This window comes from Nocardia sp. NPDC060255 (genome assembly GCF_042727395.1).
Classification (GTDB): Bacteria; Actinomycetota; Actinomycetes; order Mycobacteriales; family Mycobacteriaceae; genus Nocardia.
On the sequence record NZ_JBHXAU010000029.1, the window covers coordinates 57,103 to 114,773 of the forward strand.

A 57,671-nucleotide genomic window follows, 5' to 3' on the forward strand; every position below is an offset into this window, starting at 1 on the left:
TAGCCGGAACACGGGCGGTTCCGGGCTGTACCCGGCGCATCGACTCGTCGAGCACCCCGGAGTCGCGCAGCCGCTCCAGCTGCGGCAACCGGGTGAACTTCTGGAAGAAGTCGTCATAGGTGAGGCCGCGCGCGGTGTACTCCTGGAACAGCTCGTCCGCCCCGGCCTGCACGGTCCACAGCGCGCGAAACCCGATGGCGGAGCGGGCCGCCGAGAAGTCGACCCGATAGGAGCGCGGGTCGGCGCCGCTCTCGCCGGTGATGTTCAGCCGGGAGCCCGGCACCGCCTCCACCACCGCGCGGGCGATGTCGGCGACGGTCAGGTTGTTGGCCTCGGTGCCGATGTTGAAGGCGCGGCAGTGAATTGCCGCGGGCGGCGCGGTGAGGCAGTTGGCGAACGCCCACGCGATGTCGCGGGCATGCACCAGCGGCCGCCACGGGGTGCCGTCGGAGAGCACCTTCACCTCGCCGGTGAGTGCGGCGTACCCGACCAGGTTGTTGAGCACGATGTCGGCCCGTAACCGGGGGGAGAAGCCGAAAGCCGTTGCGTTGCGCAGGAATACGGGGGAGAAGCCGGAGTCGGCCAGCACCGCGACGTCGTCCTCCACCCGCACCTTGCTCTCGGCGTACGGGGTGATCGGACGCAGCGGCGCGTCCTCGGTGACCAGATCCGCGCCCGCGGCACCGTAGACCGAGCAGGTGGAGGCGTACAGGAACCGCCGCACGCCAGCCTCTTTGGCGAGTCGAGCCAGTCGCACCGATGCGTGATGATTGATGGCGTAGGTGATCTCGGGCGCCAGCGCGCCCAGAGGATCGTTGGACAGCGCCGCGAGATGGATGACCGCATCGAAGCCGCGCAGGTCATCGACGGTCACGTCCCGCAGATCCATGGTCAACCCCGGCGGATCGCCGGGCAGGTCGCCGAGCACGCAGTCGGCGAAGAAGCCTGCGTCGAGACCGACCACCTCGTGCGCGTTGGCGCGCAGGATCGGCGCCATGACGGTGCCGAGGTACCCCTGGTGACCGGTGAGCAGAACCCGCATGGCTAGGAACCTCCGAAGTCGATGACAGCCTTGTCGAGCAGGAACGCCTCGGCGTGCGGGCTGTGGCTCTGCACGCCGCGCAGCCGGGTGAGGGCGGTGAAGGCCTGCTCGTCGAACCAGTCCCGGTGGGCCTGGGACGGATAGTGCTTCAGCAGTAGTCGCGACTTCTCCTCGGCGAGTTCGGCGGTGAGCCGGTGGTACACGCTGGCGGCGGGAGTGTCGCTCTCCCACTTGAGGATCTCGTAGCCGAGGACGAGATGATCGCGGAACTCGGTCGGCACCAGCTCGGCGAGCACCCGGTGATCCTGGTGCGCGTCACCGCGCTGCGGCGCGAAGACCAGGTCGGGATCGACGCGGGCCCGAAAGGTGTTGAGTTCGTTCTTGATTCGGTCCCAGTGCGCGGGTGCTCGGCCGTCGGGCAGGTCGAGCACGGTGAGGTCGACCTCGGCACCGGGGCAGAACGCGTCCAGCGCAAGGCTTTCCTCGTCCGCCCGGGCCGTGCCGCCGCCGGACAGCACCAGGGCGCGCACCCGCAGGCCCGGGTGCGCGCGGGCCAGGGTCAGCAGCGTGGCCCCCATCCCGATGGCGATATCGTCGCAATGCGCGCCGAGCAGGGCGATCTCGGCGACCGCCCCGACGTTCAGCCGGATCACGCGTTTTCCCAGACCATCCACGGCCGGATGCCGGACTGATAGCCCGCGTCGAGTTCGGCCCGCTCCTTGAACGTGTCGGCGGGCTTCCAGAATCCGAGATGCTGGTAGCCGAGCAGCCGTCCCTGTCCGGCCAGCGTGCCGCACGCGTCGGCGACCAGATCGCCGCCCGGCGGCAGCAGATCGAAGATCTCCTGGCTGAGCACGAAGTAGCCGCCGTTCTCCCACAGCGGCATCCGCGATACCGGCATGATCTCCTTGACCTCGCCGGTCGGTTTCATGTCGACGCAGTGGAACGAGGACTGCGGCGGCACCACCATCATCGAGGCCGCCGCGCCGGAATCGGTGAACCTCTTGATCATGTGGTCCAGCGGCGCGTCGGTGAGCACGTCGGCGTAGTTCGCCAGGAACGGCTCGTCGCCCGCGACATGCTCGCGGACCCGGCGCAGCCGCTCGCCGATGGGCGATTCCAGGCCGGTGTCGACGAAGGTGATCTTCCAGTCGCTGATGTCGGAGCGCAGCATCTCCACCCGGCCGTCCCGGATGACGAAATCGTTGGACACCGACTCCTGGTAGGTCAGGAAGAAGTTCTTGATGTGCAGCCCGCCGTAGCCGAGGCACAGGACGAATTCCTTGTGGCCGTAGTGCGCGTAGTAGCGCATGACGTGCCACAGGAGCGGTCGTGGACCGACCAGTTGCATGGGTTTCGGGATCATGTCATCGGTGCCATCACGCATCCGCATGCCGTATCCGCCGCAGAACAGCACAACTTTCATCGTGCTCCCCTCCCTGTCATTTCTTTATCTGGAGCGCTGTTCACGTCGTTGTGACTGGTGAGGTCGGCACTGTGCAGTGCCGGCAGTGGGTAGACCAATTGGCCGCCCCACGAGGCGATGTGGCCGAGCTGCTCGGTGATCTCGGCCTCGAGATTCCACGGCAGCACCAGCACGACGTCGGGTCGATCCAGGTCGATCCGGTCGGGCGGGTAGATCGGGATCCGGGTGCCCGGGGTGAATCGTCCGTGCTTGTACGGGTTTCGGTCGACGGTGTACTCGAGCAGGTCGGTGCGGATGCCGCAGTAGTTGAGCAGGGTGTTGCCCTTGCCCGGCGCGCCGTAGCCGACGACGCGCTTGCCCGCGGCGCGCTGATCGAGCAGGAAACGCAGGAGGTCGTGGCGGACCGCCTCGGTGCGCGTCCGTAGCTGCCGGTAGCCCTCGACCTGATGCAGGCCCGCATCCTGTTCCAGCCGGAGCACATCGGCGACTCGGCTACTGGGGACGGCGCCCACTTCGGTCGGCCTGGCCCACAGCCGGATCGAACCACCGTGTGTATCCAGCAGTTCCACGTCGACGACGGACAGATCCGCCGTCGCGAGCGCACGTTGCGCGGAGTGCACGGTGTAGTACTGGAAGTGTTCGTGGTAGATGGTGTCGAACTGGCCCAGCCGCAGCAGGTTCAGCGCGTGATGCACCTCGATGGACAGCCACCCGTCGTCGGCCATCAGCGTGCGCAGCGACTTGGTGAAGCCGCGGAGATCGGGCACGTGGGCGTAGACGTTGTTGGCCACCACCAGGTCGGCCGGTCGGTGCGTCGCGCGGATCTTCGCCGCGGATTCCTCGTCGAGGAAGGCGGTCTCGGTGGGCACGCCCGCTTCTCTAGCGGCGTTGCCGACGTTCACCGACGGTTCGATACCGAGGCAGGGGATGCCCGCCGCCACGGCGTGCCGGAGTAGGTAACCGTCGTTGCTCGCCACCTCTACGACGAACGAGTCCGCGCTGAGGTCGAGCCGCTCGATCGCTTGTGCGACAAAGGTTTCCGCGTGCCGCACCCAGCTGTCGGAGTAGGACGAGAAGTACGCGTACTCGGTGAACGTCTCTTCTGGAGTGATCAATGCTGGAATCTGCAACAGCAGACAGTCCGCACACAGCCGCAGATGCAGCGGGTACGTTGATTCCGGAAGGTCGAGTTCGTCCGGCGCGAGAAACTTCTCGCACGGTGGTGTTGCCCCCAAATCGAGCACACTCGTCAGACGTTCGGAATCACACAGTCGACACAGCAACGCAGCCCACCTTCTGCCTAGAGTCGTTCCTCCGGCGCATTGCCGGCGCACCCCTGACGTCGACCCGATCCAGTGAGACGTTACAACGAAAGCCCCGCGTGTCGTAGCCGAAATCAGCTGCCCGGGAAGTAATTTCCGGTACTTTTCAACCGTTTCCGACGAGTAGCTTCCGCACCGCTACCGCGGCGGTTGGTGGTTCCGTACACATGGGACGAATTCGCCTGCGGGTAGCGAAGGTTCGGGACCTGGCCTCATGGGCCGGCCGGGCCCGAAACATACCGGGGCGGCAAACCGACCGTTCCTTTATCGGCTACCGCGTGGAACACTTTGCGGCCCCGATGATTCGACATGTGAAACGGATTGTGTTCTGTAACAATCGGCTTCTGGCCGCCGAAGGACGGGACACCCGAGGCGGTCAGGTTGGTGCCGTGGGGACCGATCAGTGCAGATCGGGGGGCTAGTTTTCTTCTCTCCCATGGGGAGGTGCGTTTCCATGAGCTTCGAGCTCGCCGACGACGACGATCTGGACTATCGCCGATCGCCGAACCCCCTGCCGCGCTCCGAGCGTGAGCGATGGCAGGGCGAATATGTAAGGCGCTTAGGCGCAACGGATTTCGGTGTGATCGTGGCGGCGATGGTGCTGGCCCAGGTCATCCGATTCGGCGGACCCGCCGCGCCACCGCTGGCGTGGCATCTGCCCTATGAGATCGGGTACACGGTCGTCTCCGGCGCGCTGGCGCTGGCCTGGGCCGCGTTCCTCGCGATCGGGCACACCCGATCGCCGCAGGTGGTCGGCAGCGGCAGTGAGGAGTACCGGCGGCTGGTCTCGGCGACGCTGCGACTGTTCGGCGTGCTCGCGATCGTGTCGCTGGTTTTCCAGATCGAGTTCGCTCGTGGCTATTTGGCTATTGCACTACCGCTCGGTCTGTTCGGTTTGATGCTGAGCAGATGGCTCTGGCGGATCCACGCACGACAGCTACGCGGGCGGGGGGAGTACCGGACCTCGGTGCTCGTGGTCGGCTGCGCGGAGGCGGCCCAGGCGATGGCCAATGCCTTCGCGGGCGACCCGGCCTCCGGATACCGGGTGGTCGGTGTGTGTATACCCAACGGGCACAACGAGATCACCGAGTACATCCGGGATCCCTCGGGGCGCACGTTCTCGGTGGTCGGCAGCGACCGCACCGTGCTCGAGGCGGTCCGCCGCAGCGGCGCCGACACCGTCGCGGTCACTGCGACGGATCATCTCGGCCCGATCGAATTGCGCCGGATGGCCTGGGAGCTCGACCCGATCGGGGTCGAACTGATCGTCGCCCCCGGCGTGGTGGACATCGCGGGCACCCGGTTGACGAATCGCTTCGTCGCGGGAGTACCGATGCTGCACATCGCGAAACCGCAATACGATCGCGCCAAGTCGACCGGCAAGGCGGTGTTCGACGTCTGCTTCGCGGCCGCGGTGCTGGTGGCGATCGCGCCGACCATGCTGGCCATCGCGCTGGCGGTGAAGCTCACCAGCCCCGGTCCGGTGTTCTATCTGTCGGAGCGAATCGGGCGGGGCGGCAAGCCGTTCCGGATGATCAAGTTCCGCAGCATGTACACCGAGGCGGAGGCCGGCGTCGACGCGCTCATCGCGCGCAACGGCGGCAACCCGGTCTTCTTCAAGATGAAGGACGACCCGCGGATCACGCCGGTCGGCAAGGTGATCCGCAAGTTCAGCCTGGACGAGCTACCGCAGTTCTTCAACGTGCTGCGCGGCGAGATGAGCGTGGTCGGCCCGCGCCCACAGGTGCAGCGCGAAGTGGACAGCTACGACGGCGAGATGCGGCGCAGGCTGCTGGTCAAGCCGGGGGTCACCGGGCTGTGGCAGGTCAGCGGACGATCGGATCTATCGCTGGAAGACTCGGTGCGACTGGATCTTTCGTACGTGGAGAACTGGTCCATGGTGCTGGATCTGCTCCTCATCGCCAGGACGATCGGGGCGGTGACGCGCGGGGCGGGCGCCTACTGAGCCGCCGGGAACTCCTGAGCCAGCTCCATGAACACCGCGGTGTTCATGGAGTAGGCGCGCTGACCCTCGTCGAGGACGCGGCGGCGTTCGAGATCGTCGAGCGGCAGTCCGTCGAGCAGGCTGCGGTATTCGCGCTTGAACGCGGCCGGGTTGGCGACGGCGTCGAAGACGTAGAAGCGGACACCGTCGCCGCGATGCGGCAGGTTCCACAGCCGCTCTGCGGTGTCGCGGACGATCTGCCCGCCGGACAGGTCGCCCATGTAGCGGGTGTAGTGGTGGGCGATGTAGCCGGCGGGCCAGTCGCGGGCGCACTCGTCGATCCGGTCGGTGTAGGCGACGGTCGCGGGCAGCGGCGCGAGCTCATCGCGCCAGTGCGGGCCGATGAGGTGGGCCAGGTCGCGCTCGAGTTCGGCGGTGCGGGCCAGCTCGGTGCGGATGAACGGTCCGGCGACCGGGTCCGCGGCGAGGCTGTCCCACCGGGCCTCGAGCGCGCGGTAGACGAACCAGAGTTGGCCGGTGTAGCGCTGATACGAGTCGATGCCGAGCGCGCCGCCGAGCATGTCGGTGATGAACCGCGAGCTGCGGGCGTCGTTGTGCTGCTCCTCGGTGGCATTGCGGATCTGCTTCGAGAACGGCGCTGCCTCTGACATATCCGAACCACCTCACCTGTCGCCGGCGGGTCGCCTCCAAGTATGGCTACCCTAACTAACCCGTCCGACGATACAGGTTTCGCGTGCGCGCCGCACCCACTTGGTTCACTGAATGGGCGGCGGCCTGCGCCAGCCCCGCGGCCGTATCCGCCGCACGATCGGCCGGCGCAGTGAACCGAAGCGCCGCATGATGCGCGGCCGCCGAACGGTACGGTCGAACCATTCTCCGAGGGTGACGCCCGCGGCCAGCGCGCAGCCGACGCCGAACGCGGCGAGCAACTGGTTGGCGCCGATCACCAACTGATCGTTGAGCAACGCGTTGAGACCGCGGTACAGCTTGAGACCGGGCAGCAGCGGGGTGATACCGGCGACCGCGACGACCAGCGGGGGAGTCAGCGCCCGCCGGGCCATCAGACCACCGGCCATACCGATCACCGTCGCCGCGACGCCGGACGAGAGCACCGGGCCGAAGCCCGCCTGCTGCACCATCAGGAAGCAGATCGTGCCCGCCGCGCCGCTGCCCGCCGCCGCGGTGAGCGCCCGCTTCTCCGCGTAGCAGGCCAGCGCGAACGCGAGCGCGGCGACGGCACCGGCGACGATCTTGACCGGGAGATCGGTGATGTCACCCGTCGGCAGGAGGAACGGCGGCACGGTGGCGTTCACCATGTAGCCGACGCGCAATGCGATCGCGATGCCCGCGATGATGCCGCCGGTCATCATCATGACCTCGAGCATGCGGGCGGTCGCGGTGATCGGTGCCCCGGTTATCCCGTCCTGGACCGCACCGACCAGTTGTAATCCACTGAGCAGCACGGTGATTCCGGCCGCGATGATCAGCGACGGATCCACGTCGATGCCGAGTGGGCCCGCCAGGGTGGCCAGCACGATGGCGGGCGTCGCGGCGATCACCCCACCCACCATGTGCTGGAAAAAGAAGGGCAGGCCGTAGCGGTTGAGCACGCGGTTCGACCGGTCGATGGCGAGCGTGGTCGCGAAACTGACTGCCGCGACGACGATTCCACCGCCGAGCAGCGCGGCGATCGATGCCGCCAGCAGTGACCAGCCGAAGGTGGCCGTCCAGCGGTGGTAAGGGTGCGGTGCCTTCGTGATGGTGTCCAGCGCGGCACGCGCGTCCTCCGGCGCGACGACCTCGTTGCGGATGCGCCGAGTCAACCGGTCGACGGCGGCGAGCCGGGTGAAGTCCAATGATCGGTAGCGCACGATGCGCATGCTGCTGGCCGGCGCCAGCCGGGGACCGCGGTCGGTCCAGATCCGGATGGTGTCGTAGGTGACGTCGACATCGCAGCGGACCAGTCCGTAGGTGGCGGCGATGAAGCGGACCTGGGTGGTCGTGTCGATCACGCCGGTGCCGGAGGCCAGCACCACCTCGCCGACCCGGACCGCGAGGTCGAGTACCTCGGCGACGGCCTCGTCGTCGGTCAGGTCGATCGGTTGCAGCGGTGAGGGTGCCGCGACGATCGTGTCCGCGGTCGCGGGCCGATCGGCGACGAGCTTGCCGACCGCCTGACTCACCACCGGGATCCGTCGTCCGCGCCGGAACAGCCGCCGCCGACCGAGATGATCGACTCGCGTGTCCGTGCTGTCGCCTCCCGGCAGCGTGTCTGCATCCATGCACGCGAACGTAGTCACCTTCCGGCGACCTTCGCATCCGGGCTGGCACAACGGCCCGCCGATCGCGTGTCGGGACAGGCGAGGTGACGATCGGCCCGGACGACGGATGGTTGCCGTCCGGGCCTTGATTCCTCAGGTGCGGCTGTCCTCGCGAGCGAGCAGCCGGGTCAGAGCGAGGAGGAGTTCGTGCTCCGGCTGCTCGGGCAGCTCGGTGGCGCGCCAGGCGACGAATCCGTCCGGGCGGACGAGCGTCGCGCCGGTCGCGGTGATGCCGTAGGCCGGGTGGAACCGGCCGTCGACGTCGTCGAAGCCGGTGCCGATGCGGTAGCTGCCCAGATCGAGATCCAGTGCGGCGGAAACCTTTTCCGCCGCGGCGAGCCATTCCGTACCGGCTGCGCCGATCAGCAGGGTGAACGCGCCGTCGAACAGGTCGAGGGTGGACAGGGTCGCTTCGTCCTGACGCAGCCAGAGGTGCGGTGCGCGCAGGCCGGGGCGGCCGCTGGGGTGGCGAGGGTCCTCGACCGGACCGTCCGGAGTGCCGGTCTCGGAATGGATGGCCGCCGACCGATACCGGTAGCCGAGGATCATGGTGAGGTCGTCGATGGTGGCCGCGTCGTCACCGGTGCCGCTGTGCCTGCCCTGCAGTCGCTGCATCGCCTGATCGAGTGTGACGCATGCGACAGGGCGGCGCTCGTCCTGATAGCTATCCAGAAGCGACTGGCCTGCTTGGCCTTTGAGGACAGCGGCGAGTTTCCAGGCGAGATTGTTTGCGTCGGCGATGCCGGTGTTCGCGCCGAAGGAACCGGTGGGTGGGAAGACGTGGGCGGCGTCGCCGACGAAGAAGATCCGGCCGGCCCGGTATCGGGCCGCGACCCACGCGCCGATGCGGGTGGTGGCCACCTTCTGGTCCGAGCCGGTCATCAGGGGCACGAGGGTGAGCTCGAGGTTCGGGTCGCCGATCGCGCGGCGGGCCAGTTCGACGCAGCGTTGCTCGGTGAAATCGGCGGCGGTCGCGCCGGAGTCGGGGCCGAAGGGGATGCCGAGCGACCAGCGGCCGAACTCGCGGCCGGGTACCAGCGCGGTGCCGGTTGTCGGCTGGTCGAGGTAGCCGAGCAGGAATCGTCGGTCGCGCAGCGGGCCGCTGAGGTCGGCGTCGAAGACGAAGCTCGCGGCGTTGATCAGTTCGCCGGGTCCTTCCTGGCCGATGCCGAGTTTGGTGCGGATGCCCGCGCGGTTGCCGTCGGCGGCCACCAGATAGTCCGCGTGAATTCGTCGCTCGGCACCGCTCGCGAGCTCGCGGACCAGGGCGGTGACGCCATTCTCAGTGGCATCGACGGAGATCAGCTCGGTGCCGAATCGGATTTCCGCGCCGTAGTTTTCGGCATCGGCGCGGACGACGCGTTCGAGTTCGTCCTGGTCGATCATCGTCCAGTCGGTGGGGCTGAGGGTGGCGGGCGGCCGGACCCGGCTGAGGATGTCGACCCGGAATCGTTCCTGGCCTGCCAAGGTGTCCGCGCCGAACATCTCGGGGAAGTCGGCCAGGATCGAGGTGCGGTCGCGGATCGCCCGCTCGAGGCCGAGGGCTCGGTAGATCTCCATCGAGCGCGGGTTGAACGCGCGGGCCTGCGGTTGCAGCGCGGTGGACGAGTGTCGTTCGACGAGGGTGGGGCGGATGCCCGCCCTGGCCAGGAACAACGCGGTGGACAGGCCGGTGATGCCGCCTCCGGCGATGAGGACCCTGGTCTGCTGGATATCTGACGGTGTGTGCACGGCGAGCTGCTCCTGAGTAACGGGACGGTCCACTCATCATTCAATCGATTGCGCTGCTCTGTCAATCATCTGATTGATTAACTTCTTCTACTGACTGAAACTGCTACGCGTATGTAGAATGGCGTCGTGCCGTCGTCGAAACCCCGCAGGTCACCCAAGCCGCAGGAGCGCCGGCGCGACCCTGAGCGCACCCGTCAGCTCATCCTGGACGCGGCCGAAGCCGAGTTCGCCGCGCACGGCTTCCAGGGCACGCGCACCGCCGCCATCGCCACCCGCGCCGGCGTCAACCAGCAGCTGATCTCCTACTACTTCGACGGAAAAGCAGGCCTGCATCAGGCCATGTCGGAGCGCTGGCAGGCACGCCGCCGCGACCTCGTCCCGCCGGAAACCCCCCTGCCCGAACAGTTCCGCCGCTACGCCCTCGAGGCCACCCACAACCCCGACGGCGTCCGCCTGATGGCCTGGGGCGGCCTCGAATACACCGGCCCCGACAGCGATCCGGACCACGCGCCCCGCGCGAGGATGCTCGCGCACAGCGTCGAGGAACTACGCACCCTCCAGGCCGCGGGCCGCCTCCCCGCCGAATTCGACCCGGCCACACTGCTGGTCATGCTGATGGCCGCCGCCATGGCCCCCACCACCCTCCCGCACGTCATCGAAGGCGTCTGCGGAACCGACCCGCGCGCACCGGAATTCATCGACCACTTCGCCGACCAGATCGCCCTGCTCGTCGAAATGCTCGGCCGGGCAAGCCGGTAACCCGCTCGCTACGTTGATTGCCGTGCCTTGCCGCTCGGCGAGGGCCGGACGATCGTGGTGTCGTCACCCCAGGTCACGGAGGACAACACCGCTCGACTCCCGATCTTCCGAGAGGGCGCCCGTCGTGGCGGATGCCGAATTCCGCGTGTGCGCTCGCTGCCGCGAACTGACCGTCGCGTACCTGATCGACCACGCGGTCCCCGCCCAGCAAGTCCTGGTCACCCGGCTGGCGACGGTGGACACCACGGCGCCGGAGTCGCCGCCACCGGTCCGCAGCTCGGCCCGGCAGGCTCGGATTCTGGTGATCGACGACGACCGCGCATTGGTCGAAATGCTGTCGGTAGTCTTGCGCGGCAACAAGTACGGCTGCAGCACCGCTGTCGCTGACCCCGATCCAGTTCCGACTGCTCGAACTCCTCGCGCGGAACGCGGGCATTGTGCAACCGGTGCGAAAGATACTGGCCAAAGCGTGGGGCGACCCGACCGGCAAGGACGCCGATCGGGTGAAGTTCGCGGTCACCCGGCTGCGCCGCAAACTCGACGACACCGAACTCGGGAGCGATGCGATCGTCGCGCTCGCGGCCTCGGCTACCTGTACCAACCTCCGGGTACCGCCGCCGGATTTCGGCGACCCGCGCGGAGCCAGGCCCGCGACGGGTACAGCCACGCCGCCCGCATACTCGACGCCGGCGGCGCGAATGATGTTCCTAGGCAGTGAGCTTCAGGATGTCGATGCCTCGGTTTCGGTCGGCCACGTAGGTGAAGCCGCGGTGCCAGTACGGGGCCCAGGAGGCTGCGTCGGCGGGGCGGTAGTAGGCGATCTGTTTGGGATTGGTGGGGTCGGTGACGTCGAGGAATCTGGTGCCCTGGGCGTAGAAGGACTGGACCAGGATCTTGTCTTGGACGTCGAAGTAGTGGGCGGAGCAGTCGGCGGAGGCGGGGTCGCTGCCTTCCTGGCCGGCCACACCCCAGGTGCCAACGGTGTTGAGGCGGAACGGTTTTTGCGGTGTGGAGCGCCAGCCCTCGCCGCCGTAGGAGCCTTCGAGGGAGGCGATGACCAGGACTCCATCACCGGCGCAACCGTCGACGAAGCTTTCCTCGGTGGCGTAGATGAGGTTGCCGTTGTCCCAATGTCCGGTGCCGCCACCGTCTTTCGAGCGGGCGCCGATCGGGCGGAAGCTGTTGTGCATGAACTTGGACGGCGCGGCCGTTTCCTTGATACCGCCGCCCGCGTAGGGGACCGGGTCGTTCGCGGAGGCCAGCCGTAGCTTGCCGGTGACCGGATCCTTGTGCATCCCGGCGGTCCAGTACCCGCGCACGCCGCCGCGGCCGGATGCCCAGGCGACGCCGGACTCGTCCACCTGCACGTCGTGCACGTAATCGGTCTGACCGTCGTTGCGCGCCAGCTCGATCGGGTTGGGGGAGACCTTCGGCTTGCGAGGATCCCTGACGTCGGTGACCCAGATCGGGCGGCCGCCCCACTCGGCGGGCATGTTGTCCGCCTTGGCGGGCCCGCCGGTCCACAGGTACTGGCAGTCGTTGATGCAGGTGGTGGTGTGGCCCGCCGGGACTTTGACGTAGCTGAGCACGGTCGGCTTCTCCGGCTTGGCCAAATCGACCACGTAGATACCGGATTCGCCGTTGTGCACATTGCCGCCGAAGGCGCGGGGGTCGCGGGACAGGAAGACCCGCTTGCGCACCGGGTCGACCTCGGTGTCCTCGGTTTCCCACATGCCGGGCATGTTCAGTTGGCCGATCAGCTTCGGCGCGGCCGGGTTGGCGGTGAGATCGTAGGTCTTCAAGCCGAACTCGCCGGAGACGACCATGACGTCCCGGGGGCCGTACTGGAGGAACTGCAGCGAGATCGCGCCCTGCGCGTCCGGGAGGTTGCCGACCGCTTTGACGTTCTTCTCCGCACCGGGGCTCCCGGTGAGCCGCGCGGCCGCAGCGTGCGGGCCGTCCTCTTCCCCGCAGGCGGCGGCGGGCAGTGCGGTGGCGGCGAGCGTCGCCGTGACGGTGACCAACAGTAGGGACGACCGGAGCAACAAGCGGCGCACAACTACCTCCCGGCGAGACGCGAACGCTAGGTGACCAGGGATTCCTGGTCGTCGAGTTGACCTCACTGTAAGTGCGATGCGGTGGCCCGGGATCCCCATATCGCGATAACTCGAACTGGGGAAGGACTTTCGCGCCGTGAACAGTTAATGATGTTGATATGCAAGGTGTTCCGCGACGCAGGTACAGCCCGGCTGCCGCAGGCGTCACACGGCTGATCGTCGTGCTCGCCTTGCTCTTGCTCGGCGTCACCGGCTGCGCCGAATCGTCGGAGCCCGCGAAGCCCGGCGTGCTCACGGTCGGTGTCCGTGAACCGGCCAGCCTGCTGCCCGCGGACCTGCGCGACCAGGCGGGCCGCATGCTCGTCGGCGCGCTGTGGACGCCGTTGATCGACTACGACGCGGCAACCGGGAAGAGCACCCCGCGCGCCGCGGAATCGGTCTCCAGTACCGACCAGCTGACGTGGGAGGTCAAGCTGCGCGCGGACGGCCGGTTCCACGACGGGACGCCGGTCACCGCGAAATCCTATGTGGACACCTGGCATACGGTCGCGGACGAGCGGTGGGCGGGTTCCGGCGCGCTCACCGAGGTCCTGCGGCCCGTGGCGATCACCGCGCCGGACGACCGCACGGTGCGGATCGTGCTCGACCGCCCGTTCGGTCAGGTGCCCGCGGTGTTGGCTTCGCCTGCGCTGCTTCCCCTTCCGGCGTCGGTACTGGCCTCGCGGGACTGGGTGGGTTTCGCCGCCGACCCCATCGGCAACGGCCCGTTCCGGATGGTGGAGCCGTGGCGGCCGGGCTCGGGCGGCCGACTTGCCCGAGTCGCCGAGGCGGCCGGTAAAGCACGCGAGATCCAGTTCCGGATAGGCGATTCCGCCGCACAATACGACCAGGTGAAGTCGGGCAAGCTGGACCTGGCCGGCGAGGTCCCCGGCGAGCGGCACGACGCGATGCACCACGATTTCGCTGATCGTCACGCGATGTGGCCGCTGCCGGAGGCGAGCTATCTCGCATTCCCAGTGTCGGACAGGCGATTCGATGACGCGGCGGTGCGGTATGCCTTCGCCATGGCGGTGGACCGCGACGCGTTGGCGGCGAATCCCCTTGCGCACCAGGTCGATCCGGCGCGCGCGATCTTGCCACCCGGCGTCGCGCCCGGCGAACGCTCCGGTCCCTGCCGGCCTTGCCTGCACGATCCGGCCGCCGCGAAGTCGCTGCTCGGCCAGGTCCCCTTCACCGGCCCGGTGGCGTTGTACTTCGATGCCGGACAAGAGCAATGGGGACGGACCCTCGCCGATCAGATCGGCTCCGCCCTCGCCGTCGAGGTATCCGCGAGACAGCGCGGCGACGAGGCGAATCAACCCGGCGACGGACCGTTCCTGGTGACTCGTTCGCTGAACACGTCGAGCCCGCACGAGCTACTGGCGGAGCTCGCGGAGGCGGCCGGGTACGCCGACGACGGCTTCGCGCAGCTGCTGGCTTCCGCGGATTCCGTTGGCGCGGCAGCGGACAGCGGTCAGCTGTACCGGCTCGCCGAGAATCAGTTGCTCCGCGATCTCCCGGCGGCGCCGCTGTGGACCGGTCATGGTCACGCGGTATGGGCAGCGCGCGTGCACGAGGTGACGGCGGCTCCGTGGCAAGGGATAGACCTCGCCTCGATTTCGGTGTGAGCGGTCCACGGTCGACGTGTGACGTCGGACACAGTTGATCTTCGAGGGAACCGGACGCGATCTTGTCCGTCTAAAGACCTGACAGACAACAGAATTCCGGAGGGGAATCACATGAAACTTCGCACTGCCATCGTCCTGTCGTTCGCTACGCTCATGGGCTCGAGCCTGATCGCCGCCGGTTCGGCCGCGGCAACTACCGCCATCGCCGGGCCGCCGGTTCCAGGCAACGTGCAGGTAGACGGCAATGGGTGCCCGATTCCGCCGCGCGGTCTGGACGGCAAGCCGTTGCCGCCGCCGTCGGGTCCCGACGGCCGGCCGTTGCCGCCGCCGTCCGACTACAACGGCAACCCTTGCCCGCGCCCGCAATAGTCCTGCGGGAAACCGTCGGCGGACCTGGAAACTAAGGGGATCCGGTCCGCCGCCGGGACTCGGCGCGAACTGTCGCCGCTAGCAGTGGTTCTGCAGCTCGATCCTGGTCACGGTTCGAAATGCTTCGGCGGGATAGGTTTTCTGGGCGTTGTTGACCTTGTCCAAATCCCAGTGGTATCGCTGGGCCGAGGACGGCAGGTTGAGGACGAACTTGCCGAGATCGCCGCCGGTCGGCCAGTTGTTGACGATATTGCCGAGATACCGGTGGTTCGCGTCGAACAGCGCGGCGTGCATGAGCCACGCGTCGTTGTCGGAACCGCTGGTGACCAGGGCGTTGAACTCGGCGTAGCCGTCGCTGTGCAAGACCCAGCGCGCGCCCTGGAACATCGTGCAGTCGCCCGCTCTGATGTCACCCCAGGTGAAAACCTTGTCCGGGTCGGCATGTCCCACCGGCATGGTGGTGAGGGCGGTTGCGGTAGCCAGTCCGATACAGACGGCAAGCCGAACCAAGGTGCGACGAAAAGCGGTGGTCATGATGTGGTGCTCCCCCGGGGACAAACAATTTCGCTGACCAATATTGTCGGCATGCGTATAGCGACGCGTCAATAGATTGTCAACGCGCCACGCCGCCGAATTTGTTCGATTACCTCGCGCGTTCAGCCTGTTCCGTCCATTCGGCAACATATCGGGTGACGTCCAGCGTGCCGCGGTCCTGCGGCCCGTAGAGACGCACCCAGATCGCGGGGAGATCCACGGCGAGATCCAACGCGGCGGCGTAATCGCCGTGCCCGGCGTAGAACTGGGCCAGATTCCGTCTGGTCGCGAGCGTGAACGGGTGCTCGACGCCAGAGACCTTCTCGCGCAGCGCGAGCACTTCGCCGAACAGGCGCGCGGCGCCATCGGGGTCACCGCAGGCGGCAGTCCAGTGCGCGAGATTGTCCTTGGCCCACATCGTGGTGCTGTGCTCGAGCCCGAGCGTGCTCTCGCACAGCGGCACCAGCTCGAGCGACTGCTGTCGAGCCCGTTCCGGATCGCCCGCTTCGCCGATCCAGCGCGCGTACTGGTCGCGGGAGTGCAATACGTCGGGATGCGTTGGGCCGACCAAACGTTCGAGTTCTGGGAGAAAGGCGGCATACTGATCACGCGCGCCGACGATGTCACCGGACTGCCCGGTGGCGAAGCCGAGATCGGCGCGAATCCGCAGCTTCTCCCGCTCGTCCTGTTCTAGGTCCAGCAGTTCGGTGAGCATCGCCACCGCCTGCTCGGGTCCGTCGGTCTGGACGTGCCAGTTGGCGAGTTGCACCCGGGGCAACAGCGTCAGTGGATGATCGCGGCCGAACATCGCGGTGCAGTCCTCGACCAGTCCGGCGAACATCGCACGCGCCGCGAACGGATCGCCCGCCTCGCCGGTCCAGCGCGCGAAGCGGTCGCGGGCGGCCAGGAGATCGGGGTGCTCGGGTGGCAGCGTGTCCTGGAAGGCCACCAGCCAGTTCGCCCAGGAGGCTCGATTGTCGATCGGCCGCCGCCTGGTGTCCGCCGCGTCCAGGAATGTCAGTGCGCGAGCAGGGTTTTCGCTGGACAGATAGTGTCGTGGCGCCGCCGTGTGTGCATAGACATCGATGTCAGGGCCGGTCACCGTGTCGAATGCGGCGGCGAGTGCGGCGTGCGCGTCGAACAGTGCACTCGGCCATTGCGCGCAGACGAGCTTTTGCAGCGAGCCGGTGAATGCCGCGTGGGACAACCCGATTCGCTCATTGTCCTGACCGGGCAGGCCGCGGGCGACCAACACGCCGAGGTCGACAACCGCGTCACGGAGCTGCGGCAGCGTCACCGGCTGATCGAGTCGACGGAGGGCCTCGTGGATCAGCGGCAACGGTGCGGTCGGGCCGACGCCGACCGCCGCCAGCAGCGCGCCGACGGGCAGTGCGATGTCGGCGTGCACGGGGCGTTGCCGGGTCGTGTGGAATCGCTTGGCCACCAAGCTGTCCAGGTCGGTGCCGTCGAGAGCCGTTTCGCCCCACGCGATTTCGGTGATCAACCGCGGTATCAACCAGCCGCCGCGCACCTCGTCGGGCAGTTCGTGGATGGCCTGATCGAGCCCATCGGGCAGGACGCCTGCGGTGCCGGTCAGCTCCCGCAGCACCTCCCGTGCGGAGGGTGGATGCAGGTGGACGCGCCGCGCGTGCGCGATATCCGGATGGTCTACCACGTCGGTCCCTGAGCGGATGCCGACGATCACCCGCACATGGGCCAACCGCTCATCGGTGGTGAGGGTGGCGATCGCGGCGACGACGCTGGTGCGGCAGCCCTCGTCCGGTTGGTCGAGGCCGTCGATCAAAATGCGGATACGGCGGCCCGCCGTCCGGAGCCGATGCAGCGGCCGCACGATCTCGATCTCGAAGGCGCTGAACCGCTCCCGGTCGGTGAGCTCGGCCTGTACTGCCTGCTGCGCCGCCGTGAACTCGGCGCCGAACCGGGCGCCGAGCTGGTCGCGCAGTTCGACGAGCACCGACTCGATGGTGCTGGTGACATCCAGAAACACTGCCGCCGTGATGAATTCGGCGGTCAGCGCGCCCAGCGTATCGACCAGGCCCGGCCGGATGAGCAGCGACATCAGCGTGGATTTCCCGGCACCGGCCGGTCCGATCAACGCCTGCAATCGATCGCCGCTCGCCTCCACGATGTCGATGAGGGTCTCCTGCACGCCTGCGGTCAGTGAGACGCTGCGCACCAGGTGATCGATCAAACCCGCCGCGGGCCTGCCGGTCACGGCGTCCCTGGATCGGGATCGATTGGGCACCAGCCAGAGTCCTTGGTCGCCGCGGCGCACCTGAGTCCCGTTGAACGACAGGTGTCGAGGGGTCTGCTGCTGACACGCGCTGTTCAGCTCGGGTGTGAGGTCGGCGCACAGCAGGTTCGTTCCGCTGCCGGGCAAGCCGGTATCGAAGGTGCGCAACAGCGTTCGGCTGAAGCAGCCGTCGTAGGCGTTGCCGTCATCGGACGCGACGAGCAATTCCATCCGGCCCGCCGACTTCTCCAGCATCCGCACCCAGCGGTTGCCCGCGCCGAGCGCACCCGTGCCCGCCTCGCACGCGTCGACGAGGACAATCAGCCCATCCAGCGATCGTGTGTTGCTGAGTTGTTCGGCGATGGCATTGACCAGGTGGAATCCGGAATCCGAATCCAGCGGCATGGTCGAATCGGCGGCGAGCAGATAGAAATCGTCGTCGTTGGTGGTGAACCCGTGGCCGACGAAGGCGATCAACAGCGTCGCACCCAGCTCGTCGGCCCGGCCGAACGCGGCCTTGATGCTGCGCTTGAGTTCGGTGATGGTGGGGTCGAGGACCGGGCCGTCCCCGATCGGGAGCCAATGGCCGACTGTGGTGAAGGTCGTGTACAGCCCTGCGGCCAGCTCGCCGGTGAACCCGAGCGGCGGGAATTCCCCGCACTCGGATCCGATGACCAGAGCCAACCTTTCCGCCATGAGAGAACTATCGGCGAGTGTGGCGCGTGGCACAACCGATGTCATAGTCATGGGAGGAATTCGGTCGGGCGAGGGGAACAACTATGGGCAATGCGGGCACACCCACCGGTGCGCGGTTCGCGCGGATCGTCGCCGCCAGCGTGGCCGGGACGACGATCGAGTTCTACGACTTCTTCCTCTACGGGCTGGCCGCGGCGCTGGTCTTCAACAAGGTCTTCTTTCCGGTCGGCGACCCGCTGACCGGTGTGTTGCTGGCGATGGTCACCTACGCGGTCGGCTTCCTCGCCCGTCCGCTCGGCGGCGTGCTGTTCGGGCACCTCGGTGATCGGGTCGGGCGGCGTCGCACGCTATCGATCACGTTGATGCTGATGGGTGGCGCGACCGTGGCGATCGGTCTCATTCCGTCGTATGCCAGCATCGGGGTCGCTGCGCCGATTCTGTTGGTACTGCTGCGATTGGTGCAGGGGCTCGCGCTCGGCGGGGAATGGGGCGGCGCGGTGCTGCTGGTCGCCGAGCACGGGTCGGCGGCGCATCGGGGGTTCTGGAGTAGCTGGCCGCAGACGGGCGGACCGCTGGGAAACCTGCTGGCCACCGGCGTGCTCGCGCTCCTCGGTCTCGGCGTCTCCAACGCCGAATTCCAAGACTGGGGTTGGCGGATTCCGTTCCTGCTGTCGGTAGCGCTTGTCGCGGTGGGGATCTGGCTGCGGCATGCGGTGGAGGAATCGCCGATCTTCCTGGAGGCGAAGCGGCGCAACGCGACTCAGGATGGCCACGCGCCGGTGCGGATCGTGCTGAGCCGTTACCGCAAGCAGGTATTGATGGCCGCGCTCGCCGATGTGGGGGAGAAGGCGACGTACTACACGTTCAGCATCTTCCTGCTGGCCTACCTCACTCAAGTCGTGCATGTGCCGAAATCCACTGCGCTGACCGCTATTACGATCGCCTCCGTCTTCCAGGCGATCGCGATCGTGCTCGGCGGCGCGATCGGCGACCGGTACGGACGACGGGTGTCCAGCGTGCTCCTCGCCGTGCTGACCGGGGTGTGGGCGCTGGCCGCATTGCCCGCGGTCGACAGTGGCAGTGCGGTAACGATCACCGTGGTCGTCACCGTCGGACTCACCTTGCACGGACTGCTGACCGGCGCTCAGGCACCGTTCTTCGCCGAACTGTTCCCCAGTGAAGTCCGTTACACCGGAGCATCATTGGGCTACCAGCTCGCCACCATCGTGGGCGGCTCGCTGACCCCGATCATCGGAGTCGCACTGCTGCACCGTTATCCATCGACCGTCCCGATCACGCTGCTGCTGTGCCTGATGCTGGCCTGCACCGCCGGAGCCTTCCTCTGGGCAGGGGAGACTCGGGGACGTGATCTGCGCGATATCGCAGGGGACGCGATGCCGACCGAGCAACCCCGATCGGCATCCACGTCCTGAGCCTCGGTGAACTAACCGCGCTCGAACACGCTCGCGTCGTCGAGCATGGCCGCGCGCAGCATGGACTCCGGAACGCCCATGCCCTCGACGAGGGTGCGGGCCTCCGGCCGCAGCCGATCGACGAGTTCGTTGACCCCGCGCCGCACCGCTTTGGCCCGCTCGACCGACATGAACCGGTGCATGATGTACCAGTCCAGGTTCTCCTCCAGCGTGGCGTACACGTAGAGGTCGCACACGGTTTCGGCGAGTTCGCGGGCTTCCGGATCCTGGATGCCCTCGATACCTTCGATGAACGCCTCCAGGATCAGGCGGTCGATGTGCGCGGTACCCGCGGTGAGGATGTGGTCCTGGGCGTTGTTGAACGCCTCGAACGGGGTGGTGTCCTTCGCGCGGGCGCGCAGGCGGTGACCGGCGGTGCGCACCAGGTATTCCTCGCGGTCGGCGAAGAGCTGCAGCTGTACCGCGCGCCGGGCCAGGTCACCCTCGTCGACGGAGTCGTTCGAGCCGTCGCGCAGCCGCTGGATCAGCTGACGCACACCGGTCACCTTGCGGACCTCGTCACCGGCCATGGTGGCGGCGAACTTCACCCAGCCCAGCGCGTCGAGATCGCGCACCTCGTCGGAGTACGCGGTGAGCAGTTCCTTGGCGACCAGCTGGGTGAGCACCAGGTTGTCGCCCTCGAAGGTGGTGAACACATCGGTGTCCGCCTTGAGGGTGACGAGCCGGTTCTCGGTCAAATAGCCTGCGCCGCCGCAGGCTTCGCGGCACTCCTGGATGGCGCGGGTGGCGTGCCGGGTCTGCGCGACCTTCAGGCCGGCCGCCCGCTTCTCCAGTGCCCGTTGCGAACTCGGGTTGAGATCCTGTCCGGTCTGCACGAGGTGCATCCGGCGCACCAGGTCGTTCTGCGCGAACGCCAGCGCATAGGTCTTGGCGACGAGGGGGAGTAGCCGGCGCTGATGGCTGCGGTAGTCGAGCAGGACCGTCTCCTGCCCGCTGTCCGGATCGGCGAACTGCCTGCGCTTCAATGCATATCGAAGGGCGATGCTCAGTGCGACCCTGGTGCCCGCCGCGGCGGCGCCACCCACGCTGACCCGCCCGCGCACCAGTGTGCCGAGCGTGGTGAAGAAGCGACGGCTCGGGTTCTCGATCTCGGAGCTGTAGGTGCCGTCCGGTTCGACGTCGGCGTACCGGTTGAGCAGGTTCTCGCGCGGGATGCGCACCTGGTCGAACACGATGCGACCGTTGTCGACGCCGGGCAGACCGGCCTTGAGCCCATCGTCGATGGTGGTGACGCCGGGCAGATCGGCACCGTTCTCGTCGCGGATCGGCACCAGCAGGCAGTGCACGCCACGGCCCTCGCCCTGGGTGATCAACTGCGCGAAAACCGCTGCCATTCTTGCGTGTTCGGCGGCGCCGCCGATGTAGTCCTTGCGCGCCGACGGCGTCGGCGAGTGGATCACGAATTCCTGGGTGGCCGGGTCATAGGTCGCGGTGGTCTCGAGGTGGGCGACATCGCTGCCGTGCCCGGACTCGGTCATCGCGAAACAGCCGAGCAGATCGAGCGAGAGGAGCCGCTTGATGTACTCCCGATGCCGCTCGGTGCCGAGATTCTCCACCGCGCCACCGAACAGCCCCCACTGCACACCCGCCTTCACCCACAGCGACAGATCCGCATACGCGAGCATTTCCAGCCCGGTAACCGCCGCCCCCGGCTCACTGGTCCCGCCGTTCTCCCTGCGGAACCCGCGCTCGGCATAACCCATGGTCGCGATGACCCGCATCTGGTCCAGCACCCGCGCCCGCGCGGCCTTGTAGTCGAGGTACGGATCCCCGGCGAACATATCGTCCGCCAGCTGAGTGCGCGCCTGCTCCCGAATCTCGCCCCACGGTCCGTCCAGTGCCGCGCGTAGGTGATCCGCCGTCGTTGCGATGCCGGTAGTCATAGCTCGACAGTAGCCCGCGCCGCGCCGACCAAACCGTGACTGTTGACACGACATTCCGGGCGGGGCTCTTGTGATGGATTGAACGGGTGTTTAGTATATTGAACATGTGTTTAACGAACAGTCCGTATCGCAAGGACCCGCCGCGGATCTGACTACGGCGGCGCGCATCCGTGACGCTGCCATCGAGGTCTTCGGCGACGAGGGTTTCCAGGTCGGCGTGCGTGCCATCGCGAAGGCGGCGGGTGTTTCGCCGGGGCTGGTGAACCATCACTTCGGCTCCAAGGACGGTCTGCGGGCCGTCTGCGACGAGCGGGTGCTGCAGTTGATCCGCGACGAGAAGATCAAGGCGCTCACCGCGGGCAGCGTCGCGAAAGGCATGCTGGCCGCGCTCGCCGAGATCGAGGTGTACGGACCGCTGGTCGCCTACATGGTGCGCAGCCTGCAGGCGGGCGGTCCGATGGCGCGGTCGCTGTTCGAGCACATGGTCGAAGACGCCGAGGTCTACATCCAGCAGGGTGTCGAGTCCGGCGCGATCAAGCCGAGCCGCGACCCGGCCGCGCGGGCCAGATACCTGATGACGCTCAATATCGGCGCGACCCTGCTCTGGATGCAGATGCATCAGCAGCCCGGCGAAAAGCTCGATTTCCGTAAGGCCATTCGTGAGCTGACTGAAGAGCTCACACCTCCCGCCCTGGAGTTCTACACCCAGGGCATCCTCACCGACCCCACGCTTTTGGACACCTTCATCAAGGAGCACTGATGTCCGAGGTCATTCACATCGACGATCTCCGCAAGACATTCGGCCATGTGGCCGCACTGGACGGGTTGAATCTCACTGTCAGAGAAGGGGAGATCCACGGCTTCCTAGGGCCTAACGGCGCGGGCAAGTCGACGACCATCCGCGTCTTGCTCGGCATCCTGCGTGCCACCTCCGGCCGGGCCGAACTGTTCGGCCGCGACCCGTGGGCCGACGCGGTCGCGCTGCACCACGAACTCGCTTATGTGCCAGGCGATGTCACGCTGTGGCCGTCGCTGTCCGGCGGTGAGACCATCGATCTGCTGGCCAGGATGCGCGGCGGCATCAACAAGGAGCGCCGCGCGGAGCTGATCCAGCGCTTCGACCTCGACCCGCGCAAGAAGGCGCGCACCTACTCGAAGGGCAACCGCCAGAAGGTCGCGCTGATCTCGGCGCTCGCCTCGGACGTGCGGCTGCTACTGCTCGACGAGCCGACCTCGGGACTGGATCCGTTGATGGAACAGGTCTTTCGGGAATGCGTCGAGGAGGCCAAGCAACGCGGCACCACGGTGCTGCTGTCGAGCCACATCCTGTCCGAGGTGGAGGTGCTGTGTGACCGGGTGACCATCATTCGGGCCGGGCGCACCGTGGAGAGCGGCTCCCTGTCGGAGATGCGGCACCTGTCGCGAACCTCGATCACCGCCGAATTGCTCGGTGACCCAGGCGATCTCAGCCGGATCGACGGCGTCGACGACATCCAGTGGGACGGTAAGACGCTGCGCTGCCAGGTGGACAGCGAACATCTCGGCGAGCTGATCCGACTGCTCGGCGACACCGGCGTGCGCAGCCTGACCAGTGCGCCGCCGACCCTGGAAGAGCTGTTCATGCGGCATTACCACGTGGACGGTGAATCCTCGACAGCCACGGCGAACAAGGCAGAGAAGGTGGGGGCATGACCACGATCACCGCCGACCGTGCCGCGGCGGCACCGTCTTTCGGTGATTCCAGCGACTTCGCGGGTACCGGGCAGCTGTTGCGGCTGTACCTGCGCCGGGATCGCGTCGTGCTGCCGCTCTGGGTACTGCTGATCGGCGTGATGCCCGCGTTCCAGGTCGCGAGCATCAAGGGCCTCTACGGCACCCAGGCCGAGCTCGACAGTTTCGCCAAGACCACCGCGAACAGTCCCGCGCTGCTTGCCATGTACGGACCGGTCTTCGGTACCGAGCTCGGTTCCATCGGCACCTGGAAAGCAGGCGCCATGTACACGATTATCGCCATCGCCACGGTGCTCACCGTCATCAGGCACACCAGGGTCGAAGAGGAGACCGGACGCGCGGAACTGGTGGGCGCCACCAGCATCGGCCGCTACGCCGGCCTGACCGCAGCGTTGGTGCTGACCTATGCGGGCTGCGTGATCGCCGGAATCGTCTGTACCGCTTCGCTGTACGGCGACAAGCTGGCCGGAGCGGGCTCACTCGCGTGGGGCAGCGGGCTCGCCATGTCCGGCATCGTCTGGGCGTCGGTCGCCGCGGTCGCCGCCCAGGTCAGCTCCGGTGCCCGCATCGCGCGCGGCCTCGCCTTCGGCGCGCTCGGCGCGGCCTTCGCGTTGCGCGCCGTCGGTGACGCGGGTAACGGTGTGCTGTCCTGGTTCTCGCCGATCGGCTGGTGCCTGCAGCTGCGGCCGTTCGCCACCGAACGCTGGTGGACACTGCTGCCGTTGGTGGTGGTGGCGATCATCGGGACCGGCGTGGCCTATCGGCTGCTGAGTACTCGCGACACCGGGTCCGGACTGCTGGCCGAACGCCTCGGCCCGCCCGTCGCCGATGCCGCGCTGTCCGGTCCGCTCGGGCTCGCCTGGCGCTTGCAACGGGGGACGTTGCTGGCCTGGACCATCGGCTTCGCCCTGTACGGGATGCTGATCGGCGGCGCCGTGAATAGCGTCGGCGACATGCTCAACGGCAGTCAGGCGGTGCGCGACGTCATCAGCCGGATGGGTGGTTCGGCGATGCTGCAGAACTCGTTCATCAACGCTGCGGTCACCATGCTCGCCGCCGCTGCCGCGGCGTACTCGATCTCGGCCACGCTGCGCCTGCACGAAGAGGAGTCGAGCAGTCGAGCCGAGGCCACCCTCTCCGGATCGGTGGGGCGCGCCCGATATGCGTTGAGCCACATCGGCTTCGCGCTGCTCGGCCCCGCGGTAGCGCTGCTGGTGGCCGGCGCCGCCGTCGGCATCGTTTACGGCACGGTCTCGGGTGATCTCGGCACGAAACTGCCACAAGCGATCGGCGCGGCAGCGGTGCAGGTGCCCGCGGTTTGGGTGGTGACCGGCATCGCCGTGGCGATCTTCGGTCTCGCCCCCCGATTCACTCCGGTTGCCTGGGGCGTGCTGAGCGCCATGATCGTGATCTTCTTCGTCGGCTCGCTCAACGGGCTGCCACAGTGGGTCGTCGACGTGGTGCCGTTCGTCCATCCGCCGAAGGTGCCCGGTGCGGAATTCCAACTCGCCCCGGTGCTTTGGCTGCTGGTGATCGCCGCGGCGCTGCTCGCGGTAGGCATCGGTGCCTTCCGTCGGCGAGACCTGCGCTGAGAATTTCGATAGCGGCCCCGCGCGTGCCGAGTGCGCGCGGGGCCGCTATCGCGTCCAGGTGACTCAGGCGGTGAGGCCCAGCTTTCCGGCGAGCCGGTCGAGGTAGGCGCGCACTTCATCCGTAGACCGGTCCGGCATGCCGAAAACCGCCTCGGTGACGCCGGATTCGGCCCACTGCGCCAATTGCGCCGGGTTCGGCTTGCCCGCGAGCGCGATGACCTCGGGTGTGCCTTCGCGCCCGTGCTCACGCCAGATCCGGTGCAACAGTGCGATCTTGTCGTCCACACCGTCCTCGGTGGGGGTGGTGATCCACCCGTCCGCGTTCTTGGCCAGCCAGGTGAACGACTTCTCGGTGCCCGCGGCGCCCAGATGCACCGGGATCCGCTTCTGGATCGGCTTGGGCCACGACCAGCTGGCGCCGAAATTCACGAATTCGCCTGCGAAGCTGGCTTCTTCGTCGGTCCAGATGGCGCGCATCGCGTCCAGATGTTCGCGCAATACCGTGCGGCGTTTGGCCGGCGGCACGCCGTGGTGGGCGAGTTCGTCGGTGTTCCAACCGAATCCGACGCCGAGGCTGACCCGGCCGCCGGACAGGTGGTCCAGCGAGGCGATGGTCTTGGCCAGCGTGATCGGATGATGCTCGGCGGGCAGGGCCACCGCCGTGGACAGGCCGATCCGGCTCGTCACGGCGGCGATGGTCGCCAGCGCCACCCAGGGATCGAGGGTGCGCAGATACCGGTCGTCCGGCAGGCTCGCATCACCGGTCTGCGGATGCGCCGCCGCCCGCACCACCGGGATGTGCGTGTGCTCCGGCACGTAGAACGTGTCGAAACCGGCACCCTCGGCGGCCACCGCCGCGTCCTGGGGCGTGATGCCTCGATCGCTGGTGAACAACACAATCCCGTACCGCACCGTACGCGCTCCCATCCATTAAACTAGAACAAGTTCTACCACCTTTCCGGACCAGTACCAAGGGTTTGCTGCGCATCGACTGGCCGCCCTGGTCCTGCGCGACGGGCTATTGAGTCGAATGCTGTTCGGTAGGAAGCGTGTCGCTCCGGTCCGGGCGTCTATCGGTGAATAGCTGCGCCGGCCAGCAGAGCGCGAGAACCATCGCGATGGCCACGGCCGCACCGCCGATGATGTCGGTGGGCAGGTGGTAGTCGAGCCCGATCATCCCGACAGCCGCCGCGAGCAAAGCCAGTACCGCGACCACGAGCGCGATGAGCCGAGCCCGCACCGAATCGACCAGCACGATGAACGCGGTCGCGATCGCGACCAGATGCACGGTGTGCCCGCTGGGATAGGCGAGATAGTCGTGCAGGTGCCGATCCCAGAGTGGCTTCCACAGCACGCTATTGAGGCCGAGGGCGAGTTCCGGAACCATCACCATCGTGGCGGCGCGCCACCACTGGCCGCGGTAGCCGAACCATGCGCCCGCGAGTAGTAGCAGCGGCACGAGAATGTAGGCGTTACTGGGCACCACCAGTGCCTGGTAGATGCCGGGCCGGGTGTCGAGCGCCGAGTGGATGGGGGTGGCGAGGGTGCGGTCGAACGCCGTCGCGCCGCCGTCGGGTGGGAACGTCACGGGCAGCAGACCCGTAACCGCGCCGCCCAGCGCGATGCCGCCGAGCCGGAGCAAGCCCTCGAGCCTGGTGTCTTGCCGTAGTCCGCCCACTGGTAGACGATAGCTACTGACAAGTTCTTGCTACTCGGCCGAGGGGCGGCGGAGAAGTCAAAGGTCATTCGACTGCGCACGGCCGGAGCGGGTGAACCTTCGAAATCTTCGCGGCCCCAGGCCAACTCGGAGATCCGTTAATGCCCCGCGACGCCGCGGGGTCTTGGTATCGTCGTAGTAATAGATCGGTGAACATTTGGGTTCACCGATCTACTGTTCTCGGCTCGGTCGGCCTGGATGCAATGTGGCTCGGGCGCAGTTCATGCGGTCGTCTCAGCCGTGGTTGTGACTGAGAGGTGCCCATGGGCGATGACGTCCGGCTTTCGCTCGCCGGAACCTATCGGCTTCCGACGCTGGTCGGGCGGTCGGCCGAACTGGCCGAGCTCGGCCGGTTGCTCGTCGATCCGCGGGTCCGGCTGCTCACCCTCACCGGCACCGCCGGAGTGGGTAAATCAAGGCTAGCTCGAGAAGTACTGTCGGACAGCGGGTTCCACGGAGAACTCGATGCGGTAATCGAGCTCGGCGACTGCGCCGACCGAGCGGGTGCGTGGAACACGGTGCTGGACAAGGTAAGCCACCGCCCACTCGACGCCGTACCCCGAAACCTCGGCCCGGTCGAAGCCTTGGCCGCTCTTGCCGCCAAGATCGGCACCGATCGCGCAATCCTGTTGCTGGACAACACCGATCGGGTCGTCGAGCGGATCTCTGTCGATGTGGCCCGGCTGTTGGAGCACTGCCCGCACCTGATCCTCGTGGCGACCGGCCGCGTCCCGTTCAACCTGTATCGCGAATGCGTGCTGTGCGTGCGACCGCTGCGCTCCGGCAGCGACCCTGGTTCGGCGACCCAGCTGCTGCTCGACAGCATCGACAGCCACTACCGCGGCCCGACCGCGGTCGCCGACCGGTTGGTCCTCGACGAGATTGTGCGCGAACTCGACGGCGTGCCGCTGGCGATCGAACTCGCGGCGGGCTCGATCGCCCGGATCGGCCCGGTGCGCACCCTGCACCGCATCGAAGCGGGCGCGGACCTGCGGTCACCCGGGTATGTCGACGTGCCCGAGCGCCACCGGACATTGCACGGCGCGATCGAGTGGGGCCTGGACGACGTCGCCCCCGAGGTGCTCGACCTGCTGCTCCGGCTGTCGCTGTACGAATCGGTGATCGATACCGACATCGCCTGCCGCGCAGCCGGGACCGGCGAGGAACAAGCCACCACCGCGCTGGCGGAGTTGGTCCAGCGCAGCCTGCTCGACCACACGTCCAGCGGGACGCACGGACACGGCTACCGGCTCTTCGCCACCGTGCGCGCCTACTGCCGTCAGGTGCTCGCCGCTGATCCGTTGCGCGCCACCGCGATCCGCGACGACCACGTAGACCGGCTGTGCCAGCTTGCCGCGCTGGTCCGCCCCCGATTCGACGAGCGCGAGCACCGGGCGGCGGCGATGGCGGCCACCGGCAAGCAGATCGTGGACTATCGCTCGGCGGTGCGCTATCTGATCGACACGGGACGCCCGGCACGCGCGGTCCGCCTCGCGGCCGATCTGGAATCGGCGTGGATTCAGCACGGCTACCAGTCCGAGCTGGAGTCGGTGCTGGCCGACCTGCTGGCGCCGAGCGACCGCGACACCGGGTCGCCCGAGGTGACGGCACTGTGCCTCGAGGTCCTCGGCACCTGGGCGGCACGGTCGGGGCGGTTACGCCGGGCGGCCGAGCTGCTGACGAATTCGATTGCCGCGTACCGCAATTCTGACAGACACGTCGACGCCACCCGGGTCATCGTGGTGCTGGTCGCGGCGTTGATCTCGCTGGGCGACCGGGCGGGGGCCAAGGAGCAGCTGAGCGCGGCCGCCCCGTACGCCGACGGTCTCACCGGGCCATGGCCGAGCCGGTTGCAAGGCGCGCTGATGTTGCTGCGCATCCCCGATCCGCCGACGCGCGACGCCGAGCTCCTGGCCAAGCTGCGGGATCGGGCCAGGTGGCTGGACAGCACGGCGCGGCTGATCGGACTGAATACGCTGGCGCGCACGCAGATCGGGCCGCAGACCGCCGATCGAGCCCAGTCGCTCTACCGGGAGAACCTGGCCGATGCGGATCTGGAAACCCAAGTCCTGCAGTCGATCGTCGCGATAGAAGGCTGCGCGATGGCCTACGACGCGGCGGGGGCCGAGTTCGCCGCGCCGACGCTGACGCTGCTGCTCGCGACCCGCCGGCTACGTGCCACCCACGGCATACCGCAATTGGCCGCGGGCGATCGGGCACCCAGCGTATCGGAGCACCGAAACATCGTCGGCGAGAGCAAGTTTCGCGAGATCAAGCGAAAGGCGGAGGGAATGACCCTCGCCGACGCGGTGGCCTACGCCTGCACCGGGCCGACGTTGCGCAACCTGGACGAATCCCCGCTCGCCGCACTGACCAAACGGCAGCGCGAGATCGCCAGGCTGGTCGCCACCGGCATGACCAACCGGATGATCGCCACCGAGTTGGGGATCTCGGAGTGGACCGTGGTCAATCACGTACGCCAGGTGATGCTCAAGCTCGGCTGTCCCTCGCGACTGCACGTGGCGCTGCTGGTGGAACGCGACGCACAGCCCGCGGTGGAGAGTGTCGGCAAGACCGAACCGGTGCTCGACGAGCCGACCGCCGAGCTGCCACGAATCACCGTGGCGCGCAAGGCCTGAGCCGGATCAGGGGGTAGGCCTGAGCCGGATCAGGGACCGTAGGTCAAGATCGCGCTGATGACGAACCACAGCACCCAGGCGAACGCGATCAGCATCCCGGCCGCCAGGGTGATCCGCATGAAGGCGCGACCGAAATCCATGTCGCGGGTCTCGCGCGGATACAGCTTCCACGGGCTGTACCACGGCGCCTCGACCGCGTAGACCGGCCGGTGCGACTCGCGCTCGGCCTGCGCCAGCTCCTCGGCGTAGGCCTCGGCCTGCGCCTGGTTCGGGCCGCCGTGCCACAGCGTGATGTCGATCGGGCCGAGGAAGCCTTCGTTCAGCAGTTCCTGCGGGGCGGGCAGGTAGGGCAGGATGCCGAGGCCGCGGAAGGCGATGGCGACGTCGTTGGCCGTCCAGAGGTGCTTCTCCTCCTCGGCGAGCGCGTCGAAATAGTGCCGGAGCCTGCCCGGATCGTCGCCGAGGATCACGTCGAAGCTGGGGTCGCTCCAGGCCTGCTGAATCTTCAGTTCGGCCCCGCGCAGCGGGACGACCAGCGCGAGCCCGTGCACCGCGCGCTGCCCGAGGCCGCGCGCGGCCAGCCAGTTCTGCAGCGCGAAGGTGTGCTCGCGGGACTTCTCCAGCGGCGTGCGCCGGTCCCGGCCCTCCATCGCGGCCGGGTCGCCGTTGATCGTCCACTGGCCGTTGAGCGGGATCTCCAGCACGCCGTCCTGCCGGGCGACCAGCGCCTCGGCCTCGATCACCACGCAACTGGTCGGCGTCCACACCACCGCGTCGAACTGGTGCAGCCGATCCTTGTGGAACAGACTGCAGTTGATCGTGGCGACGCCCTTCGGACTGCCCGCGTCCTTCCAGGTGCGCAACCAATCGATCAGCGCCCGCTCGGCATTGGTGCCTGCGGCGTTCTGCACTCGCACGAGCATTAACGACCGCCCTTCACGTCGACACTCGACAGTGCTCAGGATACGAGGTGTTCGGGCGAATTCGCCGCGCTCATGGCAACAGTCGGCGTGTTGGTAGCTGGATCACTCCGGTTGCTCGGCCGCGATCTTGCCCGCCTTGACCGCATCGACCAGTGTGGCGTGGTCGGATTCGGTGCGGTCGGCATAGCGGACCGCGAAATCGGCGACCGCGTCGTCGAACCGCTCGTCGTCGCCCAGATAGCCCGCGAGCAGGCGCGGATCGAGCGAGCGCGAATGCGCGCGGGCCAGCAGCGCGCCGGCCAGCCTGCCGTAGTCGTCGAGGTCGGCGGCGGACAGCCCGGCCGGGTCGATGCTGCCCTTCAGATTGCGGAATTGCCGGACAATGAAGGGCAATTCGGTGCCGCCGCCGGTCGGGTCGACACTGGTCCAGCCGAGCAGGATGTCGCTCTCCGACTGAACCAGCCTGGCGCCCTGCACGATTCGCTTACCCTCGTGCTTCGGCGGCGGCGCGGGCAGGTAGGGCGCGAGCGCGGACGGATTGGCCTGCTTGATCTGCAACACCAGGGCCTCACCCTCGTTGCCGTGCAGCAGTGCGACGTAGGTGTGCAGGCCGACGCTGCCGGTGCCGACGATGCGGAAGGCGATGTCGGACACCGCGAATCGGGCGAGCAGGTTGCGCCGGGACACCCGCAGCGTGTCGGCGTAGCGCTGTAGCCCGTCGGTGATCGCCGTGGCGACCTCGTCCGCGACCGGCGTGAGAATCGGTGGGTCGCTGATGAATCGGTGCTTCTTGACGCCGGTCTGGTGGTCCTCGAGGTGTTCGGTCCACTTGGCCACGACCTTGGCGCTGGTGTTCTTGCGCGCCTTCTTCGCGGCCTTCTTGAAGTCGTCGATCAGGTCGTGCGCCGCGGCTTGATCGAGCACCGACTCGTCGGGCAGCGCGCTCCACGATTCCAGGAACGGCTGCGCGGCAAGATGTGCTGCCGCGAGGCGGTAGGCGCGCGCCGCGTCGTGTGCGGCGGCGCGGCAATCGTCCTCGCCCGCGCCGCTTTCCCGGCCCGCGAGCACCAGGCTGGCCGCCAGCCGGTCCAGATCCCACTCCCACGGCCCGGCGATGGTCTCGTCGAAATCGTTGATGTCCATGATGATTTCGCCGCGTGGCGTGCCGTACAGGCCGAAATTCGCGGCATGCGCGTCGCCGCAGAGCTGCGCGGTGAGCCCGGTGTCGGGTCCGCCGGCCAGATCGGCGGCCATCAGTCCGGCCGCGCCGCGGTAAAAAGTGAACGGGGACGCGATCATCCGGCCCATCCGCAGCGGCACCAGGTGGGGGAGCCGGCCCGCGTTGCTCGCCTCGATGAAGTCGAGCACCTCGGGCCGGCGCGCTCCTTCGGCCGCCCGGTCACGAGCGGTGACCGGGACCCGGTCGCGCAGGGCCTTGCCGCGGGCGCGCACGTCTGCCGCCGGGATGTAGGAGCGTAGATCGATAGGACTGTCTGACACGTTGCCGACGCTAGCGGGTGGCAGCCCCCGAGACGGTGTCGGATTCGCCACGTTCGACCGTTGCCGGGCATGCCGCCCGGACGTCTCAGTTCGCGGGCACCGGCGGATCGACCGGGCTGATCGGCAGGCGCAGCGCGCCGGGCGCGGCCGCGGGCACCGTCGGCCGCTTCGGCACCACGGGGGCGATGCGCCGGTACGCCGACCCGAGCTCCGGACGCGGGTCGGCCTCGTTCTTGTTGGGCCAGAACGCCATTGCCCGCTCCGCCTGCGCGGTGATGGTGAGCGACGGGTTGACGCCCAGGTTCGCGGTCACCGCCGACCCGTCCGCCACATGCAGCCCGGGATGGCCGAACACCCGCTGATACGGATCGACCACACCGGTTTCCGGGGTGTCGCCGATGACACAGCCGCCGATGTAGTGCGCGGTCGCCGGGATGTTGAACACGTCCATCACCAGCCCGTGCGTGTCGCCCTGCACCTTCTCGCCGAACCGGCGCCCGATCTCGTGCGCCATCGGGATCCAGGTCGGGTTCGGTTCGCCGGTGCCCTGTTTCGTCTTGAGCAGCCCGCGCCTGCGGAACGAGGTCAGCGAATTGTCCAGCGACTGCATGACCAGCAGGATCACCGACTTCTCCGACGCGTGCCTGGCGTTGAGGCTGCGCAGGAAGACCAACGGGTGCAGCACCACCGCCAGCAGGAAGCGCAGGAAACGGAACGCGCCGCCGTCCACGATCGGCACCGACATCGGGAACAGCGCGTTCTGTCCCTTGCCGTAGTGGCACACCTCGATATGGGTGTCCTCGGCCGGATGGATGGAGGACGTGATCGCGATGCCCTCGGCGAAGTCGCGGCGCGCGCGGCTCACCACGTTGAGGATTGCCTCGGAGTTGCTGCGGGTGAGCTCGCCGAGCCGGGGCGACAGGTGCGGTAGCACCGCGTCGTCGCGCATCTTGTGCAGCAGCTTCTGGGTGCCGAGCGCGGCTCCGGCGAACACCACCTGCTCGGCGGTGAAGGTCTTGCGCTGCTTGCGGATCCAGTGGTCCGAGCGTTCGGTGTCGACCGCGTAACCGCCGTCCGGCAGCGGCCGCACTACGGTCGCGGTGGTCAGCGGATGCACCTCGGCGCCGGCCTGTTCGGCGAGGTAGAGGTAGTTCGTGGTGGTGGTGTTCTTGGCGTTGTTCGGGCAGCCGGTGAAACACCGCGCGCAGTGCACGCAGCCGTTCCGGCGCGGGCCGACCCCGCCGAAATACGGGTCGTCGACCTCGGTGCCGGGATCGCTCTCGTTGAAGAACACCCCGACATTGGTCGGATGAAAGGTGTCCGCGACGCCCAGATCGTCGGCGATCTCGCGGATCACCTCATCGGCCGGGGTCATCCGCGGATTCGGCGCCACGCCGAGCATCCGCTGCGCCTGGTCGTAATACGGGGCCAGCTCGGCCCGCCAGTCGGTGATGTGCGCCCACTGCTTGTCGGTGTAGAAGTTCGGCAGGGGCTCGTAGAGGGTGTTGCCGTAGATGAGGGAACCGCCGCCGACGCCCGCGCCGGAGAACACCGCGCACTTGCCGAGGATGCTGATCCGCTGCGGGCCCGTCAAGCCCAGTCGCGGCGCCCAAATCGACTTGCGCACATCCCAATTCGTGTTCGGGATGTCCTCGGCGTTCCAGCGCCTGCCCGCTTCGAGCACGCCGACCCGATACCCCTTCTCGGTCAACCGGAGCGCGCTCACGCTGCCGCCGAATCCGGAGCCGATCACCACCACGTCGTAGTCGAATGCGGGCATGACTTCCTCTCGCTCACCGGACGATCACCGTACCGACAGATGAGATAATTTCATACTCATTCTGTCACCGCCGGTCTGTGGTGCAAACCATCCTTGCACGAAGATATCGAGAAAACCGGCGCGCCCGGATGGCGTGGACCGGGGTCGGTGCGGTAAGCACGGGGCGTGACAACCGAATCGGGCACAACGGAACCGGAGGAGCGCGCCGACACCGGCGGCGTCTTCGACGACCGCATCCTCACGGTCCCGAATGTCCTGAGTTTCGTGCGCCTGCTTGGCGTTCCGGTGTTCCTGTGGCTGCTGCTGGTCGAGCATGCCGACGGCTGGGCGTTCGTGCTGGCCTTCGCCAGCGGCCTGACCGACTTCCTGGACGGCAAGCTGGCCCGCCTGCTCGATCAGTCCTCCCGCCTCGGTGCCCTGCTCGATCCGTTCGTGGACCGGTTGTACCTGGTGACGACCCTGGCGGCGTTCGTGATCCGCGGCCTCATCCCGTGGTGGGTGGCGGTGATCCTGGTCGGTCGCGACCTGATCCTCACGCTCACGCTGTCGGTCTACAAACGCCGCGACCTACCGCCACCCGAGGTCATCTATCTGGGCAAGGCGGCGACCTTCGCGCTGATGTCCGCGTTCGTCTGGCTGCTGGCCGGGGAGATGGATTGGGCGCTGGACGGTTTCGGGCGTGCCTTCGGCGGGGCATTACTGGTCTGGGGCACGGCGGTGTATGTATGGACCGGCTTGCTCTACACCGGTAAGGCGATCGCCATCGCTCGCTCGATACCGGCTGTGGCACACCGCTCGACCTGACCGACGGCGTCGGGTCGAACATTGTCTCAACCCTCGCATAGAGTTGCGCGCACACGATCACAACGGAAAGGACGGACGGCCTGTGACCCAGACCCCCGAAGAGCTGCGCTACACCGAAGAGCACGAGTGGGTGCAGCGGATCGCCCCGACCCGGGTTCGGGTGGGCATCACCGATTACGCGCAGTCTCAACTCGGTGACGTTGTGTTCGTGCAGCTGCCCGAAACCGACAAGGACGCCGCCGCTGGGGACAGCATCGCCGAGGTCGAGTCGACCAAGAGCGTGTCCGACATCTACGCGCCGTTCGGCGCGAAAGTTGTTGCGGTGAACGAGGAATTGGTGCAACAGCCGGAGACGCTGAACACCGATCCGTACGGCGAGGGATGGCTGTTCGAGCTGGAGGTCGCGGACTCCGCGAGCCTCGACAAGACCCTTGATGAACTGTTGGATGCGGCAGGTTATCAAGGAGTTATCGGGGGCTGAATCAGCCTTCCCGGTTCTACCTGCACGGGCACGCCCTGGCAGGGTACGGTCAATGCCAACAGATCCGCCGACAGCCATTGTCGCCGAATCTAGTGACTCGACGGCAGGTCGTGGTGCCACAGGTATCACCTGCTTGCATGGATAATCAGGTTCGAGGAGGAGAGAAACGGTGAGCGAGAACAAAGACCCGGGTTACGGGGAGACCGCGGCCGAGACGACGTCGGTCTTCCGCGCGGATTTCCTGAACGAGGTCGACGCGTCGCGCTCCGGAGAGCCGACCGGTGAACAGCCGGTCCAAGGGGTCGAGGGTCTGCCCGTTGGCGCAGCCCTCCTGGTCGTCAAGCGCGGTCCGAACGCGGGCTCGCGATTCCTGCTGGATCAGCCGACTACGTCGGCGGGCCGCCACCCCGACAGTGACATCTTTCTCGATGACGTCACCGTCAGCCGTCGGCATGCCGAGTTCCGTCAGGACGACGACTCGTTCCAGGTTGTCGATGTCGGCAGCCTGAACGGCACCTATGTGAATCGGGAGCCGGTGGACTCCTCGGAACTCCAGAACGGCGATGAGGTACAGATCGGTAAGTTCCGTCTCGTGTTCCTCACCGGACCGCGGGCCCAGGTCAACGAGCCGTCTGCGGGTGCAGGGAGCCTATGAGCACGCGGCGCTGGGTTCTTTCTCCTCATGAAGGGCTCGGGGTCATGAAGGACTCAGCGCTGTGACCGGCGCGGCGCAGTGGGCGCGCGGAGGCATGTCGATCGGCTCCGTACTCGACCTGTTGCGCCCGGATTTTCCGGACGTCACCATCTCGAAGATCCGCTTCCTCGAAGCGGAAGGCCTGATTCGGCCGGAGCGCACGCCCTCGGGCTACCGCAGATTCTCCATCGCCGATTGTGAACGGCTTCGGTTCGTGCTGACCGCGCAACGCGATCAGTACCTGCCGCTGAAGGTGATCAAGGAACAACTCGAAGCGATCGACAGCGGTGCGGCGACGCTCGGCGTGCGGGAAGCCCGCGCCCGGGCGCACTCCGGCCGTACGGGTGCGTCGGAGTCGGCTGCGGCCGACTCCGAGCACTCCACCGCGCCTGGTGGGAACAGGAACGGCGCCACGGCGCCGAGGAGGCTCGGCGTGGTGCCCAGCGAGATTTCCCCCGACGATCTGCGCTTCGATCACGAAATCCGCATCACCCGCGCGGATCTGCTGGCGCAGGCCGAGATCGACGAGGCCTTCCTCAACGACCTGATCCGCGCGAACCTGATCACTCCCGGCGCCGCCGGATTCTTCGACGGCGACTCGGTGACGCTGGCCAAGACCGCCAAGGCGATGGCCGAATTCGGTTTGGAGGCACGGCATTTGCGTGCATTCAAGCTGGCCGCCGATCGCGAGGCCGCGCTGGTCGCACAGATCGCCGCCCCGATCGCGAAGAGCCGCGACGCCGGCGCGCGCGCCCGAGCCGAAGAAACGGTGCGCGAACTCGCGGCGCTATCGCTGACGCTGCACGCGTGTCTGGTGAAGTCGTCGGTGCGGACGTCGCTGGGCGGCTGAACATCCCGGCCGAACCGTTGACACGGAATCCGTGTCATGTTGCGGTCAGCCAACACGCCGATTTCGGCTGTGCACACGGACCGCTGCCCGCGCGCGGGTTCGCCTAGACTCGTGGTACGGCGAGCTCTGCGGTGGTCGTGCCGGGCGGCCGGCGAGCGGCTGGTGTGAGTAATGGGAGGCAGTGCGATGAGTGAAATGCGTGTGATCGGCATTCGTGTCGAACAGCCACAGAATCAGCCCGTGCTGTTGCTCCGTGAGGTTTCGGGGGATCGGTACCTACCAATCTGGATCGGGCAGGCCGAGGCGACCGCGATCGTGCTGGAGCAGGAGGGGGTGACTCCGATCCGCCCGCTGACCCACGATTTGATCAAGATCCTGATCACCGAGCTCGGGCACACCCTCAAGGAAGTGCGCATCGTCGATCTGCAGGAGGGCACGTTCTACGCGGATCTGGTGTTCGAGAACGATCTGCACATCTCGGCGCGGCCGTCGGATTCGGTAGCGATCGCCTTGCGGGTGGGTTGCCCGATCTATGCCGAGGAGCCGGTGCTCGAGGAGGCCGGGCTGGTGATGCCGGACGAGCGCGAGGACGAGGTGGAGAAGTTCAAGGAATTCCTGGAGTCGGTCTCGCCTGACGATTTCAAGGCCACAGATAGCTGAACAGGACCTTTCCGGCAATCCGGCGTTTTCGCGGGATGACCGGGGGATCAGCCCTTAACCAGAGCTTGAGAGTTTAACCGCGCGTCGCGTTTGGCCTGACGATGGTGCTGCCCTGACAATCAGGGGGAGTAATCTCGATAGTTGGGCCACGTCCGTTTTGGCCAGGTCGTCAGCACAGCAGTGGTCGAAACGGAGCCGGGTCATCGATGAGGCTAGCCGTCGGCGAAGCAAGGGAGTGGTCAGTGGCAGAGGAATCGCAGGATGTAACGCAGCCAGGCCTGTTCCCGGACGACTCGGTTCCCGACGATCTGGTCGGCTACCGGGTTCCCAGTGCATGCCAGGTGGCCGGGATCACCTACCGGCAGCTCGACTACTGGGCGCGTACCGGATTGGTCGTGCCCTCCATTCGCAGCGCCGCCGGCTCGGGGAGCCAGCGCCTGTACTCGTTCAAGGACATCCTGGTCCTGAAGATCGTGAAGCGGCTGCTCGACGCGGGCATCTCGTTACAGAACATCCGCATCGCGGTCGACCATTTACGCAGCAGGGGAGTGCAGGATCTCGCCGGGATCACGCTGTTCTCCGACGGCACCTCGGTATACGAGTGCACCTCGGCCGAGGAGGTAGTCGATTTACTGCAGGGCGGGCAGGGCGTTTTCGGCATCGCGATCAGCGGTGCCATGCACGAACTCACCGGCGCCATCGCCAACTTCCCGGCGGAGCGCGCGTCCGCGGTGACCGAGCGGCCGGAGGACGAGCTGTCCTACCGGCGTAAGGCACGGATGAGTCGCAAGACCGGTTAAAAGTAGACAGACACGACACCCCGCCTCCCCGACATACCGAGGGTAGCGGGGTGTCGTGCTGTGTGGCACTTGATTTTCGGCGATGGGGGCGCGGTCTGGACCGGCCGGTTTGGAACGTATCAAAAACATCAGGTTAAGTAGATATGCGCATCTACATATGTTCCTGGTTGAGAACCCCGCGCACCGGCGTGACCAGCGCGACACCCGCAAGGACGGGACCAGTGACACGTTCCGGCGTGTCGTCGGCTTAAACTGGTGGCGCGCCAACGCCGTGCGGGAGAGTCCCGGGTTCGACAGAGTCCGGGCGCCGAAGGAGCAGCACCTCCCCGTCAATCTCTCAGGCATCAGGGACCGTGCGGGCTTGGGCGCCTCTGGAAAGCGGTGGCTTCGGGCCGCCCGCCCATGGGGAAAGGGGCTCGACCTTCATTGCGGTCGCGCGTCCGAATCTCTCAGGCAACACGACAGAGGGGGAGGGCTGGTACCCGTCGACCGCCGTCGACCCGCCCGACCCACATGGGAGCTGCCGTGACTCGCTCATTCGCCGACCGCCATATCGGACCCGATCGGGGCGAAATCGCCCGGATCCTGGACGTCGTCGGCGTCGACTCGCTGGACGAGCTCGCCACGAAAGCCCTGCCCGCCACCATCCTCGACGGGACCGGCCTGGCCGGATTGCCGCCTGCCGCAACCGAACACGAGGTGCTCGCCGAACTCGCCGGCCTCGCGCATTCGAACACGGTGGCCACGTCGATGATCGGGCTCGGCTACTACGACACGCTGACCCCGCCGGTGCTGGTGCGGAACCTGCTGGAGAACCCGGCCTGGTACACCGCGTACACGCCGTACCAGCCGGAGATCAGTCAGGGCAGGCTCGAGGCGCTGCTCAACTTCCAGACCATGGTGTCGGAGCTGACCGGCATGGACGTGGCCAACGCGTCCATGCTCGACGAGGCCACCGCGGCCGCCGAGGCGATGACGCTGCTGCAGCGGGCCAGCCGGTCCAAGTCGGCGCGGCTTGTCATCGACACCGACCTGTTCCCGCAGACGAAGACCGTGCTGACCACCCGGGCGCAGCCGCTCGGGATCGAGCTGGTGCCTGCGGATCTGGCGTCCGGCGAGTTGCCGGAAGGTGAATTCTTCGGTGTGCTGGTGCAGGCTCCCGGCGCTTCCGGGCGGGTAGTGGACTGGACGTCGGTCATCAGCGCGGCGCACGAGCGTGGTGCGTTGGTCGCTGTGGGTGCGGATCTGCTGGCGATGACGCTGCTCGCCTCGCCGGGCGACCAGGGCGCGGACGTGTGCTTCGGCACCACCCAGCGTTTCGGTGTCCCGCTCGGCTTCGGCGGCCCGCACGCCGGGTATCTGGCAGTGCGCACGGCGTATGCCAGGCAGCTGCCGGGCCGACTGGTCGGTGTCTCGGTGGACGCGGACGGCGATGTCGCCTACCGGCTGGCGCTGCAGACGCGTGAGCAGCACATCCGCCGCGAGAAGGCGACCTCCAACATCTGTACCGCGCAGGTGCTGCTGGCCATCGTCGCGGCGATGTACGCGAGTTACCACGGTGCCGACGGCCTGCGCGAGATCGCGCGTCGGGTGCACCGGCATGCGGCCACCATCGCCGCCGGGCTCGACGGTGCGGTCGTGCACGACACGTTCTTCGACACCGTGCTCGCGCATGTGCCCGGTGGTGCGGAAGCCGTTGTCGCGAAGGCGAAGTCGCGTGGGATCAACCTGCGTCTGGTCGACGGCGATCATGTCGGCATCGCCTGCGACGAGGCGACGACCGAGTCGCATGTCGCGGCCGTGCTCGAATCCTTCGGCACCGCATTGTCTTCCGAGCAGCCCGCACCGGCGCCCGCGGTCGCGATCGAGAACCGCACCTCCGAGTTCCTCGACCATCCGGCATTCACCAAGTACCACACCGAGACCGCCATGCTGCGCTACCTGCGGTCGCTGTCCGACAAGGACATTGCGTTGGACCGCAGCATGATTCCGCTCGGCTCGTGCACCATGAAGCTCAACGCGACCGCCGAGATGGAGGCCATCACCTGGCCCGGCTTCGCCCGCGTGCACCCGTACGCGCCGGTCGAGGACGCGCCGGGCCTGCTGCAGGTGATCCACGACCTGGAGCGGTGGCTGTCCGACATCACCGGCTACGACTCGGTGAGCCTGCAGCCGAACGCGGGTAGCCAGGGCGAGTACGCGGGCCTGCTGGCGATCCGCCGGTACCACCTGGATCGCGGTGACACGCACCGGGATACCTGCCTGATCCCGTCCAGCGCGCACGGCACCAACGCGGCCTCGGCGGCCATGGCCGGGCTGCGCGTCGAGGTGGTCAAGTGCCGCGACAACGGCGACGTCGACCTGGACGACCTGCGGGCCAAGATCGCCGACCACGCCGACCGGCTGGCCTGCATCATGATCACCTACCCGTCCACGCACGGTGTCTACGAGCACGAGGTCGCCGAGTTGTGCGCGCTGGTGCACGACGCCGGTGGCCAGGTGTACGTCGACGGCGCGAACCTGAATGCCCTTGTCGGGCTTGCCCGTCCGGGCCGGTTCGGCGGCGACGTCAGCCACCTGAACCTGCACAAGACCTTCTGCATCCCGCACGGCGGCGGTGGTCCGGGTGTCGGACCGGTGGCGGTGCGCTCGCACCTGGCGCCGTACCTGCCGGGCGATCCGCTGGTGACCGACTCGCACGCGGTGTCGGCCGCCAACTACGGCTCGGCCTCGATCCTGCCGATCACCTGGGCCTACATCCGGATGATGGGCGCGGACGGCCTGCGCGACGCCACGCTGACCGCGATCGCCTCGGCCAACTACATCGCGCGCCGGCTCGACGAGTACTTCCCGGTGCTCTACACCGGCGAGCACGGCATGGTCGCGCACGAGTGCATCCTGGACCTGCGGGAGATCACCAAGCAGACCGGCGTCACCGTCGACGATGTCGCGAAGCGGCTGGCGGACTACGGGTTCCACGCGCCGACGATGAGCTTCCCGGTCGCGGGCACGCTGATGGTGGAGCCGACCGAGAGCGAAAACCTGGCCGAGCTCGACGATTTCATCGAGGCGATGATCGCGATCCGCAAGGAGATCGATCAGGTCGCGGCCGGCGTCTGGCCGGTCACCGACAACCCATTGCGCGGCGCACCGCACACCGCGGCCTGCCTGGTCGGCGAGTGGGAGCACCCGTACAGCCGCGAAACCGCCGTCTACCCAAGGGGTCTCGGCCACGCGCGGGCGAAGGTATGGCCGCCGGTCCGCCGTATCGATGGCGCGTACGGCGACCGCAACCTGGTCTGCTCGTGCCCGCCGCTCGAGGCCTACGCCGACTGATCAACCCGACCGAAGGCGCCCGTCAGCCGTACACACCGGCTGACGGCCCCCTTCGGTCCCCCGCGACCTGGCATCGACCGAGGGCGCCCTTCATCCGCTGAGACCGGCTGAGGGGCGCCCTCGGTCGATTGTTCACCCGCGACCCTGCATTGACCGAGGGCGCCCTTCACGCGCTGAGACGGGGTGAAGGGCGCCTTCGGTCGGTTGGTGGGTGGGGGGACGCGCGCCTTTTGATTTCGCGCACCGGGAATCGCATGCGAGAGCTGGTGCGGGGGATCAGAAGGCGTGCGGCGGCTATGGGGTGGTGAGGGAGTGGACGACTGCGGAGCCGAAGGCGATGTCGTCGGAGGTGGACAGGCGGGTGTAGGCGCCGCCGGTCTGCTCGGAGATGCTCTTCAGGGTCTGTGTGCCCTGGCCGCCGATGACGATGATGTCGACGCGGACGGGGTGGTCCTTGTCGAGCGCGGCGGCCATGTCGCTGGCGAGTTTGGCGCCGGTGACGGTCGAATCGTCCTCGGGGCCATCGGTGATGAGCAGCACCGAGTTCGTGCGGCCCGCGGTGTATCCCTTGATGGCGCTCTTGTATGCGGCGATGAGTGTCGGATACGCCTGATCGGAGCGCAGCTCGCTGGCTTCGACGGCGTCCAGCGCGTTACTGACCTTGGTGCGTTGATCGTTGGACAGGGGCGCGGTGGCGGCTTGGACCTTGTAAGGCGTTGTGCCGTCGAGGTTCTTGCCGTAGGTCCAGAGACCGAGGCCGAAGTCGGGCGGCATGACGGTGAGCGTGGAGTTCAGTGCGCCGAGGACATTCGCGAGCCGGGTCATCGAGCCGTCGGTGGTCGACATGGAGGACGAGACGTCAACCAGCACAGTGGATTGCACTCCGAGCACCGGATTGGCCATGGTGGCACGGACCTTGTCGAGTGCGGCCCGCGGCGGTGCGGGCGTGGCCGCGGGTGCGGTGGTGAAGCCCGCAGCGGTGAAGGCCTGTGCTTGTTCGGGGGCACGCAGGTAATCGGCGAATAGGCCGCCGACCAGATTCTGGGTCTTGTCGACCCACGGTCCGGACATCAGCGCGGCCGGATGATCGGCGATCGGCGCGGCACCGGCGGGGCGGAAGACGGTAAGTCCCGCTTGGCCTTTCACCTGTTGTTCGGTGGTGGCGACCGCGTGCACGGTGGCGGACTGTGGTGCGCCCGCGATGATGCCGAAGGCGGCGGCGGTGTCGGCGGCGTCCGGCGCGTTGGCGGCGAGCCCAGAGATCGCGGAAACGGCCTGCCCGGACTGGGCGGCCTGCTCGCTGAGCGGTTCGGCGCCGGAGACCGCGGAGCCCACCGCTACGGCGGCGGCCAGCGAGGAATCGCCGGGTGGCAACGCCATTCGAAGACCGCCCCAGCCGGACAGGCCGACAACGTTGAGCGAACCTTGTTGCAGGCGTGGCAGATCCGACCACGTTGTCTTGGCTTGCTCTAGCGCGCCACGCAATTCGTCCGGCACGGCGAGCACGATCGGGCTCACCGCGATCGGCGCGGGTGTGCCTTCGATCATGCCGGGCACGCGCATGGACTCGATAGAGCGGGTCGAATCGGGAATCCACAGCACCGGCTGCGGGCCGAGACTCGGATCCCATGGCTTGCCGTTGGTGAATGCCGCGACGATCGACGCGGACGGCTGCGCGGTCACCACCACCTGCGCGCAATGATCACGCACTTTCGGCTTGGTCGCGTTGTATCGGTCCGCCGCGGTCCTGACCTGCGCGGCAATGTCCGGATCGGCGGTCACATAGAGCGTCGCGGGCCCGGAGACGCATTCCGCCGCCGCGGCGCTGTCCTCATCGGCGGCTCTGTCGCGTAGTTGAAACCACGCGAAGACCCCAGCGACGAGCAGCACGATGGCCACCACTGCGATAACCGGACCTTTGCTGACGCCCCGGGATTTGATTCCGCTGCGATGAGTGCCCACGGTGCACAGTGTATGTTCACCTGCGGTTTGCGGGCTCGGTGAGTCCGGCCTACGGCGGCGAGCCGTAGCAAAAGTGTCCGCCGCCGTGTCCCCGGTCGGACACGGCGGCGGTAGTCACGGGCGGATCAGCTGCCCGCGGTCGAACTCGTGGCCGCCCCACACCCCGGACTGGCCGGTGCGCTCGGCGAACTCGGCACAGGCCGCCCGGATCGGGCAGCCCGCGCAGACACCGCGGGCGTAGTCGAAGTCCTGTGACGGGTACGGGAACCAGGCCTCGTGATGCGGGTCACCGCGGCAGGCGGCCCGATGCCACTCTCGGGAGTCCGAGAGTGGCAGCATCTCGGCCAGGGTCAGCTCCACGACCGCGGTGGTCTCAGTGCGAACGGTCATCGCGATCCTCTCCTTTCTCGGATGTTCAGGTGGTGGCTAGCTGCTTCCAGATCCGCCGCTGTTGCTTGGCCTGGTGGTTGGGCGCCTTGGGTTGCCAGAGCAGCCGCATGCCCGCTTCCTCGGGGGTGCGGTCGGCCTTGGTCGTATTGCACGGGCCGCAGCAGGCGACGAGGTTGCTCCAGGTGTTCGGACCGCCCCGGCTGCGCGGCCGGATGTGGTCGACGGTGCGGGCCCAAGCGGCGCAGTAACCGCACCGGTGGCTGTCCCGGCGCAGCACGCCGGCCAGGGTGGCGCGGCTCTCGTCGTGCACTCGCGCGGTGTGCTCGAGGTAGACGTAGCGGAGCAGCCGGATGGTTTCCGGTAGCAGTAGCTCGGAGTGCTGGGACCGGATCGGGAAGTACGGGGTGCGGTCGGCGATCGACTCCGCGGCACCGGACATGAGCAGCACGACGGCCCGGTCGGCGCTGATCTCGGTGAGGGCCTCGTAGGAGGCGTTGAGCACCAGCACTCCGGTGTGTATCCAGTTGTCGGCGGTTAGTGCCGCGGGGTTGGCGGCATGGCGGAATGTCATGGGAATCACCATGTTTCGGGAGGAGTCGAGCGAGGAGGTTGGGCGGTCAGCGACCGGCCGGGAGGTGGCCGTCTTCGCGTCCGCTGCACAGCTGGGGATCGAATACGGGTTTCCTGGTTGACAACCGTTGTGCCGCATCGATGTTCGCCCGAATCGGGTCCTTCGGAATCATCGCCACCTCCTCCTCTCCTCGTGCTCGTGGATCACCTCTACCTGGTGATCATCGTCGAATCCCATGGTGACATAACGGGCCTACCGCTGTCGGGTCATTTATTTCCGGTCAGCTGGGCGGCGCCGAAGGAGACGTGGAACCGCTGGCACCAGACGGTGACGCTGGTGAGTGCGGTCAGGTCGGTGTCGGCGGGGATGGGGTAGTTCTGGCTGCCCTTGTTGCCTTTGAGGCTGCCGAGGTCGGTGTGCGTGGCGTCGTCGAAGACGAACCAGCCTGCTTTTCCCTCGATGACCTCGGCGTTGGTCAGCCATACGTGCAGGTCGGGGCCGTCGGAGGTGTCGAGGTCTTCGAGACGGAGGACTCGGCTGCCGTCGGGGAGTTGCAGGATGCGCACGGTTCCCGAGGTGTCGTGCTCGTGGGAGATGAAGGTGCCGCTGGCGAGGGTGCGCGGATCCGCAGGCGCACCGGGGGCGGTGGGTGCGGCCTCGATGACGGTGGTGTTGGTGAACAGGCGCCACGGCTGGGCCAGCATCAAGCCGACCCCGAGCCCGATGACCAGCAGAACGGTCAACGCCCAGGTAATGGGGGACCGGACGATCTTGCGTGCTGAAACCATGGTTCTCCTCGGGGCCGATATGCGACGAGTGCTTCTTCGATTGAACACGGTCGAGGGCGTGTTTCCGGGTGTCGAACTGTGACCGAACGGTGACGGATGGCGAGGCCGATGTCGTCGGCGGTCGATGTGCCGATTCCGCCGTCCCCGAAGGGTTTCGCCCCCATCCGGGTAATGGGGGCTGCGGGCGAGATCAGCCGATCGGTGTATGTCCGAGCAGAACTCGGCCGGTGAAGTGGGTCTGCTTGGCGCGCGGCAGCGGATGGAACAGGCAGCCGTGCACGTCGCGGTAGCGCCTCTCCAGCTCGCAGGCGCGCGAAAAGCCTAGGCCGCCAACGGTTTCGATGGCCAGGCGGACGGTGCTGATGACGGCCTCGGCGGCCGCCGTCTTGCGGCTGAGGGTTTTGCTGGCGTAGCTGTCGGTGTTGTCGAAATGCAGGTTGCCGGAACCGGTGAACATGGCCTCGATCAGGTCGGCGGCGGTGGTGTGCGCGTTGACCATTTCGCCCGCGAGCTGGAAGGTCGGGGCGTCGGTGCGGTCGGCGACCAGGGCGGTGGCGAGGTCCACCGCACCGTCGGCGATGCCGAGGTAGGCCGCCATGACGAGCGGCATCGCCGCGCCCATCACGACATTCAGCATCGGCGGCCAGGTGTCGGCGCGGCGGAGCAGGGAGACGGCGGCGTCGGGGACGAAGACGTCGTCGAAAATCACAGTGTGCGACCCGCTCGCTCGCAATCCGAGTGTGTCCCAGGTCTTTTCGACGCTTACGCCCGGTGCGTGCACTGGGATGGCGCAGTGCAGGACATGTGGGCCGTCGGGTGCGTCGTCCCAGCGAATACTGGTGACCAGCACGGTGCCCGCCTCGACGCCGCTGGCCGGTGCCTTGCGTGCGTGCACCCGGTAGCCGCCGTCGACCTTCTCGGCGTGGCCGCTGGAACCGACCCAGTCCGCGGCGCCGGTGCTGATCAGGATCGCCCCGTCGACCACCTTGCGGAACAGCGGTGCGGCGTCGATGCCGTGGTTGTGCCGCCACACCTGCGCGGCGACGAGGTGGGTGTGCATCGCGAACGCGACGGCGGTGGAGGGGTCGTGGCGGCCGAGTTCGCGCAGGATCGCGCCCATCTCGCGGTGGGTGGCGCCGCCGCCACCGAATTCGGTGGGCACCAGGGCGGCGGACAGCCCGGTGACGCGCAGGATCTCGAACGCGGTGCGGGAGAACTCGCCGCTGCGGTCGCGGTCGGCCACCTCGGGGCTCAGGGACTCGCCGACCTGTCGCGCGAGGGTGAACCAGTCGATGGTGAGGTCAGGGGAAATTGTCGTCATGTTTCGAAGGTAGGAACGGCCGCGATAACCGAATAGTCCACAAACTGGACTCCGCCGGTCCACAAGTTGGACCCCCGATCGCGAGGTGACCATGACGACACCCGGCTACGGCCAATACTGTCCGATCTCCCGGGCGCTCGACGTGCTCGGCGAGCGGTGGTCGCTGCTGATCGTCCGCGATTTGTACCTGGGCACAACACGTTTCAACGATCTCGCGCGCGGTCTACCCGGCTTGTCACGCAGCCTGCTCGCCAAGCGACTGCGTCAATTCGAACGGGCCGGCCTAGTCGACAAGATCGGCTCCGAATACCTGCTCACCGACGCGGGCCAAGAACTCGAACCGATCCTGTCCGGCCTCGGCGAGTGGGGCGCCCGCTGGACTTTCGGCGCCCCACAACCGCACGAACTCGACCCGGCACTCCTCGTCTGGTGGATGCACACCCGCCTCGACACCTCATCGTTCCCCGGCAAGCGACAGGTACTCGCTGTGCGATTTTCCGATGTGCCGGACCGATTCTGGATCGTCATCGAATCCGGGGTGCCCTCCGTCTGCGCCGCCGACCCAGGCTACCCAGTCGACATCGTCATCATCTCCGACGTCAGCTCGCTGTACTCGGTATGGCTAGGGAGAGTGCCTCTGCCGCAGGCGATTCGGACAGGCCGGCTAACCTTCAGCGGACCGTCAGCGCTAACTCGCCGCATGCCCTCAGTACTTCGGTTGAGCCCGATGGCGCCATACATGAACCCCGCCTCCATCGACTTCGCCACGCGCGCTTCGTGATTGCCGATGGTGGTTGCAGCGGATGTTGGACCGTGTCGGGTGACTTTGGTTGTTGGTTGCGTGCCGGGGTGTGGGGTGCGGTGCTGCCGAAGCAATAACGGTTCAGGAAGGTCTGCTGGTCCGGGAATGATTGGGTAATGCTGGGCGCGTGAGGTGGGGTTCCCGACCTTACCCTGCTGTTTGGTCACGGAAGTGGCGGTTCCAGCCTGGCTGGTTGGCTGTGGTGCTGTTCTCGAGATTCTCGGGTAGGTAAGTGTGTCGGGTGCGGTGTAGTTGGTGGTGTCGAGCGAGCCTGCGGATCGCCACTTGACGCACGTTGCATCGTCTTGATGCATGCTGCAACTTGCGTCAAGTGGATGCTTCGTACGTCAAGTCGTCGTGACTGCGTCGAGCCGAGTCACATGGTCGTTCGCGGAGATCGAGTCGAGTCAAAAGGTCGCTGTTGATGATTGAGTAGCGACCTTTCGACTCGACTCGATTCGCTGCCGGGTGACGGCAGCTGCCTGGCGACGCTGGAACGGACTATTGCACACCGAACTTGGGTTCTGGACGTCTCGATAGGCCACCAAAGCGGGCCAGCCTGGCTCCCTGGCCAGCCTGGCTGTGGTGCAGTTCCCGAGAGCCTTGGTCAGGGAGGTGTCGCAGGCCGGTGCTGTTGGGCAGTGCCGAGTCGAGACAGCCAGTGCCACTTGACGTACGTTGCATCGTCTTGATGCATGCTGCAGCCCGCGTCAAGAGGATGCTTCGTACGTCAAGTCGTCGTGGCTGCGTCGAGTCGCGTCACATGGTCGTTCGCGGAGATCGAGTCGAGTCAAAAGGTCGCTGTTCAAGATCAACTAGCGACCTTTCGACTCGACCCGATTCATTATCAGGCGACGGCAGCTGCCCGGCGACGCTGGACCGGGCTATTGCACACCGAACTTGGGTTCCCACCGAACTCGGGGCAGTCCCTCAAGTCGTCGTGGCTGCGTTGGGTCGAGTCAAATGGTGGTTCGCGGACTTCGAGTCGAGTCGAATGGTCGTTGTTGAAGATCAAGTAGCGACATTTTGACTCGGCTCGATTCTTGGTTGCCCACCGGCAGCTACTCGACGACGCTGGGAGTGGCCGTTGCGCACTGAACTTGGGTTCCGAAGGTCTCGATACGCCGCCGCGGCTGGCGAGCCTGGCTGGCGGGCTGTGGTGCTGTTTCCGAGAGCCTCGGGCGGTGTGTCGGAGGCCGGTGCAGTTGGTAGTATCGAGTCGCGTCGAGTCGAGTCAAATGGTCGTTGTTGATGATCAAGTAGCGACCATTTGACTCGGCTCGATTCTCTGAAAGCCTCTGTCGCGCAACGGGAGTGTCTTGCGGCGCTGGAACGGGCTATTGCATACCGAACTTGGGTTCCGAAGGTCCCGCGCCACCACAGCTGGCCATCCAGCGTGGCTCGCGACCTGGCTGAGGTGCTGTTCGCGAGAATCTGGGTGGCGGAGTGGTTGTTCGCGAATCGAGCAGAGTCATAAGGTCGCTACTTGATCTTCAGCAGTGACCTTATGACTCTGCTCGATTCTCCGAGAGCCCTTATCGCGCAATGGTGGGTGCGAGACGACGCTGGAACGGGCCATTGCATACCGAACTTGGGTTCCGAAGATCTCGAGAACAGCACCACAGCCACCCAGCCAGGCTGGAAGATCACGTCGCGCGCCTGACCGTAAGGGGAAGGCCGGGGACGGCACACGACGCGCCCAGCATTACCCAATCATTCCCGGACCAGCAGACCTTCCTGGACCGTTATTAGATCGGCAGTACCGCACCCCACCACCCGGTACGCAACCAACAACGAAAGTCACCTGACACCAGTCCAACATTCGCTGCATCCACCATCGATGATCACGAAACCAGCGGACGCGCTCATCAACAGCCTCCGCGGCGAAATCGGGCACCACCCCGCATTCGCAAAGGTGCTCAACCTTTCACATGCCCTAGCGCGCCAAGAGAACTGCGAGGCCGCAATCTGCTGCGCGATGAGGAGCCTATCCGTTGCTTGTTGACGAGCCGGGACCAGCGCGGACCCCGATGGCGCACATCGGGGTCCGGTTCCCGCGGTTACAGGTTGCCGACGATGTGTTCGAGGCGTTGTGCGACGAGTTCTCTGGCCTTTTCGCGGAGGGCGGGGCGGTAGCCGCTGGGGTAGACGGGGTCGGCGGGGGCGTAGTCCTTCAGGACCTCCTTGGCGAGGGTGATCTTGTGGACCTCGGTGGGGCCGTCGGCGATCGCCATCACCTCGGCGTAGTTCATCATGTCGACGAAGGGGAGGTCGGTGCTGACGCCGATGGCGCCGTGCAGGTGCAGGGCGCGCTGGGCGATGTCGTGCATGACCTTGGGCATGGCTACCTTGATGGCGGCGATGTCCTTGCGCACCTTCAGGTAGTCCTGTTCCTTGTCGATGCGCCACGCGGTGCGCAGCACGAGCAGGCGGAACTGTTCCATCTCGATCCAGCTGTCCGCGATGCGTTCCTGGGTCATCTGCAGACCGGCCAGCGAGCCCTTGCGCATCGGGCGGGAGACGACGCGCTCGGCCATCATGTCGAATGCCTTGCGTACCAACGCGACCGTGCGCATCGCGTGGTGCACGCGGCCGCCGCCGAGGCGGGTCTGCGCCACGATGAAGCCCTGGCCTTCGGCGCCGAGCAGGTGGTCGGCGGGCACCCGGACGTTGGTGAAGCGCAGGTGGCCCTCGTGCTCGCTGAACCCGTGCACGTGGAAGTTCTTGACGATCTCCAGGCCGGGTGTGTCCGCGGGCACGATGAACATCGACATGCCTTGGTAGGCACTGACATCGGGGTTCGTGACGACCATGACGATATGGAAGCTGGCGAACTGCGCGTTGGAGTTGAACCACTTCTCGCCGTTGATCACCCAGTGGTCGCCGTCGCGGACCGCCCGCGTCTTGAACGTCGTCGGGTCCGAGCCGCCGGTGGGTTCGGTCATCACGTAACAGGAGCCGATCTCACCGGCCAGCAGCGGCGCCAGGTACTCGGCCTTCTGCTCGTCGGTGCCGTAGTGCGCCAGGATCTCGGCATTGCCGGAATCCGGTGCCTGGCAACCGAATACCGACGGCGCCCAGAACGACGTGCCGAGCACCTCGTTGAGCAGGGCCAGCTTCATCTGCCCGTAGCCCTGGCCGCCGAGTTCCGGACCGAGATGGCAGGCCCACAGTCCCTGCTCCTTGACCTGCTCCTTGAGCGGGCGCATCAGCGCCATCGCCTCTTTGTCGGTGCGGTCGTACGGGTTCGGGTAGAGCAGGTCGAGGGGCTCCACCTCGGTGCGGACGAATTCCGCCGCCCAGTCCAGCTTCTGCTGGAAGTCCGGGTCGGTCTCGAAATCCCAAGCCATGGTCAGCCTTTCGTGTCGTTGTCGGTCGTGGTCACCACGCCGTCGAGGAACGTGGTCGCGAGTATGTCGGCGATCTCGGCGGGGGAGTGCCCGCCGTGCGGTCGGTACCAGAAGGTCACCATGTTCAGCATGCCGAGAACGCTGTTGGTCACCACGTGGTCGTTGGTGCGCAGCAGTCCGGCGGCGTGGCCCGTGTCGAGCACCCGCTGCCAGCAGTGTTGCACGCGATCACGCAGTTCCTGCAGCTGCGCGCCGCGTTCGCCGCTGAGCGCGGTGACATCGCGCAACTGGATCGCGACCTCCCGGCGGTGGTCGATGATCAGCCCGACATGGCTGTGGATCAGCTTGCGCAGCTTGCTGATCGGGTCGTCGGTGCCTGCCACGATGCGTTCGGCGTCGACCAGCATCAGCTGAATATAGTCGTGCAGGATCTGCCAGAGCAGTTCCTCCTTGGAGCCGATGTGGTAGTACAGCGCGCCCCGCTGGACGTCGGCGCGGTCGCCGATCTCCGCGACACCGGTGCCGTGGAATCCCTTCTCCGCGAACAGATCCACCGCGGCCCGCACGATCCGTTCCCTGGTATCGCCCGCCGTCGATTCGGCGGCCGGCGGGCGGCCGCGCCTGCGCGCGGGCGCCACGTCGGGCCCACCCGTGCCGCGCACCGGTGCGGTACTCATCGCGCCGGGTCCAGCACTACCTTGCTCACGCCGTCCGCGCGCTCGGCGAACAGCTGGTAGGCGTTCGCCCCGTCGGACATCGGGAGGGGATGGGTGACAACGGCTTCCGGGCGCAGCCGGCCCGCCGCAGTCAGTTTCAGCAGAGTGGGCAGCTCGTATTGGATCGAGCACAGGCCGATATGGAATTCGAGCTCCTTGACCTGTGCCAGCGGCATGTGGAACGGATAGGCGCGGTTCTGGTTGACACCGATGACGCTCACCCGGCCGCGATGCCCGACCGCGCTGATCGCCAACTTGATGGTGGCGTCGGCGCCGACCGCCTCGATCGCGACATCCGCACCGCCGCCGAGCATTTCGCGGATCCCCAGCTTCGGGTCGTCCGCCTCGACCGGTTCGGCGCCGAGTTCGGCGGCCAGCTTGCGTCGCTCGGCGATCAGGTCGACCCCCAGCACGCGCGCCGCACCCATCGCGAACGCCGACTGGATCGCCATCAGCCCCACCGGTCCGAGTCCGATCACCACCACGGTCTCGCCGGGTGCGATGCGTGCACGCCGCGCGCCATACCAGGCGGTCGGGGCGTTATCGGTGAGCACGACCGCCGCCTCGTCGCTGATGCCTTCGGGGAGCCGGATCAGATTTCCGTCGGCGTGCGAGACGGCCAGCAACTGGGCTTGGCCGCCGGGCAGTGAGCCACCGAGGCCGTAGCACGCGTCGACCGGCGCCGGTGTGCGCTCGCAGGCGGCAACGATGCCGACCCGGCAGTTCGCGCATCGATCACACCCGGCCGACGCGGACACCAGCACCCGGTCACCGACCGAGAGTCTGCGCACGTCGGGACCGAGTTCGACGATCTCGCCGACGGCTTCGTGCCCGACGCTGTAACCGATCTTGTCGGTGAACCCGTGCCCGCCGTAGATATGCAGGTCACTGCCGCAGATGCCGCTCGCGGTGACCCGGATGATCGCGCCGTCCGGCGCGGTGAGGATCGGATCGGGCACGTCGGAGTACGAGATCTGCCGTGGGCCTTGGTAAGTCAGTGCTTTCATCGCCATCCACCGTCCAGTGCGAGGGTGGCGCCCGTGCAGAAGGCAGCCGCGTCCGTGGCGAAGAACAGTGCGGCGCCGACGATCTCGCCGGGTTCGCCGACGCGTTGTTGCGCGTTGAGCGAGCCGATCTGGGCGCGCATCTCGTCGGGCCACGCCTTGGAGATGTCGGTGGCGAAGGCGCCGCACTGAATCGTGTTGACCCGCACCGTCGGTCCGAAACTCTGCGCCAGACCCGCGGTGAGCGTGTTCAATCCGGCCTTGGCCGCGGCGTAGGGCAGCGCGAACGGCGCGGGGCGGACCGCCTCGATCGAGGAGATGTTGATGATCGAACCGCCGCCGCCGGCCGCCATGCGGGTGCCGATCAGCGACGAAAGCCGGAACGGCCCTTTGAGATTCACGCCGATCACCTTGTCGAACAGGGCCTCCGAGACCTGATCCAGGCTCGGGTAGAGCGGGGAGAGTCCCGCGTTGTTCACCAGCACGTCGACCCGGCCGAATTCGGCGTACACGGTGTCCACCAGCGCGTCGCACTGCGCCCAGTCGCTGACATTGCAGGCCACCGGCAGCGCGCGACGACCGTGCGCGTTCTTGACCTCGTCCGCCAGCGCCACGCAATCATCGAGCTTGCGGCTGGCGATCACCACGTCCGCGCCCGCCGCGGCGAACGCGAGCACCATCTCCTTGCCGAGTCCCCGGCTGCCACCGGTGACCACGACGACCTTGTCCGTGAGCGACACACACACTCCTGCAGATCAGAAAATGTTCCGATCAGTACATTAAATCCCCGCGGCGATACAATCAAGGGGTTGTCAGGCCGACCGCCTACACACCGAGACGCGCCGACCGATGCACCCCATCCGAATCGGCGCGCCGGAATTTTCCGGCGAGACGCCGCGTTCGACCCGCTACACGGTGGTATCACTACCCACGGGTAACATGGATGCGTCTTTCCCACCCGGCTTTCTCAGAAGTGAGGCAGTAGATGACAGAGCGGATTCAGGTCGGCGGGCTTCAGGTGGCCAGCGTTCTCCACGAGTTCATCGAGAACGAGGCGCTCCCCGGAACCGGCGTAGATTCCGCCGCGTTCTGGGCCGGAGCCGAGCAGGTCATCAACGATCTCGCGCCGCGCAACCGCGCGCTGCTCGCCGAGCGCGACGAGATCCAGGGCAAGGTCGACGCCTGGCACGCCGAACACCCCGGTGCGGGCTACGACAAGGCCGCCTACAAGAGCTTCCTCGGCGAAATCGGCTATCTGCGTGCGGAACCCGCCGATTTCCAGATCGCCACCCAGAACGTGGACACCGAGATCGCCACCACCGCGGGCCCGCAGCTCGTGGTGCCGGTGATGAACGCCCGTTTCGCGATCAACGCCGCCAACGCGCGCTGGGGTTCGCTCTACGACGCGCTCTACGGTACCGACGCCATCTCCGAGGCCAACGGCGCGGAAAAGGGCAAGGGCTACAACAAGGTTCGCGGCGACAAGGTCATCGAGTGGGCGCGTAACTTCCTCGACGACTCCGCGACGCTGATCACCGGCTCACACATCGGCTCGACGTCCTACAAGATCGTCGACGGTGAGCTGGAGGTCGGTCTGGAGGACGGCACCGAGATCGGTCTCGCCGACCCGTCGCAGCTCGTCGGCTACCTCGGCGATCCGGCCTCGCCGACCTCGGTGCTGCTCAAGCACAACGGTCTGCACATCGAGATCCAGATCGATCCGTCCTCGCCCGTCGGCAGCACCGACACCGCGGGCGTCAAGGACCTGGTGCTGGAGTCCGCGATCACCACGATCATGGACTTCGAGGACTCGGTCGCCGCCGTGGACGCCGAGGACAAGGTCCTCTGCTACCACAACTGGCTCGGCCTGATGAAGGGCGATCTCACCGAGAAGGTGCGCAAGGGCGACAAGACCTTCACCCGCACCATGAACCCCGACCGCGTCTACACCGCGGTCGACGGCAGTGACCTTGTGCTGCACGGTCGTTCGCTGCTGTTCGTGCGCAACGTCGGTCACCTGATGACCAGCGACGCGATCATCGACAAGGACGGCAACGAGATCCCCGAGGGCATCCTCGACGGCCTCGTCACCTCGCTCATCGCCACCCATTCGCTGCGCGGCGACACCGAACTGAAGAACAGCCGCACCGGCTCGGTCTACATCGTGAAGCCGAAGATGCACGGCCCCGACGAGGTCGCGTTCACCACCGAGTTGTTCGGCCGGATCGAGGACGTGCTCGGCGTGCCGCGCAACACCCTCAAGGTCGGCATCATGGACGAGGAGCGCCGCACCACGGTAAACCTCAAGGCCTGTATCCAGGCCGCCGCCGACCGCGTCGTGTTCATCAACACCGGCTTCCTCGACCGCACCGGCGACGAGATCCACACCTCGATGGAGGCCGGGCCGATGGTCCGCAAGGCCGACATGAAGGCCCAGCAGTGGATCAAGTCCTACGAGGACTGGAACGTCGACACGGGCTTGGCCGCCGGGCTGCCGGGCAAGGCGCAGATCGGCAAGGGCATGTGGGCCATGCCGGACCTGATGGCCGACATGCTGGTGCAGAAGATCGGTCACCCGAAGGCCGGCGCGAACACCGCGTGGGTGCCGTCGCCGACCGCCGCCACCCTGCACGCGACGCACTACCACCAGGTGAACGTGCTGGAGCGCCAGCAGGAGATCCTCAAGGGTGGCCGCCGCGCCACCGTCGATCAGATCCTGGAGATCCCACTCGCCGCGACGCCGAACTGGACCGCGGAGGAGAAGAAGCAGGAACTGGACAACAGCGCACAGTCGATCCTCGGCTACGTGGTGCGCTGGATCGACCAGGGTGTGGGCTGCTCCAAGGTGCCCGACATCGAAGACGTCGCGCTGATGGAAGACCGTGCCACCCTGCGCATTTCGAGCCAGCTGCTGGCCAACTGGCTGCGCCACGGCATCGTCTCCACCGACGAGATCATCGAGAGCCTGGAGCGGATGGCACCGGTGGTGGACCGGCAGAACGCGGGCGACGCGAGCTACCGCCCGCTGGCACCGGACTTCGCAGGCAGCATCGCCTTCCAGGCCGCCAAGGAGCTCATCCTCGAGGGCACCAAGCAGCCCAACGGATACACCGAGCCGATCCTGCACCGGCGGCGGCGTGAGGCGAAGGCTGCCTGCAAGTGAGTGATGTCCAGTGACTGAAAAGTAGTTCTTAACAGCTCTTTTCGGCCTGAGGCCCCGCACCGGAGACACCCGGGGCGGGGCCTCTTCCCATTAGTGGAGATCAGCTCGAATACCGGTCTGTCACCCTCAAAACGGTCACCAAAACGGTCACAGACGGGGTGCGTGCCACACCCATCAAGGCGATATCTACCAGCAGATTTGCGCCAACGGTTGGTGCGTCCGTGTCGGCGATGCATGGTCTCCACGCAGGACCCATCGAGCCGTGGATCCGGAGCTGGTCTGCTTGTCGCCGATACCGGATACCTCTACAGGCGGAAGCCTTTGTCGCGGAACCCCGGTCGCTTGGGGATCCGGCCCCATTTGCTCGGGAAAGTGTTCGCAGTGAGCGACATCCTCGGCGTGTCGCTAGTCGACACGCCGGAGAAGTTGTTGGGCCCGCAACTCTTCAGCGAATCGCCTGGGAACAAACAGCAATCCACCGGCCCCCGACTGAGTTCGATGACGCTGGGCTGTCAGCGGTCGTTGGCGGGTGCAATTGACCATTCGGCGCGAGCGAGCAACTCGTCGAAGGTGAGTACTTCGGGCTCGATGAGTTGGCGGCGGAACAGTTCGAATGATCGAAACCTGTCCTCGTGATGTCCTCCATGGCTACCTATCATCTGATCCAGGTTGCCGATGATGAGAAAGCTTCGCGGACGGATGAGATGGGAGTACTCGCCGGGGATGTCGCTGCCATCGGCGGCTTTGTCCTGCAACCGTTTGCCGATCTGTTCCGCGGCAAAGTGAACGGTGCCCTGCGCTTGGGCGATGCCGTCGGTCAGGAAGTGTGACGGTGCCCAGCAGCCCGGTCGGAACTCGGTGCTCAGTAACGGTTGCTTGTGGGTTTTGATCTCTGCGAAGACGAGGGATCGGATTCGACCCGATGTGGTCAGGAGGGCGTCGACACGTTTACCTGGGCTGGAGTTGGACCGGCCTATTACGACTTGTTCGAGTTTGTGCTCGTCCCAGGATGTCAGTAGTTGACCGGTCAGTGACACACCGAAGATCCACGGGTTCTGCTCGAAGAAGTGCTGCCAGACGGCCTCTTCGCCGTTCCCGGAGTCGTTGCGAACCTCTTCAGCAAAGTAGGTCTCGTCGGAGAGCAAACGCCGGAACTTAGCGACCTGTGCGCGCCGGTGTGCCATTGCGACGACATCGCGTGCGCTTTCGTCGTCGCTGATCAGCTGCTGGAATTTCTGCGGGTCCTTCCGGTACAGGGCCGCCAGCGACTCTGGGTTGGCGAGCATTTGGTGTACCAAGGTGTCGTCGATGCGGACGGTGTCTGCGCCCTCGGCAGGCAGGTGGTCGAGGAGTTTGACCAGATCTATGAGCCGTCCGACGTCTGGCTGCACGAGGTGAAGTTTGCATTCGGCCTTCTGCGCGGTCTTTCCCATCGGAATCCGTTGGATCCAAAGCTCTTTCACATTGCTGGCTTCTCGGGCCACGAGCAATCTGACCTGATATCGTCCACCGGGCGTTTCGCGGATTACCCAGTCGGAACCCTCGAGCTCGACCGTCGTCTCAGACTCGGCGTCGAACACTTTATGAATGAAGCGCGCCTGTTCACCGTGATCGGAAGACGCCGGTCTGTTGAACGGGAAGCTCTTGCTCAGATAGGTACGGCCAGGAAGTCTGCCTTGCGCATATTCCAGTTCTTCGGCGTCGCGACTCGATGCGGCACCGTACGCAGGTTCAGGATCTTCCATATGACTGCCCTCCAGGCTCGCGCACATGTGGCCATCGCACCGGTTGCGACCCAATCGTTCCTTCCCGATCCTTAGCGTTCGAGGCTGCGGCTGCGTCATCGGCAAACTGACAGCACAGTCACGTGTGGCTGATTCTGCCTGCTGAGCCCTCAATGACTGGCATCTCGATGTTGGTAAATTTGCAGGTGAGCAGATATACAGCATAATATTCCGGTCTATCAAAGCGGGGATCGGCGAATTTCGGAAGATCTCCGGTTGCTGTAACTGTCGTTTCCGCAATCTTTCTGCTACGAGGTTCTGAGCGGTCTCGACGAACAGTGCAGGTGCCCTATGCGGGAGCAGGGCCTCGCAGCTGTCTGCCGCAGCGGTGAAGGCGTATACGAAAACGGCACGACGAGCCCGCGGAACAGATATTCGGCCTCATTAGCTCGACGTGTATGAATCATGTTGCGATACAGTCGATTCGCGGGTGGAGGTCCTCCGGTATGTCGCGTGTCGGTCGGGTGGGGCAACCGCGCTGACCGAGCGCTGCCGGATGTACTGGTGCGCGCCTAACTCTCTGAGCGAGAGGATGATTCGAGTTCGAGCAGCTGAGGGGCGCACCCGGCCGGCCCAGTACTGGTTCCGAGCCTTTTGATCGCTAGTCGACTGGCTGGTCGAGCCATTGGCCGTTGATCATGACGGTGCGTCCGAGGAATTCGTGGAAGCCGTTCCATACCTGTATGCGTTGCGGGGTTAGTTGGATGTAGACGAAACCGGGTATGGCGCGGGGGTCTTGGGAGATCCGAGCGTATCTGTCGGCGCAGTCTGGGTCGATGGCGTCGACCGGGAT

The 57,671-nt window shown here is 66.7% G+C and carries 45 protein-coding genes, 1 pseudogene and 1 riboswitch (2 of these 47 only partly in view); of the genes and pseudogenes, 19 read left to right on the forward strand and 27 right to left on the reverse strand.

The window, feature by feature from the left end; all coding sequences use genetic code 11:
- The 4 genes in view from ACFWF1_RS36840 to ACFWF1_RS36855 are tightly spaced (at most 2 nt apart) and all read right to left on the reverse strand, a layout consistent with a single transcriptional unit that may run on beyond the window.
- Positions 1-1,042, reverse strand: partial view of an NAD-dependent epimerase/dehydratase family protein gene (locus ACFWF1_RS36840; RefSeq protein ID WP_379291453.1) — the 5' portion only. The gene continues 5 nt to the left of window position 1, outside the view; the window shows 1,042 of its 1,047 coding nt (coding positions 1-1,042); its start codon is at positions 1,040-1,042; its stop codon lies off the left edge, out of view.
- A gap of 2 nt (positions 1,043-1,044) precedes the next feature.
- The gene (locus ACFWF1_RS36845; RefSeq protein ID WP_379291451.1) at positions 1,045-1,695 is read right to left on the reverse strand and encodes a PIG-L deacetylase family protein; all 651 of its coding nucleotides are present in this window, start codon (positions 1,693-1,695) and stop codon (positions 1,045-1,047) included.
- The gene (locus ACFWF1_RS36850) at positions 1,692-2,468 is read right to left on the reverse strand and encodes a glucose-1-phosphate cytidylyltransferase (protein ID WP_379291449.1); all 777 of its coding nucleotides are present in this window, start codon (positions 2,466-2,468) and stop codon (positions 1,692-1,694) included. Before ACFWF1_RS36850 ends, ACFWF1_RS36845 begins: the two co-directional genes overlap by 4 nt.
- The gene (locus ACFWF1_RS36855) at positions 2,465-3,751 is read right to left on the reverse strand and encodes a class I SAM-dependent methyltransferase (protein ID WP_379291448.1); all 1,287 of its coding nucleotides are present in this window, start codon (positions 3,749-3,751) and stop codon (positions 2,465-2,467) included. The genes ACFWF1_RS36850 and ACFWF1_RS36855 overlap by 4 nt, the downstream gene beginning before the upstream one ends.
- A 493-nt stretch (positions 3,752-4,244) precedes the next feature.
- Here ACFWF1_RS36855 and ACFWF1_RS36860 point away from each other — a divergent pair, with 493 nt between their 5' ends.
- Entirely contained in the window at positions 4,245-5,756 is a 1,512-nt protein-coding gene (locus tag ACFWF1_RS36860) for a sugar transferase (RefSeq protein ID WP_379291447.1), read from the forward strand.
- Here ACFWF1_RS36860 and ACFWF1_RS36865 read toward each other — a convergent pair.
- From ACFWF1_RS36865 to ACFWF1_RS36875, 3 genes are all read right to left on the reverse strand, one after another.
- Positions 5,750-6,406, reverse strand: coding sequence for a heme oxygenase (biliverdin-producing) (locus ACFWF1_RS36865; RefSeq protein ID WP_379291445.1), 657 nt, complete (start codon positions 6,404-6,406; stop codon positions 5,750-5,752). The genes ACFWF1_RS36860 and ACFWF1_RS36865 overlap by 7 nt on opposite strands.
- A 105-nt stretch (positions 6,407-6,511) precedes the next feature.
- Positions 6,512-8,038 carry a threonine/serine exporter ThrE family protein gene (locus ACFWF1_RS36870; RefSeq protein WP_379291443.1) on the reverse strand — a complete coding sequence of 509 codons (1,527 nt, stop codon included), beginning with the start codon at positions 8,036-8,038 and terminating at the stop codon, positions 6,512-6,514.
- Positions 8,039-8,170: 132 nt separating this feature from the next.
- Positions 8,171-9,808 carry an FAD-dependent oxidoreductase gene (locus tag ACFWF1_RS36875; protein ID WP_379291441.1) on the reverse strand — a complete coding sequence of 546 codons (1,638 nt, stop codon included), beginning with the start codon at positions 9,806-9,808 and terminating at the stop codon, positions 8,171-8,173.
- A gap of 126 nt (positions 9,809-9,934) precedes the next feature.
- On the opposite strand from ACFWF1_RS36875, the gene ACFWF1_RS36880 reads away from it, so the two are divergent.
- Together ACFWF1_RS36880 and ACFWF1_RS36885 are read left to right on the forward strand one after the other, a co-directional pair.
- Positions 9,935-10,567 (forward strand): TetR/AcrR family transcriptional regulator, encoded by a 633-nt coding sequence (locus ACFWF1_RS36880; RefSeq protein WP_379291440.1) that lies wholly within the window; start codon positions 9,935-9,937, stop codon positions 10,565-10,567.
- Between the two features lie 383 nt (positions 10,568-10,950).
- Positions 10,951-11,109, forward strand: a pseudogene (locus ACFWF1_RS36885) (helix-turn-helix domain-containing protein); the annotation flags it as partial.
- Between the two features lie 165 nt (positions 11,110-11,274).
- Here ACFWF1_RS36885 and ACFWF1_RS36890 read toward each other — a convergent pair.
- Positions 11,275-12,624: an LVIVD repeat-containing protein gene (locus tag ACFWF1_RS36890; protein ID WP_379291438.1), complete on the reverse strand. Its 1,350-nt coding sequence runs from the start codon at positions 12,622-12,624 to the stop codon at positions 11,275-11,277.
- A 158-nt stretch (positions 12,625-12,782) separates the two neighbouring features.
- On the opposite strand from ACFWF1_RS36890, the gene ACFWF1_RS36895 reads away from it, so the two are divergent.
- Positions 12,783-14,291: an ABC transporter substrate-binding protein gene (locus ACFWF1_RS36895; protein WP_379291436.1), complete on the forward strand. Its 1,509-nt coding sequence runs from the start codon at positions 12,783-12,785 to the stop codon at positions 14,289-14,291.
- Between the two features lie 111 nt (positions 14,292-14,402).
- Positions 14,403-14,660: a hypothetical protein gene (locus ACFWF1_RS36900; protein WP_379291434.1), complete on the forward strand. Its 258-nt coding sequence runs from the start codon at positions 14,403-14,405 to the stop codon at positions 14,658-14,660.
- A gap of 78 nt (positions 14,661-14,738) precedes the next feature.
- Here the strand turns inward: ACFWF1_RS36900 and ACFWF1_RS36905 are convergent, their stop codons facing one another.
- Together ACFWF1_RS36905 and ACFWF1_RS36910 are read right to left on the reverse strand one after the other, a co-directional pair.
- Positions 14,739-15,194, reverse strand: coding sequence for a DUF6294 family protein (locus tag ACFWF1_RS36905; RefSeq protein ID WP_379291432.1), 456 nt, complete (start codon positions 15,192-15,194; stop codon positions 14,739-14,741).
- A 109-nt stretch (positions 15,195-15,303) separates the two neighbouring features.
- Positions 15,304-18,144 (reverse strand): tetratricopeptide repeat protein, encoded by a 2,841-nt coding sequence (locus ACFWF1_RS36910; protein ID WP_379291431.1) that lies wholly within the window; start codon positions 18,142-18,144, stop codon positions 15,304-15,306.
- Between the two features lie 83 nt (positions 18,145-18,227).
- Here ACFWF1_RS36910 and ACFWF1_RS36915 point away from each other — a divergent pair, with 83 nt between their 5' ends.
- Positions 18,228-19,577 carry an MFS transporter gene (locus ACFWF1_RS36915; protein ID WP_379291429.1) on the forward strand — a complete coding sequence of 450 codons (1,350 nt, stop codon included), beginning with the start codon at positions 18,228-18,230 and terminating at the stop codon, positions 19,575-19,577.
- An 11-nt stretch (positions 19,578-19,588) separates the two neighbouring features.
- Here ACFWF1_RS36915 and ACFWF1_RS36920 read toward each other — a convergent pair whose 3' ends face one another.
- Positions 19,589-21,508 carry an acyl-CoA dehydrogenase gene (locus ACFWF1_RS36920; RefSeq protein ID WP_379291497.1) on the reverse strand — a complete coding sequence of 640 codons (1,920 nt, stop codon included), beginning with the start codon at positions 21,506-21,508 and terminating at the stop codon, positions 19,589-19,591.
- 118 nt (positions 21,509-21,626) lie between these two features.
- Here ACFWF1_RS36920 and ACFWF1_RS36925 point away from each other — a divergent pair, with 118 nt between their 5' ends.
- From ACFWF1_RS36925 to ACFWF1_RS36935, 3 genes are read left to right on the forward strand one after another with little or no spacing between them, the layout of a single operon-like run.
- Positions 21,627-22,280, forward strand: coding sequence for a TetR family transcriptional regulator (locus ACFWF1_RS36925; RefSeq protein WP_379291426.1), 654 nt, complete (start codon positions 21,627-21,629; stop codon positions 22,278-22,280).
- On the forward strand, positions 22,280-23,212 hold the full coding sequence (locus ACFWF1_RS36930; protein ID WP_379291425.1) for an ATP-binding cassette domain-containing protein: 933 nt from the start codon (positions 22,280-22,282) through the stop codon (positions 23,210-23,212). Before ACFWF1_RS36925 ends, ACFWF1_RS36930 begins: the two co-directional genes overlap by 1 nt.
- Complete coding sequence (locus ACFWF1_RS36935; protein WP_379291424.1) at positions 23,209-24,843, forward strand: ABC transporter permease; 1,635 nt, start codon at positions 23,209-23,211, stop codon at positions 24,841-24,843. The genes ACFWF1_RS36930 and ACFWF1_RS36935 overlap by 4 nt, the downstream gene beginning before the upstream one ends.
- A gap of 63 nt (positions 24,844-24,906) precedes the next feature.
- Here the strand turns inward: ACFWF1_RS36935 and ACFWF1_RS36940 are convergent, their stop codons facing one another.
- A complete protein-coding gene (locus ACFWF1_RS36940; protein WP_379291495.1) occupies positions 24,907-25,755 on the reverse strand; it encodes an LLM class F420-dependent oxidoreductase in 849 nt (282 codons plus the stop codon).
- Between the two features lie 106 nt (positions 25,756-25,861).
- The gene (locus ACFWF1_RS36945) at positions 25,862-26,521 is read right to left on the reverse strand and encodes a phosphatase PAP2 family protein (RefSeq protein ID WP_379291422.1); all 660 of its coding nucleotides are present in this window, start codon (positions 26,519-26,521) and stop codon (positions 25,862-25,864) included.
- A gap of 302 nt (positions 26,522-26,823) precedes the next feature.
- Here ACFWF1_RS36945 and ACFWF1_RS36950 point away from each other — a divergent pair, with 302 nt between their 5' ends.
- Entirely contained in the window at positions 26,824-29,199 is a 2,376-nt protein-coding gene (locus tag ACFWF1_RS36950; protein WP_379291421.1) for an ATP-binding protein, read from the forward strand.
- A 29-nt stretch (positions 29,200-29,228) separates the two neighbouring features.
- Here the strand turns inward: ACFWF1_RS36950 and ACFWF1_RS36955 are convergent, their stop codons facing one another.
- From ACFWF1_RS36955 to ACFWF1_RS36965, 3 genes are all read right to left on the reverse strand, one after another.
- Positions 29,229-30,122 (reverse strand): nuclease-related domain-containing protein, encoded by an 894-nt coding sequence (locus ACFWF1_RS36955; RefSeq protein ID WP_379291419.1) that lies wholly within the window; start codon positions 30,120-30,122, stop codon positions 29,229-29,231.
- 102 nt (positions 30,123-30,224) lie between these two features.
- Positions 30,225-31,622 carry a DUF2252 domain-containing protein gene (locus tag ACFWF1_RS36960; protein WP_379291417.1) on the reverse strand — a complete coding sequence of 466 codons (1,398 nt, stop codon included), beginning with the start codon at positions 31,620-31,622 and terminating at the stop codon, positions 30,225-30,227.
- Between the two features lie 85 nt (positions 31,623-31,707).
- Complete coding sequence (locus tag ACFWF1_RS36965; RefSeq protein WP_379291416.1) at positions 31,708-33,402, reverse strand: GMC oxidoreductase; 1,695 nt, start codon at positions 33,400-33,402, stop codon at positions 31,708-31,710.
- 165 nt (positions 33,403-33,567) lie between these two features.
- Between ACFWF1_RS36965 and ACFWF1_RS36970 the strand changes: the two genes are divergently transcribed.
- From ACFWF1_RS36970 to gcvP, 7 genes are all read left to right on the forward strand, one after another.
- Positions 33,568-34,206 carry a CDP-alcohol phosphatidyltransferase family protein gene (locus ACFWF1_RS36970; protein WP_379291414.1) on the forward strand — a complete coding sequence of 213 codons (639 nt, stop codon included), beginning with the start codon at positions 33,568-33,570 and terminating at the stop codon, positions 34,204-34,206.
- 82 nt (positions 34,207-34,288) lie between these two features.
- Complete coding sequence (gene gcvH / locus ACFWF1_RS36975) at positions 34,289-34,687, forward strand: glycine cleavage system protein GcvH (RefSeq protein ID WP_379291412.1); 399 nt, start codon at positions 34,289-34,291, stop codon at positions 34,685-34,687.
- Between the two features lie 169 nt (positions 34,688-34,856).
- Entirely contained in the window at positions 34,857-35,342 is a 486-nt protein-coding gene (locus tag ACFWF1_RS36980) for an FHA domain-containing protein (RefSeq protein ID WP_040734653.1), read from the forward strand.
- A gap of 94 nt (positions 35,343-35,436) precedes the next feature.
- A complete protein-coding gene (locus tag ACFWF1_RS36985; RefSeq protein ID WP_379291494.1) occupies positions 35,437-36,231 on the forward strand; it encodes a MerR family transcriptional regulator in 795 nt (264 codons plus the stop codon).
- Between the two features lie 186 nt (positions 36,232-36,417).
- The gene (locus ACFWF1_RS36990; RefSeq protein WP_069160942.1) at positions 36,418-36,891 is read left to right on the forward strand and encodes a bifunctional nuclease family protein; all 474 of its coding nucleotides are present in this window, start codon (positions 36,418-36,420) and stop codon (positions 36,889-36,891) included.
- Positions 36,892-37,097: 206 nt separating this feature from the next.
- On the forward strand, positions 37,098-37,691 hold the full coding sequence (locus ACFWF1_RS36995; protein WP_379291410.1) for a MerR family transcriptional regulator: 594 nt from the start codon (positions 37,098-37,100) through the stop codon (positions 37,689-37,691).
- Positions 37,692-37,955: 264 nt separating this feature from the next.
- A riboswitch (glycine riboswitch) is annotated at positions 37,956-38,055 on the forward strand.
- 149 nt (positions 38,056-38,204) lie between these two features.
- The gene (gene gcvP, locus ACFWF1_RS37000) at positions 38,205-41,027 is read left to right on the forward strand and encodes an aminomethyl-transferring glycine dehydrogenase (RefSeq protein WP_379291408.1); all 2,823 of its coding nucleotides are present in this window, start codon (positions 38,205-38,207) and stop codon (positions 41,025-41,027) included.
- A 294-nt stretch (positions 41,028-41,321) separates the two neighbouring features.
- On the opposite strand, the gene ACFWF1_RS37005 is transcribed toward gcvP, so the two are convergent.
- The 5 genes from ACFWF1_RS37005 to ACFWF1_RS37025 all read right to left on the reverse strand — a co-directional run bounded on the left by ACFWF1_RS37005 (position 41,322) and on the right by ACFWF1_RS37025 (position 46,059).
- On the reverse strand, positions 41,322-42,989 hold the full coding sequence (locus ACFWF1_RS37005) for a VWA domain-containing protein (RefSeq protein ID WP_379291406.1): 1,668 nt from the start codon (positions 42,987-42,989) through the stop codon (positions 41,322-41,324).
- Positions 42,990-43,103: 114 nt separating this feature from the next.
- Complete coding sequence (locus ACFWF1_RS37010) at positions 43,104-43,379, reverse strand: WhiB family transcriptional regulator (RefSeq protein WP_379291404.1); 276 nt, start codon at positions 43,377-43,379, stop codon at positions 43,104-43,106.
- A 25-nt stretch (positions 43,380-43,404) separates the two neighbouring features.
- Positions 43,405-43,950 (reverse strand): HNH endonuclease, encoded by a 546-nt coding sequence (locus ACFWF1_RS37015; protein WP_379291402.1) that lies wholly within the window; start codon positions 43,948-43,950, stop codon positions 43,405-43,407.
- A 266-nt stretch (positions 43,951-44,216) separates the two neighbouring features.
- Positions 44,217-44,738 carry a DM13 domain-containing protein gene (locus ACFWF1_RS37020; RefSeq protein ID WP_379291401.1) on the reverse strand — a complete coding sequence of 174 codons (522 nt, stop codon included), beginning with the start codon at positions 44,736-44,738 and terminating at the stop codon, positions 44,217-44,219.
- Between the two features lie 190 nt (positions 44,739-44,928).
- Positions 44,929-46,059: an acyl-CoA dehydrogenase family protein gene (locus ACFWF1_RS37025; RefSeq protein WP_379291400.1), complete on the reverse strand. Its 1,131-nt coding sequence runs from the start codon at positions 46,057-46,059 to the stop codon at positions 44,929-44,931.
- Between the two features lie 91 nt (positions 46,060-46,150).
- Between ACFWF1_RS37025 and ACFWF1_RS37030 the strand changes: the two genes are divergently transcribed.
- A complete protein-coding gene (locus ACFWF1_RS37030; RefSeq protein WP_379291492.1) occupies positions 46,151-46,840 on the forward strand; it encodes a winged helix-turn-helix transcriptional regulator in 690 nt (229 codons plus the stop codon).
- A 2,081-nt stretch (positions 46,841-48,921) separates the two neighbouring features.
- Here ACFWF1_RS37030 and ACFWF1_RS37035 read toward each other — a convergent pair.
- Genes ACFWF1_RS37035 through ACFWF1_RS37050 form a run of 4 tightly spaced genes read right to left on the reverse strand, consistent with a single transcriptional unit; the run spans position 48,922 to position 52,671 of the window.
- Positions 48,922-50,211 carry an acyl-CoA dehydrogenase family protein gene (locus tag ACFWF1_RS37035; RefSeq protein WP_379291398.1) on the reverse strand — a complete coding sequence of 430 codons (1,290 nt, stop codon included), beginning with the start codon at positions 50,209-50,211 and terminating at the stop codon, positions 48,922-48,924.
- Between the two features lie 2 nt (positions 50,212-50,213).
- Positions 50,214-50,888, reverse strand: coding sequence for a TetR/AcrR family transcriptional regulator (locus ACFWF1_RS37040; protein ID WP_379291397.1), 675 nt, complete (start codon positions 50,886-50,888; stop codon positions 50,214-50,216).
- Positions 50,885-51,934, reverse strand: coding sequence for a zinc-binding dehydrogenase (locus ACFWF1_RS37045; protein WP_379291396.1), 1,050 nt, complete (start codon positions 51,932-51,934; stop codon positions 50,885-50,887). Before ACFWF1_RS37045 ends, ACFWF1_RS37040 begins: the two co-directional genes overlap by 4 nt.
- Positions 51,931-52,671: an SDR family NAD(P)-dependent oxidoreductase gene (locus ACFWF1_RS37050; RefSeq protein WP_379291395.1), complete on the reverse strand. Its 741-nt coding sequence runs from the start codon at positions 52,669-52,671 to the stop codon at positions 51,931-51,933. The genes ACFWF1_RS37045 and ACFWF1_RS37050 overlap by 4 nt, the downstream gene beginning before the upstream one ends.
- A gap of 245 nt (positions 52,672-52,916) precedes the next feature.
- Here ACFWF1_RS37050 and ACFWF1_RS37055 point away from each other — a divergent pair, with 245 nt between their 5' ends.
- Complete coding sequence (locus tag ACFWF1_RS37055) at positions 52,917-55,094, forward strand: malate synthase G (RefSeq protein ID WP_379291394.1); 2,178 nt, start codon at positions 52,917-52,919, stop codon at positions 55,092-55,094.
- A gap of 512 nt (positions 55,095-55,606) precedes the next feature.
- Here ACFWF1_RS37055 and ACFWF1_RS37060 read toward each other — a convergent pair.
- Together ACFWF1_RS37060 and ACFWF1_RS37065 are read right to left on the reverse strand one after the other, a co-directional pair.
- Positions 55,607-56,839: a Shedu immune nuclease family protein gene (locus ACFWF1_RS37060; RefSeq protein ID WP_379291392.1), complete on the reverse strand. Its 1,233-nt coding sequence runs from the start codon at positions 56,837-56,839 to the stop codon at positions 55,607-55,609.
- 640 nt (positions 56,840-57,479) lie between these two features.
- On the reverse strand, positions 57,480-57,671 hold the final stretch of the coding sequence (locus ACFWF1_RS37065; protein WP_379291391.1) for a pyridoxamine 5'-phosphate oxidase family protein. It continues 306 nt past the right edge of the window; 192 of the gene's 498 nt are visible here — the last part of the coding sequence; its start codon lies beyond the right edge, outside the window; the stop codon is at positions 57,480-57,482.

Bases quoted from the DNA above. Each gene is read 5' to 3' on its own strand.
- ACFWF1_RS37010 (WP_379291404.1), bottom strand. From the start codon at position 43,379: ATGACCGTTCGCACTGAGACCACCGCGGTCGTGGAGCTGACCCTGGCC.
- ACFWF1_RS36930 (WP_379291425.1), top strand. From the start codon at position 22,280: ATGTCCGAGGTCATTCACATCGACGATCTCCGCAAGACATTCGGCCAT.
- ACFWF1_RS36935 (WP_379291424.1), top strand. From the start codon at position 23,209: ATGACCACGATCACCGCCGACCGTGCCGCGGCGGCACCGTCTTTCGGT.
- ACFWF1_RS36955 (WP_379291419.1), bottom strand. From the start codon at position 30,122: ATGCTCGTGCGAGTGCAGAACGCCGCAGGCACCAATGCCGAGCGGGCG.
- ACFWF1_RS36870 (WP_379291443.1), bottom strand. From the start codon at position 8,038: ATGGATGCAGACACGCTGCCGGGAGGCGACAGCACGGACACGCGAGTC.
- ACFWF1_RS37015 (WP_379291402.1), bottom strand. From the start codon at position 43,950: ATGACATTCCGCCATGCCGCCAACCCCGCGGCACTAACCGCCGACAAC.
- ACFWF1_RS37035 (WP_379291398.1), bottom strand. From the start codon at position 50,211: ATGGCTTGGGATTTCGAGACCGACCCGGACTTCCAGCAGAAGCTGGAC.
- ACFWF1_RS37060 (WP_379291392.1), bottom strand. From the start codon at position 56,839: ATGGAAGATCCTGAACCTGCGTACGGTGCCGCATCGAGTCGCGACGCC.
- ACFWF1_RS37045 (WP_379291396.1), bottom strand. From the start codon at position 51,934: ATGAAAGCACTGACTTACCAAGGCCCACGGCAGATCTCGTACTCCGAC.
- ACFWF1_RS36965 (WP_379291416.1), bottom strand. From the start codon at position 33,402: ATGCCCGCATTCGACTACGACGTGGTGGTGATCGGCTCCGGATTCGGC.
- ACFWF1_RS37020 (WP_379291401.1), bottom strand. From the start codon at position 44,738: ATGGTTTCAGCACGCAAGATCGTCCGGTCCCCCATTACCTGGGCGTTG.
- ACFWF1_RS36990 (WP_069160942.1), top strand. From the start codon at position 36,418: ATGAGTGAAATGCGTGTGATCGGCATTCGTGTCGAACAGCCACAGAAT.
- ACFWF1_RS36850 (WP_379291449.1), bottom strand. From the start codon at position 2,468: ATGAAAGTTGTGCTGTTCTGCGGCGGATACGGCATGCGGATGCGTGAT.
- ACFWF1_RS36915 (WP_379291429.1), top strand. From the start codon at position 18,228: ATGGGCAATGCGGGCACACCCACCGGTGCGCGGTTCGCGCGGATCGTC.
- ACFWF1_RS37040 (WP_379291397.1), bottom strand. From the start codon at position 50,888: ATGAGTACCGCACCGGTGCGCGGCACGGGTGGGCCCGACGTGGCGCCC.
- ACFWF1_RS36910 (WP_379291431.1), bottom strand. From the start codon at position 18,144: ATGGCGGAAAGGTTGGCTCTGGTCATCGGATCCGAGTGCGGGGAATTC.
- ACFWF1_RS36900 (WP_379291434.1), top strand. From the start codon at position 14,403: ATGAAACTTCGCACTGCCATCGTCCTGTCGTTCGCTACGCTCATGGGC.
- ACFWF1_RS36905 (WP_379291432.1), bottom strand. From the start codon at position 15,194: ATGACCACCGCTTTTCGTCGCACCTTGGTTCGGCTTGCCGTCTGTATC.
- gcvP (WP_379291408.1), top strand. From the start codon at position 38,205: ATGGGAGCTGCCGTGACTCGCTCATTCGCCGACCGCCATATCGGACCC.
- ACFWF1_RS36950 (WP_379291421.1), top strand. From the start codon at position 26,824: ATGGGCGATGACGTCCGGCTTTCGCTCGCCGGAACCTATCGGCTTCCG.
- ACFWF1_RS37025 (WP_379291400.1), bottom strand. From the start codon at position 46,059: ATGACGACAATTTCCCCTGACCTCACCATCGACTGGTTCACCCTCGCG.
- ACFWF1_RS36995 (WP_379291410.1), top strand. From the start codon at position 37,098: ATGAGGCTAGCCGTCGGCGAAGCAAGGGAGTGGTCAGTGGCAGAGGAA.
- ACFWF1_RS36860 (WP_379291447.1), top strand. From the start codon at position 4,245: ATGAGCTTCGAGCTCGCCGACGACGACGATCTGGACTATCGCCGATCG.
- ACFWF1_RS37055 (WP_379291394.1), top strand. From the start codon at position 52,917: ATGACAGAGCGGATTCAGGTCGGCGGGCTTCAGGTGGCCAGCGTTCTC.
- ACFWF1_RS36865 (WP_379291445.1), bottom strand. From the start codon at position 6,406: ATGTCAGAGGCAGCGCCGTTCTCGAAGCAGATCCGCAATGCCACCGAG.
- ACFWF1_RS36895 (WP_379291436.1), top strand. From the start codon at position 12,783: ATGCAAGGTGTTCCGCGACGCAGGTACAGCCCGGCTGCCGCAGGCGTC.
- ACFWF1_RS36985 (WP_379291494.1), top strand. From the start codon at position 35,437: ATGTCGATCGGCTCCGTACTCGACCTGTTGCGCCCGGATTTTCCGGAC.
- ACFWF1_RS37030 (WP_379291492.1), top strand. From the start codon at position 46,151: ATGACGACACCCGGCTACGGCCAATACTGTCCGATCTCCCGGGCGCTC.